The organism is Streptomyces sp. NPDC107765 (genome assembly GCF_055657085.1).
Genome location: NZ_JBVKBL010000013.1, coordinates 56,863 through 112,803 on the forward strand (window position 1 = coordinate 56,863; position 55,941 = coordinate 112,803).

Here is a 55,941-nt window from a genome sequence, read left to right on the forward strand (position 1 = left end):
CGCAGCTTGGCGTCCAGGCCGAGCAGCTTACGCAGCGCCTGGTCGAGCCGCCCGGCACCGCTGGCCCGCCGCTTCTGGAACTTCTCCCGGATCTCGGCGACCGACGGCACCACGTCCGGCCCGACCCCGTCCATCACGTAGTCCGCGTGCCCCTCCAGGAGCGACATCACGGCGGTCAGCCGCGCCAGGATCTCGCGCTGGGCCGGCGTCTGGACGAGATCGACGATCGAGCGGCCGCCGTCCTCTTCCTCCTCGCCCTCCGGCCGGGCACCGGCCAGCGACTGGGCGGCCTCCCGCAGCCGCTCCAGCAGGGTGCCCGGATCGATGTCGGTCTCCCCGAGGAACGACTGGATCTCGCCCTCGATGTGGTCGCGCAGCCACGGCACGGCCGTGAACTGGGTGCGGTGCGTCTCCTCGTGCAGGCACACCCACAGCCGGAAGTCGTGCGGTTCCACTTCGAGCTCGCGCTCCACGTGGACGATGTTCGGCGCGACCAGCAGCAGCCGGCCGCCCTGCTCACCGGCCGGCAGGTCCCGGCTGGGCGGCGCGAACGTCTCGTACTGGCCGAGCACCCGCGACGCCAGGAACGACAGCAGCATCCCCAGCTCCACGCCGGTCACCTTGCCGCCGACCGCTCCCAGCACCGCGCCACCGGGGACCGTCGAGCGGCGGTCCTCCATCTTGGCGAGCAGCGGTTTGAGCACGGCCCGGAAGCCGGCGACATTCGCCTTGACCCAGCCGGGCCGGTCCACGACCAGGACGGGCGTGTCGTGCGGCACCTCGCCCTGCGCGTCCGGCTGCGCCAGCCGCGTGAACGCCCGCACGTGCGCCTCGGACGCCTTGGCGTGCTTGCGCAGCTCGGCGACGATCGCCCGCGCCTCGTCCCGGCTGACCTCTGGACCCGGCCGCACGAACCGGGTCGCGGTCGCGACCGCGAGGTTCCAGTCGACCATCTCGGTTCCACCGATGCTCGTCATGACTTCACGGTACGTGGGCGCGACGGCGCCGGGTAGCCGTTGCGCTTTGCGGTGCCGCCCACGTAGCCGTCTGCTGCGCCGTTCCGCTGCGCTTTGCGGCGCCTCCCACGTACCTGGCTGCGGCGCCGCGGGGCTCGCTCGCCGTTGCGCTTTGCGGCGCCCCGCACGTACCCGTCTCTCCCGCCGCGGGGCGTCTCGTCGTTGCGCCTGCGGCGGGCTGGGTGGGTGTCGGGTGCGGTGACGGACCTCCGGGGCCGGTGTTTGGGGCTGCTGTCGCTTTACGTCCCAAACACCGGCCCCTCCGGCCCGTCCCCTCCCGTTGAGGGAAGGGGAAGAGGGCGGTGGGGGTGGGCGTTGGGGGCATAAGGGGGCTTGCGGACCCGTAGGGGTGGGTCGAACAGATCCCGTAAGGGTCGCGAGGGCCCCCTGCGGGGCCACAACTCGGCAGGCGTGGGGCGGTATTCCCGCTGACCGACGACGTCAGGTGTACGCCCCACAACGCACGCCCCCACTCACCCGCACACTCCCCTAACGGGAGGGGACGGGCCGGAGGGGCCTTGTTCGTGGACGTAAAGCGACAGCAGTCCACGAACAAGGCCCCGGAGGCCCGTCACCGCACCCAACAACAACCCAGCCCGCCGCAGGCGCAACGGCGAGACGACCCGCGGCGGGACGGCGAGCTACGTGCGGGGCGCCGCAAAGCGCGCAACGACGAGCAACCCCCGCGGCGGGACAGCCAGGTACGTGGGAAGTCAGCGACACCCGCAATTGGCCACCGCGGAGGCCAAGTTGTCCAGTGCCCGCTGCGCGCCCGGCGCGTCCGTCGTGCCGGTGGTCATGAAGGAGAAGACCAACAGGCGGCCGTCGGCGTCGACGACCGTGCCGGCGAGGGTGTTGACGCCGGTGAGCGTTCCCGTTTTGGCGCGGACCGCGCCGGCGCCCGCGCTCTGGCCCGTGTAGCGGCTGCTGAGGGTGCCGGTGAAGGCTGCCACCGGGAGGCCGGTGACCACGGACCGCAGGGCCGGGTGGTCGGGCGCGGCGGCCTGCAGCAGGAGGCGGGAGAGCAGCGCCGCGGACACCTTGTCGTCGCGGTCCAGGCCGCTGCCGTCCTTGAAGACCGCGCCGGCCAGCGGCAGATGCTGGCGGGCGAGGGCGTTGTGGACGGCCTCGGCGGCGCCGGCGAAGCTGGCCGGCCGGCCGGAGCCGAGCGCGGCCTGCCGGGCCAGCGCCTCGGCGATGTCGTTGTCGCTGTAGGTGAGCATCCGCTCCACGAGGGAGGAGAGGGGGAGGGAGTGGACGGCGGCCAGCCGCCGGGCGTGGGCGGGGGCCTTGGTGCCGTTCGGGGTGCCGTCGACGGTGATGCCGCGTTCGTGGAGGAGCTCGGCGAAGGTGCGGGCGGTGGAGCCTGCGGGGTCGGCGTCGCGGGGCGCCGGGCCGTGGTCGCTGTCGTCGAGGCGGGCCTCGTCGGTCATCAGCGCCGTGACCGGGGCGAGGTTCTCGTTGGGGCCGATGGGGTGCTCGACCGGCCCCGAGTAGGCGGAGGCGTCGTAGCCGAGGTGGACCGTCGTGAGGTGCCGCTGCTTGAGCGCGCGGGCGGTGGCGTCGGCGAGGGTGCGGAGGTTCGCGGGCTGCTCGGCGGTGGTGGGCTGCGGGGCGCGGACGGTGAGCGTGGGGTCGCCGCCGCCGACCAGGACGATGCGGTCCTTGCCGGCCGTGACGACGGAGGTGTCGATGCGGTGCTCCGGGCCGCGGGCGGACAGTGCGGCGACGGCGGTGGCGAGCTTGACCGTGGAGGCCGGGATGGCGGCCTTGCCCTGGCCGGACCCGAAGACCTCGCGGCCGGCCGCGACGTCCACCACGGAGGCGGTGCGCAGCGGGCCCAGCGCCGGGTCCTTGAGCAGCGGTGCGAGGGCGTCGGCGAGCCCGGCGCCGGTCGGTACCGGTGCCGCGCCCCGGCCGGCGCCCGCGGCGGGGCGGACGCCGAGCGCGGGCAGCACGGGCGCGGCGCTGGGCGCCGGACGGTCGGGCTCCGCGGCGTGATGCTCGCCACTGGATCCGTCGACCACCGCCGCCTCGGCGCGCTCGGCCGTACGCTGACCGGAGTCCCACGGGCCGGCCGCCGCCACCGCGACGAGCGCGACCGTCAGGCCGGTGGCTGCCGAGACCACCGTCAGCCGCCAGGTCTGCCGGGTGTGCCGCGGGGTGTCCTGCCAGGCCTGCCGTACGGTGCCGGCCGCCGCCCGGGCCGAGCGCCCGGCCGCGTCGGCCGCCCGCCGCGCGGTGCGCTGCGCCGAACGCTGCGCCGACTGCCATCTGACCTGCCATTTCCTGGTCTCAGGCACTTCGGACCAGCCCCTTTCGCCACCACACACCTGCGTGGGGGACACTTAATCACCAGACGTATGTGTTGATCATGGAGGAGCCACCCGTGGAGTTCGACGTCACCATCGAGATCCCGAAGGGTTCGCGGAACAAGTACGAGGTGGACCACGAGACCGGTCGGATCCGCCTGGACCGTCGACTCTTCACCTCGACCAGCTACCCGGCGGACTACGGCTTTGTCGAGAACACCCTGGGCGAGGACGGCGACCCGCTGGACGCCCTGGTCATCCTGGATGAGCCGACCTTCCCCGGCTGCCTCATCAAGTGCCGTGCCATCGGCATGTTCCGGATGACGGACGAGGCCGGCGGCGACGACAAGCTGCTGTGCGTGCCGGCGTCCGACCCGCGCGTGGAGCACCTGCGTGACATCCACCACGTGTCGGAGTTCGACCGCCTGGAGATCCAGCACTTCTTCGAGGTCTACAAGGACCTGGAGCCGGGCAAGTCCGTCGAGGGCGCCAACTGGGTCGGCCGCGCGGACGCCGAGGCCGAGATCGAGGCCTCGTACAAGCGCGCCGAGGCGCACGGCGGGCACTGATCCCCGCACCCGGGCGCCGGTCGGCGCCCGGTGATTTTCGTACGCGAACGGGCGGCATCCATCCGGGTGCCGCCCTTCGTCCGTTTGTGCCGGAGGTTTGTGCCGGCCGGTGTGCGTGGCGACGCGCGGAGAAATTCCCGTTCTCCGGTAAAAAGCGGGAAGCATTGAGTAAAGTCTGCGTGCGGCGCCCGGCTGCTCCGTGATCATCGCCAAATAAGCGGCAGATAAATTAACTTACGGCGGCCGCGCATAGGCCCCGCATATTCCGCGCACCGCGCTCCCGGCGGCCAATTAACCCATAACTTGACAGCGCGCGGCGATGCTAGCTTCGCCACCTTGACGAGAGCACCCCAATAGGCAAGGCGGTTCTCCGGGTCACGCACAGCGTGACCGTCGTCAAAGCGGGGGGAGCACTCATGGCAGATCGCATGGGCCGCGCAAGCCAGAGGAGCAGGAGCAGACCACGCGGCGGCGGACTGGTCGCCACGGTCTTCAGACAGCACACCGCGCTGCTGGTCACGGGCGTGGCACTGGGCCTGGCAGGGGTGGCCGCCTCGCTCACCCAGCCGGTGGCCATCGGCCGGCTGATCGAGGCGGCGGGCCGCGGCGAATCGCTGGGCGTCCCCATCACCTGGCTCGTCTCGCTTTTCTGCGCCGGCGCGCTTCTCACCTCTCTCCAGGCCTACGTCATCGGCCGGGCCGGGGAGAACATCGTCTTCGACGTCCGCCGGCTCCTGACCGAACGTCTGCTGCGCGCCGATCTCACCGCATTCGGGAAACGGCCGCAGGGAGATATCTTCACCCGCACGGTCACCGATACCTCACTGGTGAAGATCGCCCTTTCGCAGAGCCTGACCCAGCTGATCACCAGTGGCGTCACGGTGCTGGGCGGCGTGGTGCTGATGTTCTGCATCGACGTCGGGCTGATGGTCATCACCCTGGGCTGTCTCGGCGCCGCCAGCGTCGTCTCCCTCCTCCTCGCCCGGAAGCTGCGCAAGGTGGCGCTGGAGAACCGCGACGACATCGGCGCGTTCGGCACCGCCGTCCAGCGCGTGCTCTCCGCCCTGCCCACCGTCAAGGCGTCCCGCGCCGAGTCCCGTGAGACCGACCGCATCGGCGCGCTGGCCGGGAACGCCCGACGCTCCGGCATCCGGGGCGCCGCCTACGGCGCCCTGCTGACGCCGGCCATGAACGTCGGCACCCAGGGCGCGCTGGCCGTCGTCGTCGGGGTCGGCATGGCCTGGGTGGCCCGCGGCGAGATGACCATGGCCGCCCTGACCACGTTCATCATGTATCTGTTCCAGCTGGTGTCCCCGCTGGTGATGTTCTTCATGGCGGTCGGCCAGTTCGTCCAGGGCCGGGCCGCCATCCAGAAGGTCGACGAGCTGGCCGACATGCCCCAGGAGGGCGGCCGGACGGCGGACGCCGGGCGCGCCGCGCCGATGGTGCTGTCGGCCCACGGCCGGTCGGCGGTGGAGTTCCGCGATGTCCGCTTCGGCTACGAGCGCGGGGACCAGGGCGAGCGGTCCCCCGTCCTGCACGGCGTCTCGTTCCATGTCCCGGCGCGCGGGCTGACCGCCGTCGTCGGGCCGTCCGGCGCGGGCAAGACCACCCTGTTCCAGCTGATCGAGCGCTTCTATCCGGCCAGTGGCGGCGCCATCCTGGTCGGCGGCCGGAACATCGAGGCCCTGCCCCTCGACTCCCTGCGCGGGCTGGTCGGTTACGTCCAGCAGGACAGCGCGGCGATGCGCGGCACCGTCCGGGAGAACCTGACCTACGCCAGCCCCGACGCCGGCGAGGACGACATCCGGCAGGCGGTGGAGATGGCCGGGCTCGGCAAGGTGGTGGCCAATCTCCCGCAGGGCCTGGACACCGAACTCGGCGACCAGGGCAGCGGATTGTCCGGCGGCCAGCGCCAACGCCTGTGCATCGCCCGCACATTGCTGCAGAAGCCGGCGGTCATGCTGCTGGACGAGGCCACCTCCCACCTCGACTCCGACTCCGAGCGGGACTTCCGCGACGTCCTGCAGCGGGTCTCCCGGCACTGCGCGGTCATCGCCATCGCCCACCGGATCTCCACGGTGATCGACGCCGAGCAGATCGTGGTGCTGGAGGACGGCCGGGTCCGGGCCACCGGCCGGCACCAGGACCTGATGACCCGCGATCCGCTCTACCGGCGGCTGGCCGGCTCCCAGCTGCACGCCGACTCCGGCGGCCGCGTCCCTGCCCCTGCCCAGGCCCCGGCCCGCTACCCGGACCACACGGCCCCCCGCGACACGGAGACCACGCTCTCCCTCTCCCTGGCCTTCGGCGGGCTGCCGCCGGCCACCCTCAACGAGCAGACCATCCGGCTCCGTCCGATCAGGAGCGACGAGCAGTGGTGAACCGCACCGACGTGGCGATCGTGGGCACCGGGCCCAACGGACTCGCGGCCGGGGTGGTCCTGGCCCGCGCCGGCCTGCGGGTGGCGCTGTACGAACGGGCCGACACCATCGGCGGCGGGCTGCGCACCGCTCCCCTCTTCGACAGCGGCGTGCTGCACGACCTGTGCTCCGCCGTCCACCCCATGGCCGCCGCCTCCCCGTTCTTCCGGGCGTTCGGCCTGGCGGAGCGCGGCGTCGAGCTGCTGCAGCCCGAGATCGCCTACGCCCATCCGCTCGACGGCGGCCGCGCGGCCCTGGCGTACCGGTCGCTGGCCGAGACCTGCGCGCACCTGGGTGCCGACGGCCCGCGCTGGCGGCGGCTGATGGCGCCCCTGCTGGAGCACAGCGACGGCATCGTCAGCCTGATCATGAACGGGCAGCGCCGGCTGCCGCGGGACCCCGCGGCGGCCCTGCTGCTGGCGGCCCGGGTGGCGGTGCACGGCACCGCGCTCGGCGCGCGGTACTTCCGCGGTGAGGAGGCGGCCGCCCTGCTCACCGGGGTCGCCGCCCACGCAGTCGGCAGGCTGCCGAGCCCGTCGGGCGGCGCGGTGGCCGTGCTGCTGGGCCACCTCGCGCACGGTTCGGGCTGGCCGCTGCCCCGCGGCGGCAGCGCCCGCATCGCCGAGGTGCTGGCCGCGGACATCACCGCGCACGGCGGCGTCTTCCACACCGGGCACGAGGTGACGGATCTCGCCCAACTCGACGGTGCGCGGGCCGTGTTGCTCGACACCAGCCCCAAGAACCTCCTGGCGCTGGCCGGCGACCGGCTGCCCCGCTCCTACGCACGCGCCCTGGCGCGCTTCCGGTACGGGCCGGGCGCCGCCAAGGTCGACTTCCTGGTCTCCGAGCCGATCCCCTGGGCCGATCCCGCGGTCGGCCGGGCCGGCTCGGTGCATCTGGGCGGCACCCGCGCCGAGATCGTCCGGCAGGAGACGGCGACCGCCCGTCGCATCCGGACCCGGGAGCCGTTCGTCCTCGTCGTGGACCCGGCGGCGACCGATCCGGGACGCGCGCTGCCCGGGAAGCGCCCGGTGTGGGCGTACGCGCATGTGCCGAACGGCGATCCCACCGACCCGTTCGAGCTGGTGCGGGCCCGCATCGAGCGCTACGCCCCGGGTTTCGGGGACACCGTCCTCGCGCACCGCTCCGTGCCCGCCGCGTCGTACGAGACCTACAACCCCAATTACGTGGGCGGGGACATCGGCACCGGCGCGATGACGCTGTACCAGAGCATCGCCCGGCCCGTCCCGCGCCTCGATCCCTACCGCACGCCGCTGCCCGGCGTCTTCCTGTGCTCCTCGGCCACCCCGCCGGGGCCCGGCGTGCACGGCATGTCCGGCTATTTCGCGGCGCTCTCGGCGCTCCGGCATTGTTTCGGTATACGCACCGCAGCCGATGTGTCACTCTCGCCGACACCGCGTCAATTCAGCCCTGCCCACTAGTGCAGGAACACTCATCTGTTTCGGCGTCAACCAATCTCAACCGGCCCTGGAGGCATGGGGATTGAGCCAGAAACTCGATTGCGGGCCCGCAGACGTGGCTGATATCGTTCGTTGTAAAGTTACTCCCCCCACACTTCGTTGAGACGTCATCGCGGGATCGACCACAGCTGCTGGTCTGACCAACCATGCAGCCGGCCGCGGTTCTCCCGTACGGCCACCCGTTGGTGACGTATCGCGCCTTGCCTCGCTCTTCGTCTTCTTGACGTTCCCCGGGCATCGACAGTGGGGGCAGAAGAGAGGGGAAAAACGGGTGGAAAATGGAGTCCAGGACATAGGCTACGGGCGCCAGTTCGCCGGCTGGTACGACCGACTGCTTCCGGACGACGCGATTACCGCCGCCGCAGTCGAGGGGCTGGCGGCCCTCCATCCCGATCCCGAGGGGGGAACCCTCGAGTTCGGCGTCGGAACGGGACGGATTGCCCTCCCGCTCTCCGAAAAGATCGGCCACGTAACGGGCGTGGACTCCTCGCCGGAGATGCTGGACGCGCTCCGCGTCAAGCTGGCGGACGGCGCCGGCGACGTCACCCCGATACACAGCGACATCCGCACCTACACCTCGGAATCCCGTTACTCCCTGGTGTATTGCGTCTGCGCGACGCTTTCGGTGCTCACCACTCCCGAGGACCAGCAGCAGGCCGTCCGACGCGCGGCCGACCTCCTCGCCCCCGGCGGCCGGCTCGTCATCGAGACGCACAACAAACCGCCGGTCGTGGCCCTGCACGAAGGCCTCAGCCGCACCACCTACTTCATGCCCCACCCGGAGCCCGGCAGCGGCGTGCAGACCCACTCCACCCTGCTCGACGGCGGTCTGTGGCACTGCTCCCACATCCTCTACCAGGCCGACGGCACCACCCGGGTCGGTTCCGAACTCACCCGGCTGACCACGCCGGAGGACATCGACGGCTACGCCCGCGCGGCCGGCCTCACGCCCGAATCCCACCTGGCGCATTGGGACGGCAGCCCCTACAGCGAACGCGCCCCGATGTTCATCTGCTGTTACGTCAAGCCCTGAGGGCAGCACCGAGAAAACGGATGACGAAAGAGGGTCGCACGTGGGACGTCCTCCGATATTGCCGGCCGACAAGAAATTCGCTCTCGTACTGAGAGTGGTGACCGGTGAACTGACCGCAGCAGAAGCAGCTCGCGAGGCCGGGGTCTCCGAGCAGTCCGTCTCGAACTGGCGCCGGCAGTTTATTGAGGGGGCCCGTAATGGCCTCGCCGGCGAGAGTGGCAAGACTTCTGAAAATGCCTCCCGGACGGCCGAACTCACCCAGGAGATCGCCAACCTGAAGGCCACGATAGGCGAGCTGTACATGGAACTCCGCAAGCACAGCCGGGGCGCGGGCATCCGTGTTCCGCTGCCCCGCGGAAGGACTCACCCGGCACAAAGAGTCAATTAACTCGTTATTTTATCCGGGAATCGCGTGTTAGGTTTTTCAGCAACAGCCACTTCGAATCACGGGGGAGGGGAATGTGGCGTCTCTTGAGCGCCAATTCGCTGTCGGCATGGCCGGTCTCGCCGGTGTGAGCCTGCTGACCGGCGCAGTAACGCGATTCACCGGTAGGCGCGAACGGGCGCGCCGCTACCTGCTGCACGAGAGGCCGGACGGCAGCCTCGTCGAGGTCGCCGTCCATATTCCTCCGCAGGCGCGGCGCGTCGTTCTGCTCGACAACGGCCTGGGCGCACCCCACGAATACTGGGACTGGGTGTGTGGCGCACTTCCCGACGACATGGGATATGTGCGGTTCAACCGTCCCGGCTACGGGCTCAGCACGCCGGTCACGCAATACGGTCTGCACCGGCACTTCGAGCTGCTGCAGGAATTGCGCGACACCTACATCGCCGACCTCCCGGTCGTCCTGGCCGGCCACTCCCTGGGCGGGTACTTCGTCGCGGCCTACGCGTCGCGGCATCCGAACGCGGTGCAGGGCGTGACCCACGTGGTCATGATCGACGCCACCGAAGTGATCAGCCTGCGCCACTCCCGCCGTACCAACGTCGACCGGTGGGCCCGCCAGTCCCTGGTGATGGAGCAGGTCTACGCCTGGGCCGGCCTCTCGGCCTTCCGCCCGGCGAAGAACGTGAACAAGCAGTACCGCCCGCAGATCAACCGGAGCTACACGGCGTTCATGACGCACCCGGGTGCCTGGGCCACCGCCCGCCAGGAGTACCTGGACGCCATGACGTTCCCCGAACTGACCGATCTGGACTGCCCGTTGACCGTCGTCACGGCGGAGAACAACGTCGGGGACAACGCCACCCACCATGCGGTCCAGGCCAGGCTCGCCGCCATCTCGAAGCGGTCCCGGCATCACTTCATCGACGGCTCGGACCACGAGTCCGTGCTCGCCGTGCCGGCCCACGCCGAACAGGTGGCGGAGGTGATCGCCGGCGAACCGCCCTCCGGGACCGGCCCGGAGCGGGAGAAGTCCGTCACAGACCGCCCGGCCGGCAGGCGTGCCGCGGAACGGGAACAGGAGCTGGCGTGATCGTGAACGTGAACACCGAACGCGTGAAAACCGTCGCCGTCACCGCGTCGCTCGCCGCCTGGCTGGTGGCGACGGCGGCGGGACAACTGCCCGAGAACCGCTTCGACAACCTCCTGCGGCGCGGGAGGTGGCAGATACCGGTTCCGAACTGGCGCTTCTTCGGGCCCAACCCCGGCGTCAAGGACAACCACCTGCTCTACCGGGACATCGTCGACGGCGTGCCCGGGGAATGGGAGGAAGTGCCCATCACCCACGACCGCCCGTGGTACGCCCTGGCCTGGAACGCCCGGAACCGCTCCCCGAAGGCCCTCTTCGACGCGAGCCAGGACACCATCGGCCGCTCGGTGGCCTTCGGACCGGAGCTGCACCTCGTCACGCTGGGGTCCGGCTACCGCCTGCTCTCCCGCTACATCCAGCGCCATCTGCCCCATGCCGAGGGCGCCTCGCACAGCCAGTTCATGCTGATGCAGTCGTTCCTCAAGGCCCCCGGGGACCGGGAGATCGAGCCGGTCTTCGTCTCCCTGCAATTCCCTCTGGACGACCACGCCGCCCCCGGCGACGCCACCCCTGAAGCGGCCGCGTTTCCCGTAGCGGCTTAGCGAGCCGATCAACCCCCTCGGCCGGAAGCTGCGAGCTCACTCGGAAGCCCCTGCACCGCGTGAGTTCGCGTCCTCCCGCCGAACGGCTGGAGAACTCGCTCTGAGAATTCTGAGAGAAAGAGGACAGTAATGTCTGTTGTGGCTGAATTCGCCAACACCAACCTGGTGGACGTGCAGCCGGGCCGTATCGGCTCCGACGCGGCGCCGACCATGATGACCCCGCTGGCCACCGTCGCGACCCCCGAGGCCGTCTCCGCCGGCATCGCGGTCACCTGCGCCACCGCCATCGCGCTCAACCAGGTCACGCACAACGTCCAGCACGGCTGAGCCGACCGGCAGACGGTGCTGACCGGCACCGTTAGCCCCGGTTGATCAAAGACGCGGCGGCACGGTACGCCCGATACGCATACCGTGCCGCCGCTTCCCATTCCACCGTACTCGCATCACATCATCAGGAGCACCCATCCATGTTCCTCGACGCTCCGCCCGAGGTCACGGCACGCCGAGTGGCTTCGCTGGGTACGCTGGTCTCCGCACTGGAAATGCTGAGCCAGACGCGTAAGTTCGAAGACGGTGAATTGCTGAGCGGCCAACTGGCGAACATGCGCCCCAAGTTCGCCAAGCGATTTCCCCGACTGACCCGCGCCCTCAGCTCCAAGAAGGCGGCGGTCGCTCTCTACGGAGTGCAGGCGGGTGCTTCTGCCGCCACGCTGATCTGGGGCCACAAGCGCGGGGTCCGCACGGCGGGCAGCGCCGTCCTCGCCGTGACGGGCGCGGCCGGACGACTGCACACCCCCTTCGGTGGCGACGGTGCCGACCAGCTCCAGCAGGTGATCAACGTCGTCCTCGCCTCGACCGGCACCTTCAAGGACGGCGAGAAGGCCCGCGACGTGGCCATGCGCGCCATGGCGCTGGAGACGACCATCTCCTACGTCGCGTCCGGCGTGGTCAAGCTCGTGTCCCCGGTGTGGCTCAGCGGCGAGGCGTTCAGCGGAGTCATCCGTACGCACAACTACGGCGACCCGCGCATCTTCCAGCTCGTGCACAAGTACCCGATGCTGGGCAAGCTCATCACCTGGGGAACGGTCGCCGCGGAGGTCGGCTTCCCCCTGGTCTTCGTGCTGCCGAAGCCCGCCGCCAAGGCCTGGCTCGGCTCGATGACCCTCTTCCACCTGGGCATCGGACAGTTCATGGGACTCAACCGCTTCGTGCTGGCCTTCGGCGCCACGCACCCGGCGCTGCTCTACGTCTTGGCGCAGGGTGACAAGCCCGCGCTCGCCGACGGCGCGCAGCGCGCACTGCCGGCCGCGAGCGCGGCCTGACCGGGGAGACACCCCCAGGGGGTGTCTCCCCCCGAGGGGTCTCTTCCCTCGGCGGGCCCGGCCATGACCCATCGGACAGGCCCTAGAACCCGCGGGTCCGCTTCGCCGCGCGGCGGCCGGCGCCCGCCTCCAGCAACCCGGGCGCCCGCAGGAACAGCCGGGCGACCTCGGAACCGAGGTTGACCCCCACCGCGATGGCCAGCGCCAGCGAGGCCGCCTGCACCAGCGACGTCAGCCCCTGCGGCAGATGCCCCTGGGCGAAGTTGAGCAGCCCGAAGTACGTGGCACTACCGGGCAGCAGCGGGCCGATCGCGGCGGTCACGTACGGCAGCGCGGACGCGTACCGGTACCGCGACAGCAACTGCCCGAACAGACCCACCAGACCGGCCGCGATCGCGGTGGCCGGCACCGGGTTGATCCCCGCCACGTCGGCGAGCGCGCCGTACACCACCCACGCCACCCCGCCGTTCAGCGTCGCGAACGCCACGGTGTGACGTTCCTGCTGGAGCAGGACGCAGAACGCCAGCGCCAGCAGCATCGCCGCGAAGGTCTGCACCAGCGGCGCGGGGGTGTACGAGCCCAGCGCCTGCTCCGGATTGAGCCGCTTCAGGCCCGGATTCATCTGCAACCCGATGTACAGCACGCTCAGCACGCCGACCACGATGCCGACGATCAGATAGCCGACCTCCAGCAGCCGGGCCGCGGCGGTGATGTAGTAGCCGGTCAGCCCGTCGTGCACCCCGGCGACCAACGCCCGCCCCGGGATCAGCGCGAACAGCCCACCGGTGATCACCGCGGACGCCTGCACGTTGGAGTGCGCCAGCCCGAAGGCCAGACCCACCGCGGCCGGCGGCATCGCGGCCACCACGAACTGGTAGAACTCCGGCAGCCCCCGCCCGGACGCCAGCCACGCCAGCCGGTCACCGAGCATCGAACCCACCGCCGCCGCGAGGAACACCAGCGACCCGCCGCCGACCAGCATCGACGCCGCACCGGACAGCAGCCCGGAGGCCACCGTCAGCGCCCAGCTCGGGTACGGGTGCCGGTTACGGCGGATCTCGGCCAGCCCGCGGTACGCCTCCTCCAGGGTGATCCCCTCGGAGGTGATCTCGTCGACCAGCCGGAACACCGCGGACAGCCGGTTGTAGTCCACCCCGCGCCGCCGCACCGTCCGGCTGGCCGTCACCGGGTCGTCGACCAGCGACGGCTGGTACGAGATCGACAGCAGGGTGAAGGTGACGGTCGGCTCGACCCGCTCCAGCCCGTAGGCGTGCGCCACACCGAACATCGCCGCCTCGACGTCCTCGGCGCCCTCACCGCCGGCGAGCAGGATCTCGCCGATGCGCAGGGTCAGGTCGAGGACGCGGGGAATGGCCGGGCCGGTCTCCTCGTCCCCGCGCTCCCGGCGCTCGGGGACCGGCCGCTCCCCGACCGGCATCCGCAGCATCGTGCGCATCCGGTCCTGCCACGGCGCCTCCTTGGTGAGGCGGACCGTGGGGATGCCGTGCGGCGGGGTGAAGGCCAGGCCCATGGCGGTCGCGCCCACCGGGGTGGGCACCGGGGTCTGGCCCGTGGTGGTGCCGGCCGGCGGTGTGAACGCGGAGCCCTCCTGCTCGGCGGGCGGCTCCGGGCGCAGGCCCGCGGGCAGCGCGAACTCGGAGGTGGGGTGCTCGTCCTCGGGCAGCGGCGGGTACGGCACGCCGAGCGGCGGCGTGAAGGCGCTGTGTGCCTCGTCGGAGGCCGGCTTGCGGTCCTCGATGGGGCCCATGCCGCTGCCCGTGCCACTGCCCGTGCCGCTGCCGCCGGGCTTGCTGCCGCTGGCCTTCGTGCCGTTGTTGTCGCTGTCGGTGTTGCGCTGGCCGCGTTGTGGGTCCGACGCCACGGTGTTCGCTCCTCCTGTGCCGTATCGCTGCGCTGTGCCGCATCGCTGCACGGTGCCGCCTACCCACGATGCTTGCATGCCCGTCGCTGCGCTTTGCGGCGCCTCCCACGTAGCTGGCTGTCCCGCCGTGGGGGTTCTCGCCGTTGCGCCTGCGGCGGGCCGGGTTTGTGGTGGGTGCGGTGACGGGCCTCCGGGGGCTTGTTCGTGGACTGCTTCGCTTTACGCTCCGCTGCGCTCCGCCTTCGCTCGTTCATGGAGCCCTGGGAAGCGAAGCCCACGAACAAGCCCCCTCCGGCCCGTCCCCTCCCGTTGTGGGGAGAGGGGAAGGCCGGTGGGGGCTGGCGTAAGCGGTGTGGTGCGGGGTCGGGTCAGCGCTTGGCGTGGCGGCCGCGGCGGGCCGGTTCGGCGGGCGACGCACCGTGCGGGCGGGGGCCGACCGGGGCGGCCGGTGCTTCCTTCTTCGCCTTGCCGCGGGCGCGCAGGAACTCGATCACGATCGGCACGACCGAGATCAGCACGATCGCGATCAGGATCATCTCGACGTTCTTGTGGACGAACTCGATGTTGCCCAGCATCGCGCCCATCACCGTCACGCCCGCACCCCACAGCGCGCCGCCGATGAGGTTGAAGGTGAGGAAGGGGCGGTAGTTCATCCGGCTCACGCCCGCGATGATCGGCGTGAACGTCCGGACGATCGGCACGAAGCGGGCCAGGATCAGCGACTTCGGGCCGTACTTCTCGAAGAATTCATGGCCCTTCGCCACGTTCTCCTGCTTGAAGAGCTTGGAATCGGGCCGCTTGAAGAGCGACGGCCCCACCTTGCGGCCGAAGAGGAATCCGGCCTGGTCGCCGAGGACCGCCGCGAGCACGATCAGCACGCACACCGCCCACAGCGGCTGGGTGATCTTGTTCGTGGTGACCAGCAGGCCGGTGGTGAACAGCAGCGCGTCGCCCGGCAGGAAGAAGCCGATCAGCAGGCCGGACTCCGCGAAGACGATGACCAGGACGCCGATCAGGCCGAACGTCGCGATCAGATAGTCCGGGTCCAGCCACTGGGGGCCGAGCGCGAGAGTATTCACGGGGTGAAGGCTCCTGGGTCGAGGGCGCCGGATCGTGCGGTGCGACGAGCGGGGTACGAGCGGTGGACGGGCCCGGGCGCCGGGTGTCGGCCCAAAGCTATCAACGCCCCGCGGCCCCCCTCGGTTCCAGGCGCCCGCCCCGGCCTCCGCCGCGGGCTCCACCCGACCGCTCCCCCACCGCTGGCCGTGCCCCCGGACCCGGGTGATCCTGGCCACTGAGGAGGTGCGCACCCATGGGCATCGAGGATTACGGCGGCGGACAGCACGCACAGTCCGACGTCCTGGTGGTGACGACGAACGACGTCCCCGGGTTTCACGTGGAACGGGTCGTCGGCGAGGTCTTCGGCCTCACCGTGCGCTCCCGGCACCTCGGCAGCCAGATCGGCGCCGGCCTGAAGTCGCTGGTCGGCGGCGAACTGCGGGGGCTGACCAAGACCCTCGTGGAGACCCGCAACCAGGCGATGGAGCGGCTGATCGAACAGGCCCGCTCGCGCGGCGCGAACGCGGTGCTGATGTTCCGCTTCGACGTCACGGAGGCGGCGGACGTGGGCACCGAGGTGTGCGCCTACGGGACGGCCGTGGTCATCGCCCCCCTGGGCTGACCGAGCCACGAAAACCCCGCGCCGTCCGTACGGGCCGGGGCGCCCGGCGGACAACTGCGCTGCCCCGGCCCGTACGGTCACAGGTGGCGGACCGCGTTGGCCAGCATCGCGTCCCGCATGTACACGGCGAGCCCGGGCCGGATCGCCTCGTAGGTGGCGGTGAACCGCTCATCGGCGACGTACATCTCGCCGAGCCCGGTGTGCGCCTCGTAGGAGCACGCGTAGTAGCTGCGGCCGATGAACTGCCGGTGCTCCTCCGCGACGTCCATCGCCGCCCCGGAATCCGCCGGCACGCCCTCGGCGAGCAGATCGGCCATCCTGCGGTGGAGGGCGTCGAATTCCGCCGTCAGCCGCTTCCAGTCCTCCTTCGTGTACGCCGCCGTCCTGCGCCGCGACTCCTCGTAGGCGTCCGTCCCGCCCCAGCGCTCCTCGGCCTCCGCGGCATACGCATCGGGGTCGACATTCCCGAAGACCTCGAACTTCTCCTCCGGTGTGAGCCGTACGTCCATCCTGCGTGCCTCCATGGCGTGTTCGACGGCCGCGGCCATGTCCTGGAGCTTGCCGATCCGCGCGGTCAGCAGGTCGTGCTGGCGCCGCAGGTGCTCCTGCGGATCGGCGCCCGGATCGTCCAGGAGGGCCGCGACCTCGTCGAGCGGGAAACCGAGCTCGCGGTAGAACAGGATCTGCTGCAGCCGGTCCAGGTCGTCGTCGCCGTAACGGCGGTGACCTGCGCGATTGCGTTCCCCGGGGTGCAGCAGCCCGATCTCGTCGTAATGGTGCAAGGTACGCACCGTCACCCCGGCGAAGGCCGCGACCTGCCCTACCGAATAACTCACTCCCGCTCCCTTCTCCGTACGCACGCAACGATGTGTCCTCACGCCGCGTGAGGTGCAAGTCCGGATCCTGAAAAGCGGTGGGGCGACGGAATCGGGGGTGAGATCCTTCCGCCCATGCTGGGGATAACGGATCTGTCGACCTATTTGGCCGGGCTCGCGCTGATCATTCTGCTGCCGGGGCCCAATTCGCTGTACGTCGTCTCGGTGGCGGCCCGGCGCGGCCCCCGGGTGGCGTACCGGGCGGCCGCCGGAGTGCTGTGCGGCGACACGGTGCTGATGACGCTGTCCGCGGGCGGCGTGGCCTCCCTGCTGCAGGCCAGCCCGGTCCTCTTCGGCATCGTCAAGTTCGCCGGCGCGGGCTACCTCACCTGGCTCGCGGTCGGGATGCTGCGCGGCGCCTGGGCACTGTGGCGCGGCCGCGAGGAGCGGAAGGCGACGCGCGACGCGGAGACGGTGGAGCCGGCCGAGGCTGCTGCGACACCTGCCGTGTCCCGCAAGGAGGCCGCCGAACGCCCCTACCGCCGCGCCCTGATCGTCAGCCTCCTGAACCCCAAGGCGATCCTCTTCTTCATCTCCTTCTTCGTGCAGTTCGTGGACCCGTCCTACGCCCACCCGGTGCTGTCGTTCCTGACCCTGGGCGCCTGGGCCCAGTTGTTCAGCTTCACGTACCTGTCGATCCTGATCTTCAGCGGTACGTACCTGGCGGCCACCTTCCGCCGCCGCCGGCGCCTGACCGCGGGCCTGTCCGCGGGCGCCGGCGCGGCCTTCCTCGGCTTCGCCGCGAAGCTCTCCCTGGCCAGCGCAAGCTGAAGCCCTTCGCCTTTTGCGGCTGACGCGCTGCCGCCGCCTTGTGACATCCGTGAGCCTGCGGGCCGTCCCGGTGCTGCAGTTCCCGAGCGCGACCAACGGCAGCGCGTAACTCCCCGCGAGCCCCGGCAGATCGACACCGAGCGACGGCAACGCCTGGACCCCCGGGCGCCCGACGGTAATGGCCCCACCCTCCTCATGCCCGTATTGTCGGGCATGAGGAGGTATGCCGCATGCACCTGCCCCCGCACGACGTGCACGTCGCCGTCATCTACTACTCGTCCACCGGCACCATCGCCACGCTCGCCCAGTGGATCGCCGACGCCGCCGAGCACGCGGGCGCGGACGTACGGCTGCGGCGGACCGCCGAACTCGCGCCGCAGACCGCGATCGACGCCAACCCGGCGTGGGCGGCCAACGCCGAGGCCACCGCGGACATCCTGGAAGCCACCCCCGAGGACATGCTCTGGGCGGACGCGGTGATCTTCGGGACGCCGACCCGGTTCGGGAACGTCAGCGCCCAGCTCAAGGAGTACCTCGACACCCTCGGCGGCCTCTGGCACCAGGGCAGACTGGCCGACAAGGTCTACAGCGGGTTCACCGCGAGCGCCACCCGCCACGGCGGCCAGGAGTCCACCCTGCTGGCGCTCTACCAGACCGTCCACCACTTCGGCGGCATCCTCGTCACCCCGGGCTACACCGACCCGGCCAAGTACCGGGACGGCAACCCGTACGGCACCTCCCACATCGGCGGACCGGACACCCCGCTCGACGACGACGCGCACACCGCCGCCCGCATCCAGGCGCAGCGCGTCGTGAAGTTCACCAAAGCCATCAAGCACGGCCTGGCGCCGGCAACGTGACGCGAAGGGGCGACAGTTGACTCTGCACAAAGGCGCATCGAAGGCCGACGAGAAGCGCACCGCACACCCGGTCAACCCCTTCTACGGCGAGGCCGACCCGATCTCCGGCATGGAGGAGTCACCGCCCCACACCACCCTCCCCGACGGGCCGGTCGCCCCGCACACCGCCTACCAGTTCGTCCACGACGAGCTGATGCTGGACGGCAACGCCCGGCTCAACCTCGCCACCTTCGTCACCACCTGGATGGAACCGCAGGCCGGTGTCCTGATGACGGAGTGCCGGGACAAGAACATGATCGACAAGGACGAGTACCCACGCACCGCCGAACTGGAACGGCGCTGCGTGGCGATGCTCGCCGACCTGTGGCACGCACCCGACCCGTCGGCCGCCGTCGGCTGCTCCACCACCGGGTCGAGCGAGGCCGGCATGCTCGCCGGCATGGCGCTCAAGCGTCGCTGGATGCGGCGGAACACCGACCGCTACCCGGCCAGCGCCCGGCCCAACCTCGTCATGGGCGCCAATGTGCAGGTCTGCTGGGACAAGTTCTGCAACTTCTGGGAGGTCGAAGCGCGCCTGGTCCCCATGGAGGGCGAGCGCTTCCACATGGACGCCGCCTCCGCCGCCGCACTCTGCGACGAGAACACCATCGGCGTCGTCGCCGTCCTCGGCTCCACCTTCGACGGGTCGTACGAGCCGGTGGCCGAGATCTGCGCCGCGCTCGACGAGGTGCAGGAACGGACCGGCCTCGACATCCCGGTCCACGTGGACGGCGCGTCCGGCGCGATGATCGCCCCGTTCCTCGACCCGGAACTGGTCTGGGACTTCCGCCTGCCGCGGGTCGCCTCCATCAACACCTCGGGCCACAAATACGGCCTGGTCTACCCGGGCGTCGGCTGGGCGCTCTGGCGCGACATGGACGCGCTCCCGGAGGAGCTGGTCTTCCGCGTGAACTACCTGGGCGGCGACATGCCGACCTTCGCCCTCAACTTCTCCCGGCCCGGCGCCCAGGTCGCCGCCCAGTACTACACCTTCCTCCGCCTCGGCCGGGCCGGGTTCCGCGCCGTCCAGCAGGCGACCCGCGACGTGGCCCGCTCCACGGCCGAACGCATCGAGGCCCTCGGCGACTTCACCCTCCTCACCCGCGGCGACCAACTGCCCGTCTTCGCCTTCACCACGGCCGACCACGTCACCTCGTACGACGTCTTCGACGTCTCCCGCCGCATGAAGGAACGCGGCTGGCTGCTCCCCGCCTACACCTTCCCCCCGAACCGCGAGGACCTCTCCGTCCTACGGATCGTCTGCCGCAACGGCTTCTCCCACGACCTGGCCGACCTCTTCCTCACCGACCTGACGCAACTCCTCCCGGAACTCCGCCGACAAACCGCCCCCCTGGACCGCCCGCAACGCCTGGCCACGGCGTTCCACCACTAGCCGTCTCCGCAAAAACGGGTATGCCGAGGAGCGTGCACACCGTGGACCAGGAGAACGTGAGCGCCACCCTGACCGTCGCCGTGCCCGCCGCGAAGGTGTTCGCGGTGCTCGCGGACCCCACGGCCCATTCGGCGATCGATGGCACCGGCTGGGTCCAGGAAGCGGTCGACCGGGCGCCGCTGACCGAGGTGGGGCAGATCTTCCGGATGGCCATGTACCACCCCCACCACCCGCACGGTGACTACCAGGTGGCCAACAAGGTGCAGGTGCTCGACCCGCCGCGCGCCATCGGCTGGCTGACGGGGGAGGAGAAGGACGACGGTCGCCTGGAGTTCGGTGGCTGGACTTGGCGTTACGACCTCGCACCGCTCGGCCCTTCCGAGACCGAGATCACGCTCACCTACGACTGGTCGGCGGTGCCGCAGTCCATCCGGGAGTACCTCCAGTTCCCACCGTTCGCCCCCGAACACCTCACCAACTCACTGCACCACCTGGCCGAGCTCGTCTCCGGCGGGTGATGCGGCGGGGGTGAGTGAGGGTGAGTGACGTGGCAGGCGACGGCGCGGCGTCCTACTGACGGTCTTGGCGACCACCTTGGTGACAGTCCTCATGACGGTCCTGATGACGGTCCTGATGACGGTCCTGATGACGGTCCTGATGACGTGTTGATGACAGTCCTGATGACGGTCTTGATGACTGTCTCAGTGCACATCCCCGGGATGACGCTCCCCCGTCGCGTACGGGTTCTCCTCCCCCTCGGCGAGCACCCCGACGAACGGCTCCCCCTCGCCCGCGAAAACGTACGCCCCGCCCTCGATCCGCTCGATCAGCCCGCGGGTCCACACCGCGCCGCTGTCCGCCGAGTGCACCCACAGGTTCATGATCTCGCCGATGTGGCCGAGCTGCCCCGGCCCCTCCTCCGGCGTGTAGTACCCGGTGACCGTGGACCGCCACTCCTCCAGCGCCCGCACCCGCTGCTTGAGCAGCGCCACCGCCTCGTCCCGCGGCAGATCCACCACGAAGCCGATGCCCGCGCTCAGTACGTCGAACTTCTGGTCCGCCCGGGAGAGCGCCGCCCGCAGCAGCGAGAAATACTCCGCCTCGCCCGCCGGGGTCACCTCGTACTCGGTACGCGGCGGGCCGCCGGCAGTACTGGGCGCGATGTCGTGCGCGCGCAGCAGCCCTTGCTTGGCCATCTGCTTGAGCGCGTGGTAGATCGAACCGGGTTTGGCGTTCGACCACTCGTGGGCGCCCCAGTACTCCAGGTCGTTGCGCACCTGATAGCCGTGCGCCCGCCCGTGCTGCCGCACGGCGCCCAGTACCAGCAGCCGGATCGCCGACATCGCACCCCTCGCGTCCCGTCACCTCTGCGTCCGCCGCCCGACGACACATCGCCTCGGCACCTGGTCGGGCCGCCACCGGACGACGCCCCGACCCCTCAAGGCCCAGCCTAGAACGCCCAAGGAACGCTACCGCTCCACCCCTTCCCCAGCCTCCCCCCAGCCGTCCCCTGCCCTTCCCTTTCCCCTACCCCTCCGTGGCCTGCCGTTCCTCATCCACCAGCCCGAAGGCGGTCTTACCGTCCAGCGACTCTCGGATGATGTCCGCATGACCGGCGTGCCGGGCGGTCTCCTCGATCAGGTGCAGCAGCAGCCAGCGCATCGACTGCCGGGCGTCCTTCGGGAACCACGGCGCCTCGGGCAGCGGGAACGTGTCGTTCAGACTCGGCACGGACCGCACGAACTCCTCGGTCCGCCGGGCGACGTCGTCCCAGAACTTCAGCACCCCGGCCACCGTCTCGCCGTCCTCCAGCTGGAACGACAGGTGCCAGGTCTCCTGCGTCCGCTCGATCGAGTGCGGCCGCTCCTGCGCCGTCTCCACCCAGCCCTGCTCGGTCTCCGCGACATGCTTGACCAGCCCGGCCAGCGACAGCTCACTCGCACTCGGCCGCTGCTTCGCCTGCTCGTCGGTCAGCCCCAGAACGGCCCGCCGCAACCCGCCCCGCTGCGCCTCCAAAAAGGCCAGCAGCGCCCCGATCTCGTCCCCATGAGCCTCAGCCGCAACATGAGTAGGCATGCCATCCACCTTCCGCCCCGCACCAAGGACACCCGACCCTCACCGAGCCGCCGCCCTCCAACACCCCCAAGCTAGCCCCCATCGCGGACAGCCTGTGTCCTCTTTCCCCCCAACAACCTCCAGCCCCAAAAGCCAGCGCCACCTCGGGGGCTCACCCCACCGACGCCCCCACCTCCCCCAACCACTCTCTGTTACGCTCACGGGAACAAAACTACCCTCCGTAATCGTTGCCGGAAAAGAAGGAGGCAGCCCCGGCCCAGGCACCCGCGCACCACCACCAGCCCCAGGCCCAGGCCCACCCCAGCCCACGGCCGTACCCACGGCCCCCACCGAGCCGCCTACAGACGAGCCGCCTGCAGACGAGCGCCGCCTACAAAACAGAAGCGCCGACCGGAAACCCCGACCGCCTCAGATCAGAACAAGATCAGAACGGGATCAGAACGGAAACGCCGACCGCCCGTGCTGGATGGAGATCCACTTCGTGGTGGTGAACGCCTCCACCATCGCGTCCCCGTTCAGCCGGCCGACCCCGGAGCTCTTCTCCCCGCCGAAGGGGACGATCGGCTCGTCGTGGACCGTGGCGTCGTTGACGTGGAACATCCCGGTGTCGATGCGCTTGGCGAACCGCACCCCGCGCTCGATGTCGCCGGTGTGCACCGCGCCGCTGAGCCCGAAGGGCGTGGCGTTGGTGATCCGTACGGCTTCCTCCTCGCCGTCGAACGGGACGAGTAGCGCAACCGGGCCGAAGATCTCCTGGGTGAGGAGCGGGGAGTCGTCGGGGAGGCCGCTCAGGACGCTCGGGGCGACGAGCGTGCCGTGGGTCTCGCCGTGCAGGAGCGCCGAGGCGCCCTCGGCGACCGCGCGGTCCACGAGGGAGGCCACCGCCTCGGCCTGGCCCTCGTTGATCAGCGGGCCGATGTGGGTCTGCGGGTCGGTGGGGTCGCCGACCTTGAGGGACGCCACCTTGGCGACGAACTTCTCGGTGAATTCCCGCTCGACGGCGCGGTCGATCAGGATGCGGTTGGCGGCCATGCAGACCTGGCCCTGGTGCACGAAGCGGCTGAAGACAGCGGCGTCCACGGCGTAGTCGACGTCGGCGTCGTCGAGGACGACCAGCGCGCTGTTGCCGCCGAGTTCCAGCACCGAGTGCTTGAAGTGGGCGGCGGCGACCGTGGCGACGTGGCGGCCGACCTTCTCCGAGCCGGTGAAGGAGATCGTCTTGGGCACGGGGTGGTCGATGAGCGCGTCACCGATCTCGGCGATGTCGGTGACGACGACGTTGAGCACGCCCGCCGGCAGCCCGGCCTCCTCGAAGAGCTTGGCGACCAGCCCGCCGCCGCAGATCGGGGTGTTCTGGTGCGGTTTGAGGACCACCGCGTTGCCCAGCGCGATGGCCGGCGCGACGGACTTGAGCGAGAGGAGGAACGGGAAGTTGAAGGGGCTGATCACCCCGACGACGCCGACCGGCAGCCGGTAGAGGCGGTTCTCCTTGCCGTCGATGGGCGACGGCAGGATGCGGCCCTCGGCGCGCAGCGCCAACTGGATCGCCTCGCGCAGGAATTCGCGGGCCAGGTGCAGTTCGAAGCCCACCTTGGTGAGCGTGCCGCCGACCTCGGCGGCGATCGCCTCGGACAGTTCCGCCTCGCGGTCGTCGATGATCCGCAGGGCCCGTTCGAAGACCAGCCGCCGGGTGTACGGATTGACCGCGCCCCATTCCCGTTGCGCACGCTCGGCGGCTCGGTAGGCCTGGTCGATTTCCTCGACCGTGGCGCAGGGTATGGAGGCCAGTTTCTCGCCGTTGTAGGGATTGAAATCGACGATGTCCCACGAGCCGCTTCCGGAGCGCCACTCACCGTCGATGAACTGATAGGCCAACTCGTCGAAGTAGGACATGCCATCCCGATCTGGAGAACAGGGCGCGCAGGGCGCCTAGTTGGGGGGTGCTGACTCCTGATGGGGCGCATCCTACCGACGCGTCACATGGGATGGGATAGACGTCACATAAGTTGGAGTAGACCACGCAAAAGGTCTCTGGTCTCCGCCGGACTGGGTCCCTCTTCCTGGAGGCGGTCCATCACCCGCGCGTATTGGGCCACTTCTTCGGGCTTGTCCACATACAGAGCGCTGGTGAGCTGCTCCAGGAAGACGACGTCCGGGAGTCCCGATTCCTGGAATCCGAGCATGGTGAAGGCGCCGAATTCCCCCGCGTGCCCGCCCAGGCTGAACGGCATGACCTGGAGGCGCACATTGGGACGCTCGGAAACGTCGATCAGATGCCGCACCTGCTCGCGCATCACCTCGCGTTCGCCGTACGGGCGGCGCAGCGCCGCCTCGTCGAGGACGCAGTGGAATTGCGCGGGCCGCTCGGCGACGAGCAGTTTCTGGCGTTCCATGCGCAGCGCGACCCGGCGCTCTATGTCGGCGGGCGCGGCGTCCGGCATACCGCGCCGGATGACGGCCTGTGCGTAGCTCTCGGTCTGCAACAGCCCGTGGACGAACTGGACTTCGTAGACCCGGATGAGCGACGTGGCTCCTTCCAGGCCGACGTACGTCTGGAACCAGCTGGGCAGCACATCGGTGTAACTGTGCCACCAGCCCGCGACGTTGGCCTCGCGCGCGAGGGAGAGCAGCGCCTCGCGCTCCTGCGGATCGCTGACTCCGTACAGCACGAGCAGGTCCTCGACGTCGCGTGCCTTGAAGCTGACCCGGCCCAACTCCATGCGGCTGATCTTGGATTCGGACGCACGGATCGAGTAGCCGGCCGCCTCGCGGGTTATCCCACGGGATTCACGCAGTCGGCGAAGCTGCGACCCGAGCAGGATCCGCCGCACCACCGACCCGCTCGACTCACTTGCGGACACCTCTCTGACCCTCCTGTGACCCACCCCGTCCAATGGTGGGCCGCAGTCTGCCACGTTCAGGCTTCGTTGAGTGCTCATCCGGTTACTGATATGAGCCGGTCTCGCAAGCCGCCCACAAGAACCGGTGGCAATAATTGCCGCCAAACCGGCCCGATCTCATGCAATCGCGGCGCGTGCACGTGCATCTGCCCTTGCATCTGTCTCGCACATTGGGAACCATAGGCGGCGCACGCATGCACGCTCGTGAAAGATCCGCCAGATCCGGCTGAACCGGCCAGGGTCATGACGTCCGCGAACGCCAGGAGTGCCTCGCATGGGGACCAAGGTTTTGACCATGCTCGAGCCGTTATGGCAGGGCTTTCCTCCCGTCGACCCGCTGGCCGTCTCCGGATCCGCGTCGTGCACCCTCCCCCCGCGGTACGAATCGGTGCGCTCCGCGCGGAAGTTCACCCGTGACACGCTTCAGGGCTGGGAACTGGACGAGCTCTTCGACTCGGTCGCGCTGGTGGTGTCCGAACTCGTCACCAACGCCCTGAGACATGCGGTCCTGGCCGCCCCCGAGCACGCCGACGCCCCGCCTCCCGCCCGGCTCCACCTGATGCGCTGGTCGCAGCGGCTGATCTGTGCGGTGCGGGACCCCAGCGATGACTCACCGGTGGCCGGCGAGGCCGATTCCGCGGCGGACTCGGCGTCCGAATCGGGGCGGGGGCTCTACCTGGTGGACTCGTTCAGCGACAGCTGGGGCTGGCACCCGCTGTCCGGCGTCACCCACGGCAAGATCGTGTGGGCGCAGTTCCGGCTGCCGTAGCCGGCCTTGCCCGCCACCCGTCGCACCCGAGGAGCGCCCGCCACGCCGGTGGGCGCTCCTTGCATATGCATGTGCCGCATCTGCACGTGCCGCATCAGCAGATGCCGACGGCGCGTGGTGCCGCTCGCCGCCGCTGTGGCCGCTCAGTCGCGTGAACGCTCAGTCCGGTACGAGGTGGTCGAACTCCCCGTCCTTGACGCCGAGCAGCATGGCGCGTACCTCGGCCGGGGTGTAGACGAGCGCCGGGCCGTCGGGGAAGCGGGAGTTGCGGACCGCGATCTCACCGCCGGGCAGTTTGGCGAACTCCACGCAGGAGCCCTGGGAGTTGCTGTGCCGGCTCTTCTGCCAGGTCACGTCGCGGAGATCCGTTGCGGCCATGCCGTTGTATGCGTGGGGCACAGGGCTCTCCCGGTGAGAAATGGTGTCAACTGCCCGGGATCATAGCTGCGTTCACATGCGGATGCATGCGCAGATGCACGTGCACGACAGCCGGTGCCGCTCCCGTCACAGCTCGTCGAGCACCTGCCCCATGCGCTCCCCCACCATCGATCACCAGCCGCCGCCCATGCTGCGGTGCACCTGTACCCGTACGGGTCGTCCGGGCCGAATCCCTCACCGCCGAGGAAGAGACGTGTGCCACGTCCCTCGGGTTCCGGGGCCCAGGTGAGGGCCCGGTCGGCGTGAGGGCCCGGTCGGCGAGGCCGCCCTGCCCCACGTCGGCGTCCCGCCGGCACAGCCGCGGCATCCTCACCCCGGCTCTCAGCGATGCCCTTCGGCCAGCCGGAAATCGCCGGGCATCCGCCCCTGGGCCCCCGTCACCGTGAGGCGTACGGGAGCAGCGCCATCTCCCGTGCGTTCTTGATCGCCCGGGCGATCTGGCGCTGCTGCTGCGCGGTGACCCGGGTGACCCGGCGGCTGCGCACTTTGCCGCGGTCCGAGAGGAACTTCCGCAGCAGATCGGTGTCCTTGTAGTCGATGTACGTGATGCCGGCCGCGTCGAGCGGATTCGGGCGGGGGGTGGTCCTGCGGCGCGGGTCGTGCCGACGGGGCATGGGACTTCCTTGGGACGAAGAAGGGCGGGGAGGTGTGAGGTGCGGTGGGCCCAGGCTGCACCCGGCTGGACCCAGCTGCGCCGAGGGACTACGAAACCGGATCGAGGAGCTCGTCGAAAGCCGCCGGCAGTCTCTTCCAGGCCGGTGGGCCGCCCGCGTACTCGGCGTCGGTGAGCAGGCAGGAGTCCAGGAGGGACGTAAGCCCCTCGCGGTCGAGTCCCGGCGAGGTGAAGACCAGGTGCTGGGCGCGGTCCCCGTGCTCGGGGTGCCAGTCCAGTGCGGCGGCCGCGCGGCGCATCGGAGGGACCATCTCCCAGGCGGCGTCCGGCAGTGCGGCCAGCCAGGGCCCGGCGTTCTCCACGCAGAGCGCTCCGCCGGCCGCGTCCCAGGAGAGCAGGGTGTCGGGCCGATCGGCCAGCCAGAAGCGGCCCCGACTGCGCGCGGCCGCGCAGGTCAGGTCCTCCAGGGCGGCATGGAGCCGCTCGGGGTGGAAGGGCCGGGTGTGCCGCCAGACGAGGGTGCCGACGCCGTCCGCTTCGGCCTCCTGGGGGAGCAGCGCGCAGGCCGGGTGCTGGCGGGCGGCGGCCGCCTCGACGTCGAATCCAGCCGTGGCGGCGGCCGCCAACTGACCTGACTCTACGGGCACGTGGCGGGCGGTGGGGTGCAGTTGGGCGAGCAGTGCGAGGTCGGCGGGCTCGGCCGGCTCGTCGCCCGCGGCGATCGCCAGCACGGGTGCGTATTCCAGCTGCCGGGCCCAGGTGTCCGCGACCGTGCGCCGGTCGGTCGCCGCGGCGGCGAGTCCGGCCTCGTCGAGGTCGTCGCCGCAGCCGAGGTAGGGCAGCAGCAGCGCGGGGTCGACGGCCGTGATCACCTGCGTCAGTGCGAGGCGCTCGCTGCCGCAGGTGGTGATGACCTCGGCCATCGCCCTGGGTTCGACGGAGTCCCACAGTTCGACGACCGCCAGCCGGCAGGTGCGGCCGGCGGCCAGTCGTTCCAGCTCGGGCACCAGGTCCTCGCGCAGGGCGCAGCAGGCGCAGTCGTTGACGAGCGGTGCCTCGCCGGTGGCGAGGGTGCCGCCGGCGTCGCGGATCGTGCGGCGCACGGTGCCGTCGGCGGCCGGTGCGAGGTCGTGGTGCAGGGCGACGCTGCCGGGGACGGAGTGCAGCAGCCGCTCGACGGTGGCCCGCCGGGCGTCCGCGTGCAGTCCGCCCACCAGCGCGACGTTCAGCCGGTCCATCAGCGGGCCCGCTTGCCGTAACGCCGCTCGAACCGCTCGACGCGGCCGGCGGTGTCCAGCACCCGGGCGGTGCCCGTGTAGAAGGGGTGGCTCGCCGAGGAGGTCTCGACGTCGATGACGGGGTAGGTGTGGCCGTCCTCCCACTCGATGGTCTTGTCGCTGGTGGCGGTGGACCGGGTGAGGAAGGCGTGGTTCGCGGCCCGGTCGCGGAAGACGACCGGCCCGTAGGCGGGGTGGATTCCGTGCTTCATGGGGCTCAGCGCTCCTCTCGGAAGGTGACGTGCCGGCCGGCCACCGGGTCGTACTTGCGCAGGTGCAGGCGATCGGGGTCGTTACGGCGGTTCTTGCGGGTCACGTAGGTGTATCCCGTCCCGGCGGTGGACCGGAGTTTGACGACCGGGCGGAGTTCGTTGCGGGCCATGCCGGTTAGTATACGGAAATGGTTTCCATTTTCAATAGGCCCTGAGGCCTCTACCGGAAGGAGCACTTTCGATGCCTTCGATCCCTTCACCGCCTTCGATGCCTTCAACGCCTCGACAGGGCGGGATCGCGGGGAACGCGCGGCGCCGGGCGGTCGTCGCCTGTTACGCGGCCCGCCGGGCGGCCCTCCAGGCCGTCCTCCGCAGTTGCCGCGCACCGACGGGGGTACGCGACGCCACCCGCGCCCGGCTGGTCCGCCGGCGGCCCGCCCGGCCGTCCGCCGCCGGCGGCGCCCCCCGGACCGCACCGCCCGGCACAGCCGGGTAATACTGGACAGAACGCCCGCCGACCCCTGGCGGCCCCCGACGGAAGCGAGTGCGCATGCTCCGCAACGCCTTCGAACCCTGGCACCTGATCCTGATCATCGCGGTCCTGGTGCTGCTCTTCGGCTCGAAGAAGCTGCCCGACATGGCGCGCGGGCTGGGCCGCTCGATGCGGATCCTGAAGTCCGAGGCCAAGGCCCTCAAGGACGACCGGACCACCGAGGCGCCCCGCACAGAGGCCCCTGCGGAGTCCGCCGCCGGCCGCTGACCCCGGCCGGGCGGCCGACCGTGGTCAGTGGTCGCCGCCCTCGTCGATCAGCCGCCGCACCTCGCGGTCGATCAGGCCCAGCCGGGCCTCGGCGACCAGCGGCACCGCCCGGCGCTGGCGGCGCGCCTCGGCCAGGTCGATCTCGACGGTGACCAGCGCCGGCTCCCACTTGGGCGCCTGCGCCACCACCGCGCCGCGCGGGTCCACCACCCGCGAACCGCCCCAGAACGTCGCCCCGTGCTCGTTGCCGACCCGATTGACGAAGACCACCCAGCACTGCAGCATCTTCGCCGTATAGGACAGCAGCGTGTCCCAGTACAGGCCGGTGTCCATGGCCTCCGGGTCCAGGCTCGCCGCGCTGTTGGTCGGCACGAACAGCACCTCCGCCCCGTCCTGCACCGCCAGCCACGGCAGGACCGGCTGCCAGGCGTCGTTGCAGACCAGCGTGGCGCCCCGGCCGCCGCGGGCGGACCGCTTCAGCTCGTAGGCACGCAGCGACTGTCCGGGGCTGACGTGCTTGCGCTCCTCCCAGGCGAGGTAGTTGGGCAGGTAGAGCTTGCGGTGGGCGTGCAGCAGCGCGCCGGACGCGTAGTGGGCCGCGGTGTTGTACGCGCGCAGGCTGGTGTGCTCGTGGAAGCCGACGAGGACGTCGGGGCCCAGGGTGCTCAGCTCCAGCAGCCGCGGGTCGCTCGCCTCGATGGACTCGTCGCGCTTCAGCGCGCCCAAGTGGTAGCCGTGCAGGCTCAGTTCGGGGAAGACGACGAGATCGGCGCCCTGGGTCGCGGCCTGCTCGATCTGCTCATGGGCGGCCTTCAGGTTGTCCGCCACCTCGCCCAGCACGCAATCGGTCTGCGCCAGCGCAATGAGCATGTCCCCACCTCATCGACTCATCACTTTTGCGGCTTTCCCGCCATTTTGCCAGAGGCGGAACGGACCGGCACCACCCCGCGGAGCTCCCGCTTCCGCGCACCTCAAACGCCCTGTGAGGCAGGTCCCACCAATGAGCGAAAGAACGATCCTTCCCGTGCCGGAGCGGGTGCTCACGCGTTGATCCGCACGATCCGTCGTGCCACCGGAAGGGCGGCTTCCAGCCGCAGCCCCGCCCGCCGGAAGCGATGCGACGGCCCGCGGTCGAACCGTCCGGTGATGCCGACGGCCGGCTCGACCGGGCGGCCCAGGCCGAGCGGCCCGCCGGACCCGCTCGGCCGGCTGTCTCGCCACCGGGCGCCCCGGGATCAGCCGGCACCACCGGCCCGGCCGGCCTCCTCCCCCACTTCGTGATCCGCGTCGTCCGCGCCGCTCACCGGCGCCGCGTACGGGCCCTGCGCAGCAGCATCGCCCCGCCCAGCAGCAGCCCCCCGCCCGCGCCGGCCGCCGTCCCCAGCTCGCCGGTCCCCGTGGACGCCAGCAGCGCCGAGCCCGCCGACGCCCCGGCCCGCGCCACCGTGCCCATCCGCTGGTCCGGTACGGACCGCGGCGCGGGCCGGTGCGCGGCCTCGTGCGGGGCCCGGTGGCCGGCCGGCGGCGCCTTCTCGGACGCCGGCTTCACCGGCGTCGACGCCTCGTGCCGCGGGTGCACCTTCTCCGGGCGCCGCACCGGCTCCGCCGGCTTCCCCGGCGACACGGGCGGCCGCTGTGCCACCGGGGGAGGCGGTACGGCCGGCGCGGGCGCCGCTCCGTTCCCGCAGGAGTTGCCCATGGCGGGATTGAGCGCCGCGGCCCCGTCGACCGAGTTGCCACACGCGTTGACCGGGGCGTCCACGCTCACCTGGACGCTGTTGCCGGACAGCACCCCCGGAGAGTCCGAGGCGCCTCCCCCGGCGCCGGCGTCCGCGTATGCCGTGCCGCCGCCCGCGCCGAGCACGCCCGACGCCGCGGCCATGAGCACGCAGGTCTTCAGGCTCTGTCGCATCTCTCATCCCTCGTCTGCAGTCGTTGCGTACGGGCCCAGGGGCCCGCTCCCCCCGTGGTGCGAATACGGCCGGGCGGCCGGCAGCGCGTACGCGGCGCCGGCCGCCCGGAGACGCAAGCGGTGGGCGGCCGAAGCCGCCGGCCGTCCTCAGTGGTTGGCGACACCGTTGCCCGAGAGGATCGGGATGTCGTCGATGATGTGCGACAGCGTCTCGTCGCCCTTTGCCTGGGTCGAGTTCTGGACGCACTGCTGGTTCTGCGGGTTGGACAGCACATTGATGTCCTGGATCTGGAACAGGGCCAGGCCCTGGACAGGCACCTTGCCCAGACCGACGCACAGCTGGTTCAGCGAGCCCTGGACGAGTCCGAGCTGGGTGCTCAGCTTGCCGTGCGTGGTGGAGTTGCCGTAGACCGACGCCGCCCCGTTCCCGTTGACCGTCCGGGTGCCCTTCTGGTCACCGATCGCCATGGCCTGGGGAGCGGCCAAGGCAGAAATACCGACCAGGGACGCCGCCACGGCCGCGCCCGCGATAATCTTCTTCATTCACGCAAACCCTTCAGGAGATGGAACTCCCGGCCCGGGAGCCCTATTTGAACAACCCGCCACGCGGCCGCGAGTTGCGCAGCGTCACCCGAATAGCTGGCCCGGGCCTACGAAAAAGAGGCCGCTCGCACCGGCCGGAGGACGACAATGCGATAAATTCGCCCGGGAGTTTCGCCGCGCCCACTCCTGCCCCGCTTCACCGGCTCATCGGGACTCGTGCCACGACACAGGGCCCGCACTACCGCCGAACGGCTGCGCAGGCCCTGTACTTGTTTCCGGCCGGCATGCCAATGCCCTGGCAACCCCATCAATTTCGCAAGGGCATTGGCATGCTTCCCTCCACACACTCTTCCTAACGACCGGATTCGCCGGATTTCAGTCACGAGCGAATAACAATCCCCGGCCCGGGGTGGGCAGTAAAAACCCGGGCCGCCCGGAAGAAGGAGGGCCGGGCGGCCCGGGCATTGCTCAGCCGGTCAGTGGTTTCCGGCGCCGTTGCCCGAGAGGATCGGGATGTTGTCCAGGATGTGCGACAGCGGCTCGTCGCCCTTGGCCTGGGTGGAGTTCTCGGTGCACTGCTGGTTCTGCGGGTTGGACAGCACATTGACGTCCTGAACCTGCAGCAGGATTCCCAGGAGCTGCACGGGCACCTTGCCCAGGGCGATGCAGGGCTTGTTCAGCGAGCCCTGGACAAGGCCGATCTGCGGGCTCATGTAGCCGTACGTGGTCGAATTCCCGTAGTACTGCGTCGCGCCGTTGGCGTTGACGGAAGACGTCCCGTGCTGGTTACCGATCGCCATCGCCTCAGGGGCGGCAGCGCTGGCCACGCCGACAATGGACGCAGCCGCTGCTGCGGTCGCCAGAGCCTTCTTGATCATTTTGGTCCTTCGTGTTTCGGGATACCCTTGGGCCGGGCAATCTGCCCAACTCACAAGGACGTTTTTGGTTGTTCTCATTCACTCAAACGGCGGGTGGCCTGATGCACTTTTCGGTCGGCATCGTGCCCCGGCACCGGGCACCCGGCCCGAGAAATATCCGGGTCGCGGTGAAGCTTCGTGAAATCGAACCCGCAGTCCGGCGGCGCATAAATCCCCCTATCCGTCGCAGGCGAACGGAGGGCGGCCCAGACACCGCGCCGTGCACGCCGCGCCGACCGCTCCTGGCCGAGCGGTTCCGATGCCTGCCGGCCGCCGGCTGACACCATGCGTCAGGAATTACTTGAGCGGAAGGCCACCGAGCAGCCGGCCATTCTTGGCCGCAACGTTGACGCCCCGGAGCAGCTTCTTCGCGTGGGTCGACTTGACCTTGTCCCGCGCGGTCCGCACCGTGTTGAAGAGCGGCGCGAGCTGGTGGCCGTCCAGCTGATCGCTGCTCAGCGTGTCGTTCACCGCGCCGTTGAGGCTCATCGTGGGAGCGCCGGGCTGTGCGGCGAAAGCGGGCACGGCGGCCCCCAGCGCCAGGACGGAACCGGCAACAACCGCAGCAGACTTTGCGTACTTCACTTCAACTGTCCCTTCTCGGGCGATGCTTGACGGTCCCGCGAGATCAGCGCCGCATAAGCGATCACTTCGCTGCTCGGATCACCGCTTTCAGGGTGATTAACGAGGGCCACCGTCCGAAGAAACCCCGAATTTCGCTCTTCTCGGCCGGACCGCCCGAAAAGTGCGGGCAACCGTAAGGTTTCTCGCCAGGAAAAGAATGGCGACCGGCCCCGATGCACAGGAGAACGCGCACCGGGGCCGGGCCGCAAGGACACAGCTCAAGCTCAATCGATGTCGCCGTTGATGCAAGTGTTGCCGAACGCCGGGTTCAGCAGTGCGCCGATGTTGATGGTGTTTCCACACAGGTTGATCGGAATGTGGATCGGAACCTGGATGGCGTTACCCGAGATCACACCGGGGGAGTTCCTGGCGACACCCGCGGCACCCGCGTTGGCGAATGCCGGCGCAGCCGCGCCCACTGCCATGAGCGTGCCGGCAGTGACTGCTGCGACCTTTGCGTACTTCACTTTCAGCCCTTCCCGCAGCGGGTCCGTGGCGCACACGACCGTCGTGTCGCCCGGGCGTTGTACTGCTCGCCCCTAACGCCGCTGCCGGTATGGGTAACGATTGCCCGTCGTGGACGAAACCCTTGCCCGGTGGTTTTCGGAGAAATCGCTCGATGGTCGCAAGGCCGTTTCGAGAGATTGCCACCGTGCATACGAGGCGGAAAAAACACCGGAGTTCCCCGGACGAGGCACCCGCCGAATACGAATTCCTACCTAAAGGGGATCGAGATTATCTGTCTCTGCGATTCGTCATGGACGCCGCAGGACCGGGCCGCCCTGGAAAGGAGAGCCGGCGGTCCGGACCTGCGGCGGTTGGCCGGCTCAGTGGTTGCCGACGCCGTTCCCGGACAGGATCGGGATGTCGTCGATGATGTGCGACAGCGTCTCGTCGCCCTTCGCCTGCGTCGAGTTGTCCGCGCACTGCTGGTTCTGCGGGTTGGACAGCACATTGATGTCCTGCACCTGGAGCGCGGACGCGACCTGCACCGGCACCTTGCCGACGGCGATGCAGGGCTTGTTCAGCGTGCCCTGGATGAGCTCCAGCTGCGGGCTCATGCTGCCGTGCGTGGTGGAGTTGCCGAACGCGGACTTGGCGCCGTTGCCGTTGACCGTCTGGGTGCCGTGGTGGTTGCCGATCGCCATCGCCTGGGGCGCGATCGCCGCCGAAATTCCGACGACGGACGCGGCTACAGCCGTCGTGGCCAGGACCTTCTTGATCACGATTTACCCTTCTCGAAGCGGAGTGCCCGTATTCGGAGCGCCCTGGTCAACTCGCTTCTTTGGGTGCGGTTTCGCCCATTCACCCGAATGCCGCGGAACGATAGACACATATCACTGCATCTGGGCGGCCTTTCGGCCCGGATGCGGAGTGGGCGACACAAAGGCCGGTACGGGAATGCGTACCGGCCTTTGTGGTGGACCGCCCGCGTCAGCGGCCCGGGCCATCAACCTCTGTACAGCGTTCAGCGGTTGATGCAGATGTTGCCGAACGCCGGGTTCAGCAGCGCGAAGGCGTTGATGGTGTTGCCGCACACGTTGATCGGGATGGAGATCGGCACCTGGACGGCGTTGCCGGAGATGACACCGGGGGAGCCGATCGCGCCGCCCGCGGCGGAGGCACCGCCCGAGGCACTGGCCATACCGGCCGCCCCCACTACAGCAACGCCCGTGGCGGCGGACAGGACAACGGCCTTCGAGACAAACTTCACGGTGAACCTCTTCACTGAGCAGCGTTCAGGTATGTGCGCGCCGCATAGAGCGACAAGCAGCTCAACGCATCAACCGGGGCAAAAGTAGCGGCTCAAACGGGTGAAAGGGACTTCTCGTACATTCGGTGGCCGTCGAATGTGGGCGGCCCGGCGTACCAGGTGCCTCGCCGTCATCGTCGCACGCGTGGCGGCACCGGCCCCGCAACCAGCTCCGGTTCACGGTGGATTGTCAGTGGCGTCGGGTCCAATGGCGGTATGAAAGTGACATCTGCGCAGGTGCTGGCGTGGCGGCTGCGGCAGCAGAGTCTGGCACCGCGGACGACCGTCTCGGTGGAGCGGCTCGTCGGGCACCTGGCCGGTGTGCAGGCGCAGGTCGCCTCGGCGGCCGAACTCGCCCTGGCGATACGGCAGAAGGACCCTCGCCGCGGCGCCGTTCAGGAGGCGCTCGCGGCCCGGTCCCTGGTCAGGACCTGGGCGATGCGGGGCACGCTGCATCTGCTGCCGGCCGACGGGGCGGCGGCGTATCTCGCCCTGCTCGGGGCGGCGCGTACGTGGGAAAAGCCGTCCTGGCAGCGGGCGTTCGGGGTGAGTCCGCAGCAGGTGTCGGCGCTGGGTGAGGCCGTCGACGAGATCCTCGACGGGCAGGTGCTGACCCGGCAGGAGTTGATCGACGCGGTGCTGGCGCGGCCCGGCCTCGAAGGTCTGGGCGAGCAGTTGGCGTCCGGCTGGGGCACCGTCCTCAAACCGCTGGCCTGGACCGGCCGGTTGTGCCAGGGACCGCCACAGGGGCCGAACGTCACGTTCACCTCGCCACGCTCCTGGGTGCCCGGCTGGCGAGGGGTGCCGGACCCGGACGAGGCCGCGCCGGCGGTGATCTCGGCGTACCTGGCGGCCCACGGTCCGGCCACACCGGCCACGTTCGACGCCTGGCTGCTGCGCGGGGCGACGCGTAAGGCCGTGCTCCGCGGGTGGTTCGAGTCGCTCGGCGACCGGCTGACAGCGGTCGAGGTCGAGGCCGGAAGCGGTGGCGGCAGCGCGGGCGGGGGCAGGGGCGGTGAGGGGGGCACGGCGTATGTGCGAAGTGAGGATGTGACGGCGCTGGCGCGCATCAAGCCCTCGCAGGAGGTGCGGCTGCTGGCCGGTTTCGATCAGTACATCCTCGGGCCCGGCACTGCCGATACGCGACTGATCGCGGCCGCGCGGCGCACCGCGGTCAGCCGCAGCGGCGGCTGGATCTCGCCGGTGGTGGTGCATGAGGGTCGGGTGGCGGGCGTATGGGAGTTCACCGAGGAGACGGTGGACGTGACGTTGTTCGCGGAGCACAGCGCGGTGCCGGCCGCGGGCTTGGAGGCGGAGGCCGACCATCTCGCCCGCTGCACGGGCCGCGAACGGCGGCTGGTGGTGCGGGTGCGGTAGGCCTTGGCCGTGACTGTGCTTGTGGCCGTGACCGTAGCCGTAGCCAGAGCGCCCACGGGAGGGTTGCGGCTGCTGTCGCATGGCGAACGTGCAGGTCAGGGCCATTGTCAGACCCTGGTGCAAGACTGAAGGACATGAGATGGGCGGTGGTGGAGACGGGCGACGGGGGTGCTCGTCTCTGCCCGCTCACTCCGGACGGCCGGGTGGCGGGGCCGGTGGTGAGCGAGCCGTCGCTCGCCGAGGCGGTGCGGTCGCGGCCCGAGGTCGAGCGGTGGGTGTGGCGGTCCACCGCCGAGATCTACCGGCGGCTGCTGGCTGCCGGGGTGCGCGTCGAGCGGTGCTACGACGTGGAGGCCGCGGAGGCGCTGCTGATCGGCCATGAGGAGGGCCAGTCGGGGCAGCCGCGTTCGCTGGCCGCCGCTTGGGCACGGCTGCGCTCCCTGCCCGTGCCTCCGGACGCTCCCCCACGTACGGCGGAGACCCAGCCGTCCCTCTTCGAACCGGGACCGGTGCCGTTGCCGCCCGGTACGGACGAGTTGTCGGCGCTGACGGAGGTCTACGCCGCGCAGGTGGCACGTACGGCACGGGCGGAGCACCCGGAGCGGATGCGGCTGCTGCTCGCCGCCGAGTCCGCGGGCATGCTGGTGGCCGCCGAGATGGGGCGTACGGGGGTGCCGTGGCGTGCGGACGTGCATCGTGCGTTGCTCGACGAGCTGCTGGGCGAGCGTTTTCCGGGCGGGCTGGAGCCACGGCGGATGGCGGAGCTGGCGGACGAGGTGTCCCGGGCGTTCGGGCCCGGTGCGCGGGTGCGTCCCGATCTGCCGAACGACATCGTCAAGGCGTTCGGCCGGGCCGGGATTCCGCTGACCTCGACCCGTAAGTGGGAGCTGCAGCAGGTCGATCATCCTGCGGTGGCGCCGCTGCTGGCGTACAAGACGCTCTACCGTCTGCACACCGCCCATGGGTGGGCGTGGCTGCAGCAGTGGGTGCACGACGGCCGGTTCCGTCCCGAGTACCTGCCCGGTGGCACGGTCTCCGGCCGCTGGACGACCAACGGCGGGGGTGCGCTGCAGGTCCCGAAGGTGATCCGCCGGGCGGTGCTCGCCGATCCGGGGTGGCGCCTGGTGGTCGCCGACGCGGACCAGATGGAGCCGCGGGTGCTGGCCGCGGTCTCCCGCGACCGGGGTCTGATGGAGGTGGCCGGCACCGGCGAGGATCTCTACGCGGACCTGGCCGCCCGTGCGTTCGGCGGCGACCGGGACCGGGCCAAGCTCGGGCTCCTGGGGGCGATTTACGGCCAGACGTCGGGCGACGCCCTCAAGCACATGGCCGATCTGCGCCGCCGCTATCCGGCGGCCGTGGCGTATGTGGACGAGGCGGCGCGCGCGGGCGAGGAGGGGCGCCTGGTGCGTACGTGGCTGGGCCGCACCTGCCCGCCCGCCTCCATGGCACCGCCCGACGAGGCGGGTCTGCCTCAGGAGGAGGAGCAGTCCACGGGGTACGGCGGCAGTTCGGCGGCCGCCCGCGCCCGCGGCCGGTTCACCCGTAACTTCGTCGTGCAGGGCAGCGCCGCCGACTGGGCGTTGCTGCTGCTGGCCGCGTTGCGCCGGGCGCTGTGGGCGGGCGGTCTCCGCGCCGAGCTGGTGTTCTTCCAGCACGACGAGGTGATCGTGCACTGCCCCGCGGAGGAGGCGGCCGTGGTGTCCGAGGCCATCACGGCAGCGGCCGCGACGGCAGGCCGGACGGCGTTCGGCGAGACACCCGTCCGCTTTCCCTTCACCACAGCGGTGGTGGAGTGCTACGCGGACGCGAAGTGAGGTGCGGGCGGGCCGCTTTCTTCGCGCGGCTTGTGTCTGTCAGGTTCCTCTCGTTCCCCTCGGTTTCCCCGGGTTTCCCTTGGTTTGCTCGGTTTGCTCGGTTTGCTCGGGTCGGCGGCTCCGGTTTCGCCATATCGCCATATCCGCACGCCAACGCTGATAGGAGACGTATATGGCTGAGAAGGATCTTCTGATAACTGTCCCGCCCGGCTTGACCGTGCATCCCGAACTGGTCCCACACCTCGAGAAGTTGCCGCCGTTCTCGAATCCGTACGAGGACATCGAGGCCACCCGTGAGAAGTTCCGCGGGCTGCTGGCGCTGCGCCCGGCCGATCGGACCGGGGTGAGCAGCAAGCGGTACGACATCCCGCGACCGGACGGGAGCGCCCTCACGGTCGAGGTCTACCGGCCGGAGCGTGCGGAGGCTGAGCTGCACGAGGGGAAGGAGGGGAACGAGGAGGACGACGAGGCCGGGGAAATCGGTGAGGGGCTCCTGCCCGCCGTATTGCACTTCCACGGTGGCGGATATGCCATCGGCCGCTCGCTGCCCGGTCAGGACCGGTCAGCGATCGCGCTCTGCCGCGAATTGCCCGCCATTGTCGTCACCGTTGAATACCGTCTCGCTCCGGAGCACCGGTACCCGGCCGGTGTGGAGGACTGCTATCTGGCCCTGGAGTGGACGGCCGAGCAGGCGAATGACCTGGGGATCGACACGGACCGGATCGCCGTCACCGGGAATTCGGCGGGCGGTGGGCTGAGCGCGGCCGTCGCCTTGATGGCCCGCGACCGCGGTGGCCCGGCGCTGGTCTACCAGTCGATGTGCGTACCGGACGTGGACGACCGCGCCGCCGAGCAGCCCATCCCGGCCACGCCGGAGGGTTCGGAGGGCACGGGCGCCGGCTCCGGGGCCGGTGCCCCGCCGAACCCCTGGCTGAACAGTCTTCTGACCGTGCGCCTGGCCTGGCAGCACTACCTCCCCGAGGGGACGACGGTGCCGGACGCCTACGCCTCGCCGGCCCGCGCCACCGACCTCTCCGGCCTGCCGCCCGCGTACGTCATGGTCTGCGACCTCGATCCGCTGCGCGACACCGGCCTGGCGTACGCCCGGCGCTTGATGGACGCGGGCGTGCCGGTGACGGTCCACAACGTCCCCGGGGCATGGCACGGCTTCGAACTGCACGCCCCCGCCACCCGCCTCGCGAGGGAGATGAAGGCGCACTGGAAGGGCCAGTTGCGGTCGGCGCTGTATCCGGAGCCGGCGGAAGGGGCGGTGGTGGCCTGAGCGCGCTGGGGGCGTGCGGGCTGCGAGCTGCGGGGGCCGGGCGTAGGCGCGGGGGTGGGCTGCGTCGTGTCGTGGCCTGGGCCGTTGGGCCTGGGCTGTGCGGGCTGCGCCGGGTGACCTGCGTCGTGCGGCCTGTTCCCGCGCGTCCGCTCCCTGCGCAGCTGCCTCCCCTCCCCCTCCGCCGGGGAGGAGGCGCCTCCCGACCCTCCCCCGGTTACTCGACGGTTGAAATCAAGCCACGGGTGATCCGGGTCATCGCCGACACCAGTAGTTCCCGTGGCTGGTCGGGCTGGTCCAGCCACCACAGGGCGAGTCCGTAGAGGGAGCTGCGGATCGCCTCGGCCAGCGGCTCAAGTTCGCCCTCGGGCAGACCGGGGGCGAACTCCCGCAGCAGCGCCATGTCCGTCTCGCGCTGCCTGCGCTGCAGTTCACGGTGGAAGTCCTGCACCTCCGTGTCTCCGGTGGTGTCACGGAACATCATCCGCCAGGTGTACGGATGGCTCTGCACATATCCGAACCAGGCGTCGTACATCGCCCTCATACGGCTGTCCAGATCCCCTTCCCCGTGCAGGAGTTGCTGGATCGGGGCGGCCGCCAACTCATCGCGGTGCCGCTCCAGCAGGGCCAGGTGCAGTTCCTGCTTGGAGTCGAAGTGGCGGTAGAGCATGGGCTTGCTCAGGCCGGCCTCGGCGGCGATCTCCCCGATGGTCGTGCCCGCGTAGCCGCGCTCGGCGAACAGCCGGGCGGCGGTGTCCTCGATACGCGTCCTGGCCTCGGCGCGCGCCGCGCGCCCCCGATCGATCTCCCTCATACGAGCCTCGCCACCCCTCCGTTTGGCCGATTTCGACTGCTCGATTCCTCTCGCAATCATCGCTGTGATCAAGGATACTAGGTCGTGTACCGCTTGGTATACGCAGAAGTAACTTACGGGTCGACTCACCGTGAGGCGACCGGATACGGGGGTCGCTGTGATCATTTCCTTGCATGTCGCCGACGTAGGGACGCGTGCCGTACCCGCCCTCCTCCGCGAGCGTCTGGAGCCGGACGACGTTCCGGGGCTGCGCTCCGCCCGCACGACGCTGACCGGGGCCATCGCGGCCGGCCTACTGCCGAAGCTGCATCCGGGCCGGGTCGCGCTGCTCGCCTCCTGGGAGGACGACGCCGCACTCGACGGCTTCCTCCGCGTGGACAAGAACCCGCTGGCGGAACGGCTGGCAGGCGGCTGGCACGTGCGACTACGGCCCATCCGGATGTCCGGATCGTGGAGCGAGATGCCGGTGGAGGTTGCACCCGGCACAGCGGCGGATGGCGACCAGGAATACGGCGAGCAGCAATACGGCGAGCAGGAACATCGGGAGCAGGACAGCCACGGGCGCGGCAGCCGTGGGCGGGGCGGCCGTAGGCAGGACAACCATGGGCAGGACGGCCATGGGCAGGACGGCCAATGGCTGGGGACCGGCGAGCGGCAGGTCGGGGTGGCTGCCGGCGCTACCGCCACCCCGGTCGCCGTCCTCACCCTCGGACAGCTCCGTCTGCGTCGCGCTCTGCCGTTCCTCCGCGCCAACTCCCGGGCCGCCGGGCGAGCGGCCGCCGATCCCGCCCTGCTCGCGTCCCTCGCCCTGGCCAGACCGCCCCGCTTCGTCAGTACGTTCTCCATATGGCAGAGCGTGGACGCCATGCGCCGCTATGCGTACGGCTCCGCCCGGCCCGATCACAAAGCAGCGATCCAGGCGCATCAGGCAGCACCGTTCCACCACGAGGCCGGATTCGTACGCTGCCTTCCTTATGCCGCCCAGGGCACTTTGGACGGCTGGGACCCGCTGGCGGCTGCCGGTTCGACAGCGGTCACTGCTGCAACCGGCCACAGGGAAACGCACTGATCAAGCATGTGCTGAGGGCCGCAGCTCTGGGCAGAGGGGTGATGGTGGGCCGTCCCGAGTTTGGGCGTCAGGCGCTGGAGGGGCTCTGAGCACCGCTCTGGGGGCTTTGGGCGCCGCTTTGGGTGCTCTACGCACTGTCCCGGTGGCTTACTTCGATCTACCTTCTGCGATGGGCGGCTTCCCCCGGAGGAGCAGGACGGGCTTCAATCCCAGGAGTGCGTGTGGGAGTACGGGGACGCGTGCGAGTACCAGGACGCGTGCCAGCAGAGGAGGCGTGTGGGTACGAGTGGCATGCGCGGCATGCGCGTGGGCGACATGCGCGTGGGCGGTGGGTGCGTGCGCGGCATGCGCGTGGGCGGTGGGTGCGGTACGAGTGGGCGGTGGAAGGGAGTTCGTGGGGATGAGTGCGGAGACTGAGATGAGCGGTGAGCCGGAGCAGACGGCGAGTGGCGCCGGTGACGCGCAGCGGAGAGCCGTGGGTGGCGGGGAGATGGAGCGGATCAATCCGCCGCACCTTGCCCCGCCTACCGGGTTCAGTCACGCCGTCCGGGCCGCGCCGGGAACGCTGGTCTTCCTCGCCGGTCAGACCGCGCTGGATGGTTCGGGCCGGATCGTGGGGAACGGGATCGTCGAGCAGTTCGAGCGTGCGCTGACGAACCTCCTGGACGTCGCGGCCGCATCCGGAGCCGCCCCATCGGACCTCGCCAAACTCACCGTTTTCGCCGTCGATATCACGGACTACCGCCGGCACGCTCGGGAGATCGGCCGGGTGTGGAAGCGTCTGGTCGGCAGTGACTACCCGGCGATGGCCGTGATCGGCGCCACCCGCCTCTGGGACGAGGCGGCCCTCGTCGAGATCGAGGGGATCGCCGTGATCCGGTAGTTGGCAAGGGGTGGGCGGCGCTGAGTAGTTGGTGGCGGGAGGGGGCGAAGGGTCGGAGGGTCGACGTTGGCTCTCCGCTTGGCCGTCTGCTCGTTTGCCCGTCTTGCCGCGTGGCCGCCCAGCCGCCCAGCCATCCGGGCATCCGGGCATCCATCCTGAGGCGCCTCCCCTTAGCGTTCGTGGAACGTCACCAGTGCTTGTGCGTCCGCTGCCGACAAGGTGATGCCGAATTCGGTGGTCAGGAGGTCCGGGAGTTCCTGCGGGCTCACCTCGCGTGCTTCGCGGGTGCCGTCCGGGCGGGTCACGGCGTACTCCCGGCCGATCAGCGTCCTGCGCAGGTCGCGGCTCGGGCGCTGCACCACCGTCTGGCCGGTGAACGGCGAGCGGGGGTGGGTGGATATGTAGTGGTTGAAGACCGCGTAGTCGACGGGGAAGCGTCGTTCGGTCCCGAAGGCGTAGAGGTCGAACCAGTCTTTTGCGTGGCGCGTTCGGAGCACCCAGGCCCCGGGGTCTGTCTCCGTCTCCTTCTCGTGGATCAGGCCGAACGTCCACTCCCCCTGGTGGGACTCGATGCCGTCCCGTAGCGGAAGGGGTTCGAGCAGCCCCTCGGCGCCGAAGCCGACGTCGGTGATCCAGTACTCACCGTCCAGCTCGACCTTGAGCAGCGCGTGAGTGGCCGGGCGGATGCGCCGCTCGCCCATACGGGTCCGGGCGCAGAGGCCGGAGATCCGGAAGCCGAGGCGGTCCAGCGCGGCGGCGTAGAGCAGGTTCTGTTCGTAGCAGTAGCCGCCGCGGGCCTGCTCGACCATCTTGGCCTGCAACGACTCCAGGTCGAGCAGAACAGGCCGGCCCACCACGATCTCGAGGTTTTCGAAGCCGATCGAGGACAGGTGGGCGGCGTGCAGTGCGCGCAGGGTTTCCAGGGTGGGCCGGCGGTCGCCCTCGTAGCCGATCCGGGCGAGATACGCCTCCAGATCCAGTTGATCCCCGCCCCAAGCGGCATAGGTCGTCACGCTGCACCCTCCCCCTTGACCTGGGTGTTTCCCGTCCCGAGCGTAGGAGATCTGCCGCCGCGGCGGGATCGGCTATTCGTCCTAAGGCTTGTCCCGAGGCGGCCTAGGACCTAGGTCCGTCCCTGACCAGCCTCGCTCCGTACGCGTCAGGGGCGCCCGCGCGCCGGTTTCCCGGCGGCGCAGGCGCCCCTGGTGCTGATGCTGGTGCTGGTGCTGGTGCTGTTCTCGCCGCTGACTGTCGCTCCCACGGAACGCCGGGGGCCGCCCTACTGGTGGGGTGGCCGTGGCGTTCAGGTGCGTTCGCGGGCCATTCCCACCGGGTCCTTTTTGAAGGCCCAGGTCATCTTCGGCTCCATGGCCCAGCGGAACATCCGTTGGACCGGTGGTGTGCAGAGCAGCGTGACGACGGTGCCGGCAACGAGGGTGAGCAGCACGGCGCCCCACGGGGTGTGGACCCAGTGCACGTCGTACCAGTTCCAGAAGCGCGATCCCTTTGCCAGGAAACCGTGGAGCAGATAGCCGTACAGGGTGCCCGCGCCCAGCGCCGTGCACCACATCGTGCGGCCCGGTACCCACGCGAAGAAGCACGCCACCAGTACCAGCGAGCATCCGAACATCGCCAGCGTCATCACCGCACCGCTCCACCACGGAGCGGCCAGTTCCTGTGCCGCATCCCGGTGGTAGAACCAGGCGGCGTTCATCCGGGGCGCCGCCCAGTACGCGAAGACCAGGGCGCCCGTGAAGACGGGGACGGCCAGGATCCGGGCCTTCTTGCGACGGACCAGCTTGAAGTGTTCGGGCCGCAGCGACAGCCCGATCACGAAGAACGGAAGGAACTGCAGCACCCGCTGGAGGTCCAGGTCATCGCCGATGTTCGGGGAGATGGACGCGAGGACGGCGATGGCGAGCGCCAGCGGTACGGGCCAGCGCACGATCTTCCACAGCGGGGTGGTCAGCCGCCAGACGAAGAGGGCCAGCAGGAACCAGGTCAGATACCAGGGGTCCGTAAGGCTTATCGGGTAATGCGGGTCGTCATCCGCCCACCTCTTGAAGAAGGTATAGGCGACTTCGAAGAGGATGTACGGCACGGCGACGCCGGTAATCAGCCGCTGCAAACGGTCCTTGCGCATATCAAAACTGCGCGAGAAATAGCCGGAGATGATGATGAAGGCCGGCATATGGAACGCGTAGACGGTGATATACAGCGCCGCCGCCGACCGGCTGCCGTCGCGGAGCGGCTCCCACGAGTGCCCCATCGCGACCAGCACGATGGCCAGGTACTTCGCGTTGTCGAAGAACGCGTCGCGCGGCTTCGCCTTGGCGCCGCCCGCGGCGGGGGCGCTGGTGCCGGCCTTGGCGTCGACGGCGCCGTCGTTCGCGAGGCTGCCCCGTCCCCGCCCTCTGGCGCGGCCCCGGGGCCTGGCGTGCGAGGCCGAGCCGGAGGCCCGTCCGCCCGCCGGTGCCGCAGCGCGTTCCGCCACGGACCCGTCGGCCATCGCCCCCTCGCTCAGGGCCCGTTCCCCCAGGGCCCGTTCACCCAGCGAGCGTTCGGACACGGACGGTTCCGTGCCGGCCGGTGCCATCGTCGTCGCGGCCGTCGTCGAGGACGAGGCCGTCGTCGTGTTCGTGGTCCTCGTCATGTTCGTGGATCGCGTCGCATTCGTGGTTCTCGTCGTGTTCGTGGTCGTCGTCGCGGCCGTTGCTGCTGCCGGGGACGCGTAGGGAGACGCGTACGAGGAAGAGGGGGAGGGCGACGAGGAGGAGTGCGGCGAGGCGTACGAGGAGGAGGACGAAGAGGAATACGGGGCACCGGAACCGGAAGCGTCGTTCGTGCCGTTCGGCGTCTGCCGCTGCGGTGGGAGCGGGACCCGCCGTTGGCCGTATACCGGAAAATCGTTGTTCAAGAAGCCTCCCGGAACGAGCCCACGGGAGGAGCCGGACGCTGGCCCGCACCGGGCCGCAAATCGGAACCCAAAAGCCAAATCCTGCGTCTTAGTTCTTTAACGGGAAGGGTGGCGGCGTCGAACATCTCAGGCACCTTAGCTCCGCGGCGGGAATCACGTAAATCCCCGCCTGTCGCGGCCACTCGGCACCCATCCACCCTCCACAGCACCTTCACGCACCGTCAGGGGGCGGGACCGACCGGCGGACCGTCGGGGACGCCGCCCGCTATTCAATAACACCTTCGATTCCCCGGGCACGCACAGACCGCGCGTTGGTGTTCTTCGCCACGTCCCAGGCGTAGACCTGCAAGGGGCGCCCGTGCGGCCCGCGCAGCCGGTGGACCGCCGCCAGCCATCGCGAACTCAGCGCGGACATACGGGGGTTGATCTGATCTGCGAAACGGGCATAGGCCGCCAGTTTGCGCACATCGGGCGCCCCCAGGATTCCCGTACGCACCTGTGGCACCAGTGCATGCACGGTCTTCACGGTGGCCACTCTGAAGCTCTGCACCACCAGTCGGCTCCGCACATGGTCGCGATCCAGCCAACCGTGGGACCGCAGTTCCCGGACGACCTGGGCCTCGATTCCGGGATAGTCCTTAGGGGACTTGATCTCCAGCAGAAGCCGCTGCCCGTTACGGTCCAGACGCCGCAGATAGTCGGCGAGCGTCGGCACCCGCTCCCCCGCGAACCGCTTGCCGAACCAGCTCCCGGCATCCAGCCGAGCGATCTCGGCGGCCGTGAAATCCCCCACCCGCCAGGGCGCCCGCCCGGGAAACACCTTCGCGGCATCGGTGGTCCGCTTGAGCGTGGTGTCGTGGATCACCACCAGCCGGCCGTCCTTGGTGCGCTGTACGTCGTTCTCGACCCATATGAGGCCGCGGCGATGTGCCGCGTCCACGGCGGCCAGCGTGTTCTCCGGCGCGTAACGGGAGGCGCCGCGGTGCGCGATGACCATGGCGGCGGAGGTCCCGGGCCCGGCCCGCGCCCCGCTGATCACGGCGACGTCCGCGTACTCCTCCGGCCCCGACGCCATGGCCGACGACGACACCGCCGCCGTCACCAGATACGCGACGCCAGCGGCCGGGATCCGCAACGATCTCCGAAGCATGCGGCAGCCTCCAGGTCGGTCCGGCACGTCGGGCCCTCACGTAGGCCCCGCGTGGTCACGCGTGCCCCGTATGGTCACGTAGGCCCGTATGGTCACGTGGGCCCTGTATTGGACCGTTCCGCACGGGGCTCCGCAGGGCGCCGCTGGGGCTCCCGTAGGGCGTCATGGGGGCTCCCGTAGGGCGTCACTGGGGCTCCGTCCACGCGGGACCCGACCGGTGGGCCCTGACCGGTGAGCCCTCCGGTGGGCCCTGACCGGTGGGCCTTTCTGTTCAACGTGCCTGCGGGCCGGCGAGTCGGCCACACGAACGGTCCGGCGACAGCCGCGCGCGGGCCGCTGCGCCCCTGGCTCGCCTCAGCGCCTTTCCGCAGCTTTCCGCAGGTCAGGGCAGGGCTGGGAGGAGGGAGCGAGGTGAGCGGGGAGGTCGGTGAACGGCCTGCGGGCACGCGTCCATTCCGGTGACCCGCCAGCCGTATCCATGAGGCGGCGCCCTACGCCCGAGACGCCGGGAGGGCCGAGGGAGCCACGTCTGAGTTCCTTCCGTCGTGGTGACGGGCCCACCCTCGTGTCGGCCTGGTGTCGCAGCGCCGACCGCGTCCCCCGAAGCCGCCCCGGCTGATGGCGGACCTCGGCTCCCGAACCCGTTGCGAGGCGGCCGAGATGCACCGCACACTGGTCGGCCACCGCATGCCGGACACTGCCCGATACCACCAACAGGCCCTGATGGCACGAGGCTTCCACTTCGGCACCCCGGACGACGGCGACTTCGTGGAGCTACTCCCGCCGGCCGCCGAGGAGTTCACCTCCGGCTGGGCCCCACACCACTGCAACACCGAGCACCGCAGCACGCCGATTCCGAACCACCTGCTCTCCCCCATCCGGCAGAATTCCTGCCCGTGACCATTCGCTTGCTGATCGCCGACGACCAGGAGATGGTCCGCCGGGGGATACGCCGCATCGTGGAAAGCCAGCCCGACATGGAAGTGGTCGGCGAAGCGGCGAACGGAGTGGCCGCCGTCGAGTTGGGCCGGGCTCTCGCGCCGGATGTAGCGCTGGTGGATATCCGTATGCCACACCTCGACGGCCTGGAAGTGACCCGTCGGCTGGCCGATCCCGCCTCGGCGCACCCGGTACGCGTCGTGGTCGTCACCACCTTCGACCTCGACGAATACGTCTATCCCGCACTGCGTTTCGGCGCCTCGGGCTTTCTGCTCAAACGGTCCGGGCCGGCCATGCTGATCGAGGCGGTGCGGGCGGCGATGGCCGGAGACAGCCTGATCAGCCCGTCGATCACCGTACGGCTTTTACAGCACGTCACGGGAAGCACGTCGGGCCGTCGCACCCGTCACCGTGATTCCGTGCTGACCGAACGGGAACGGGAAATCGCCGGAAAGGTCGCCGAGGGAAAGACCAATTCCGATATCGCCGGCGAGTTGTTCATCTCCGTGGGCACGGTCAAGACCCATATCGCCAGCATTCAGCGGAAGTTGCAGGTACGCAATCGGGTGGGGATCGCGGTCCGGGCCTGGGAACTGGGTTACGCCACCGGCCGCACTCCTGGAACGCCAGAACCACCGGGACCACCGGGACCGCCGGGTCCACTGGGACCGCCGGGACCCCCAGGGCCACTGGGCCCACTGGGACCGTCGCGATGACCCCGTCCATCACCCCGCCCCGGCAGCCCCGGGGCGCAGAGCAAGGTCCCCCCACACCCCACCAGAACCGGCCGGTCCAACGGAATGGCCGCTTCCGCCGGGCATGGGCAACGACCGCCGCGGTACTGCTGCTCGCCCCCGCGCTCCTCGCCCCGCCCGGCGCCGCCCCACTCGCCATCCTGGCCGCACTGACCACCGTCGTCTCACTGCTCTCCTGGCCGATACGCCGGTACGACCTCGCCCACGTGGCGGTCGGTACGGCGCTGCTCTCGCTCGCCACCGATATCGCGTACTTCGGGCCGCCGGGCCTCGTCCTCCTCTGGTTCCCCTTCGAGACAGTGGCACTGCTCGTTCTCCTGGGGCGGGTGGTACGCCAGGTGCCCGGCTCCCGCGTGGGCCTGGTCGGCGGCCTGACCGGCGCCGCAGCGGTGCTGCTGCCGCTGCGCTTCACCCTGCACGCGCCGCACACCGGGCTCAAGGAATCGATCTTCATCGTCGCGCTGGCCTTCTTCCCGGCAGCCTGCGCGACCGGCGTCGGCCTCTACCTGCGGTCGCTGGACACCCGCCGGGCGCACGCGGTGGCCCTCGCCCGCCGCGAACAACGCCTCGAAGTCGCCCGCGACCTCCACGATTTCGTCGCCCATGAGGTGACCGGCATCGTCCTAGAAGTACAGGCGGCCCGATTCACCGACCCCCCACCCTCGACCTCGCCCCCGACCACCAACACCTCCAACCCACCCCACCAACACCCACAGCAGGACCAGCAGGAACGGCAGGACCAGCAGGAACAACACCACGCCCTACTCGAACGCATCGAGCAAGCCGGGCTGCGGGCCCTGGAATCCATGGACCGTACGGTGGCAGCGCTACGCACCACGGAAAGTCGCGAGCGGAGCGAAGGGAAAGAGCGGAGCAGCGGAAGCGAACCCCCACCCAACGGGAACGAACCCCCACCCACCCGCCCCCACGGCCTGACCGACCTGTCGGAACTCGTCGACCGTTTCTCGTCCATGACACCCGCCGAGGTCACACTGGAGCTCACCGAGCTCACCGGCACCGACAGCCTCACCCGAGAGGCCGAGGACACCGCGTACCGAGTAGTGCTGGAGGCACTGACCAACGTACGCCGCCACGCCCCGCGGACAGACCGGGTCGAGGTCTCCGTCGGCCGGGCCGCCGACCGCACCCTCAAGATCTCGGTCACCAACACCGCAGGTCGAGCCGCATCCGCCCGCAGCCCCCGCCAGGGCGGAGGCACCGGCCTCGCCGGTCTCGACGAACGCGTCCGCGCCCTCGGCGGCACCCTCGAAGCCGGCCCGCACGAAAACGGAAAGGGCTGGCAGGTGCGCTGCCTCCTGCCCACGCCGCCCACCTGCTGAGGAGTCCTCTCCTCACAAAGTGACGACCGCTCCCTCGCCACACCTGCCTCCGCGATACCTGCCTCCGCGATATCTACCGATCGGCAGATGTGCCGGCCACCGCCCCCCGGAATCCTCTCCCCGGAGCCACCGCTCCCCAGCCGAACACGCACCCACCGGAGATTCCGATGCCCTCAGGCGTACCGTCCCCCACCCTCAACCCCACAGGCACATCCCGCACCCCCGCATCCCTCGCAGCGACCGCCGTTGCCTTCGCAGCTGTCGCTGCACTCGGTCTCACCGGCTGTTCCGTGGACGCCAAAACCGCGAAGCCGGAATCGAAGCGCTTCCCGTACGCCGGCACGTCCCTGAAACTGCTGACTCACGAGGTCGCGACGAAACTGGTGGCGACGGACCGCAAGGACATCAAGGTCACCCGCTGGTTCGACACCGCCGCGGGCACCGTGCACCTGAAGTGGACGCTCAAGGGCGACACCCTCGACATCGACGCCGGCTGCAGTGGACTCGCCCTGTGCGACGCCAGATTCACGGTCGAGGTCCCCAAGCACATCACGGTCACCAAGGACGGCCACCAGGCCCTCCAGGCCCACGAGGCCCGCTAGACCCACCAGCCTCAGCACGAGAAAAGCCGATAGCCCCGCAGGCGGCCCCGCACACTCGACCTCATCAACCCACCAAGCCCTACCGCTGCCGCGCAGCAGCAGCAACCGTCTCCCGACGACCTGACGCTACGTCTGCCCGCAGCAGCCCTACCCCGAAGCTATCTGGCTGTCCCGGGCCTGGACGCCCGCTGGTTGATCATGCAGCTCGGTGATGCGACAACCACTGCGCCATCTACAACAGCGCCTACGTCGGCACGGCGCCCGCCCTGGCACCCCCGGCCGCACTGCCGACGGCCGCCTTCACCACGACCGGCTCCGCCGCGCGACCACGACTGAGCCCGTCGCCGGCCCACAAGACATCGCAAAAAGCCCAGACCACATAACGTGACCTGGGCTTTTCCGCGGAGCCGCCTTCGGGATTCGAACCCGAGACCTACGCATTAGGGGCAAGATGAGACGAGGGCCGTCAGGCCCTGCCTCGCGCCCCCTCCGCGCCTCATTTTTGTCACCGCGCGGCAATACGGTGTCCTCCATGCGCCGCGACACGCCTGCCTCGCCTGCCTCGCCTGCCGAGAACGTCGACCACACCGCAGGAGCGGCACGCCTGGAGCGGACCTCTGGCCTGTCCCCCCGAGGACGCCGAAGCCCTGCTCCTGCGCGCCGCGGCCCACCTGGAACTGTCCGGCGACCGCCCCGCCGCGACCACGCTCTACGACTCCCTGCTGTCGACCACCGCCGACCTGGACAGCCCTCCCCTGTGAAGGCCTCGTACCTCTGGGAGTACGGTCACGAGGCCGAGGCCAGGGTTCGAGGGCATCCGCCTCGCCGCCCCGCGCCCTGGACCCCTGGCTGATCGCGGCGGAATCCCTCGAAGCCCACGACGAACTGGGATCAGCGGCCGAACCCTCACGGAGGCCGCCCACCTGTTGCTGCCGGAGGGCACGGAACCCCCTTCCACCGCCACCCCCTCCTCTATGGCCGCCACCTCGTCCGCCGCATGCTGGGCCTGCCCCATGACGACTGGGACGCCCTGGCGGACACCCTCCACTCGGCTCCTGTCTCCCTGGACGAACTCCACGACCCAACGCGTCTGGCCCGGCGGCTCGGACAACCCCGCCGAACTGGCCGCCGAAATCCCCCGCCTCCACCCCGAACTGGGCGCCTACCGCGAGGCCCTCCCCCACCCCTTCCCGGTGGCAGTCCTGCACCGGCCGGCCACGGAACTGACGGAACTGATCTCGGCGCACTCGGCCCTGTCCGCGGAGTACCCATCCCATGAGGGACACCTGTCGACCATAGAGTCGTCGCTCCGGGAACTGCCCTCTTCGGGCATCGCGGCCTCGGAGGGATCACCGCCGGACGACGTGACGCTGCTGCCGCAGTACGCGAAGACGTTGGCGGCGAGGGGGAGGGCGGAGGCTTGGCCGCCGGAGAGGGGGCCGGGGGTGGTGTGGGTCCACTCAGAACTACGACGCCTGTCACGGGGCGACCCGGGGCCTGAAAACGGGCGACAGGCTGATACGGCGATTCCCGAGGCCGCCTGCATCGGTGGTACGGCCCGGCAGGTGGAATCCGGTGCGGCAGCGCTCGGCCCCGTGATGGAATCGACACGACAGCCGTAGTCCGGCGGCTCGACCGCCCCGGCTCGACTGTCGTCGGGACCGAGCCACGATCGTGAGGCACAGCCGTCTTGAGCACAATGAAACCGTCGTCGCCCTCCGTCTCTGCACGCATGAGCAGGCAGGCGAGCAAGGACACGGCCCGCCGAACTACTGGTCCGACGCCTCCTGCACGCGGCCGGCCTGCGCCACCGCGTGGAGTACCCAGTGCCGGGCATGGCGCGACGCCGGATCGACGTGGCGTTCACCTCGGTCAAAGTAGCTGTCCTGATCGACGGATGCTTCTGGCACGGCTACCCCGAACACGCGACACGGCCGAAGTCGAACGCAGAGTGGTGGCGGCAGAAGTTGGACCGCAACATGGCGGGTGATATGGAGACCACGGAGCACCTCGTAGCGGCCGGCGGGGAGGTACTGCGCTTCTGGGAGCATGAAGCACCGGCTGACGTGGCTCTCCGTATCGCGGCGGCGATTGAGCCGCGAAAGACCCAGCGGGGACGGGGGAGGAATCGTTGAGTGGGCTGACCTTTGTCGATGTGTGCTCGGGCGCGGGTGGACTCGCTCTGGGGCTGGAACGAGCGGGCTTCACGCCTCGACTCCTCCTGGACAACGAGTCGTCTGCCTGCGACACGCTCAAAGCCAACCGGCCGCATTGGAAGGTGCTCAAAGCGGACCTCCTCGACTTCGACCCCGTGGACCACCCCGAGGTGTACGACGTCGATCTCCTGGCAGCCGGTCTCCCCAGGGTGAGGTCGAGTGCGACGGTGACGCGCCAGTCGTCGGACACCGAGTTACGCCTCATCGAGGCGACTGCCTATCTGGTCCACGCCGTCCAGCCACGTGCGCTGATCATCGAAAACGTGCGAAACCTGGTCGACGAGGACTCCCTGGCGCCGATACGGGACTTCCTCCGCGAAGAGCTGGAGCACCTCGGCTACGCACTGACCTGGTTCATACTGAACGCTTCCGACTTCGGAGTGCCCCAGGACCGCATGCAAGGCATCCTCGTGGCCGTCAAGCAGCAGTGGGCGAGTGCCTTCCGACCGCCCCGACCCAGCGTCCACGAACACGTGTCGGTCGGAGAGGCGCTGGCGCCGTCGATGCGTTCCTGCGGCTGGCCGGACGCCGACCGTTGGGCGGCCCAAGCGACGAGTGTGGCACCGACCTTGGTGGGCGGATCCAAGACGCACGGAGGCCCCGACTTCGGACCGAGCGGCACGAAGGCCAAGTGGCGACGGATGGGGGTCTGCACGAAGTCGTTCGGGAACGAACCGCCCGGCCCCGACTTCACGTGGGATCCGTCACTCGGGGACGACGGACTGGTACGGATCACGGTGGACCAGACCGCCCTCCTCCAAGGCTTCCCCGAAGCGTGGGGGATCTCCGGCCTCAAGACCGCCCGGTACCGCCAGATCGGGCACGCGACCCCGCCACCTGTCGGAGAGGCGCTGGGACGGGCTGTCGCCGAAGCGTTGAACGGGGATCCGGGAGTCCCCGCGGCCGGCTAAACTTCCGCCACATGACCAGCTCGGCGCACCACCAGTTCATCCTCGACAAGCCCTTTGTCCTGGATCTCTTCGCAGGACCCGGAGGGCTGGATGTCGCTGGGCACGCGCTCGACATCCCGAGTCTCGGTATCGAGTGGGACAGAAGTGCCTGCCTCACGCGATACGCGGCCGGGCTGGACACCCTTCACGCCGACGTGAGCGCGGTACGCAGGGATTCCTTCGAGTCCCTGCCGCCGGAGATCAACGTGCTCGCAGGTGGCCCTCCGTGCCAGACGTACTCGGTGGCAGGGCACGGCGCCGGACGCCAAGCCTTGGACCGGGTCAAGGAGTACATCGAGCGGCTGATGGCGGGCGAGTCCGGCCAGGAGATCGACGAGGACCTGAAGACCCTCACCGATCCGCGCACTGCGTTGGTCCTCGAACCTCTCCGGTACGCGATTCAGGCAACCAGGAGCCCGAGTCGGGAGCACCGCCCGTACGACGTCATCGTCCTGGAGCAGGTCCCCGCGGTGGCCCCGCTCTGGGAGCACTACGCCAAGGTGCTGGAGGAGACGGGGCTCCCCGACGGGACCAAGTACAAGGTCGTCGTCGACATCCTCGACACCGAGACCTACGGGGTGCCACAGTCACGATCCCGCGCGGTACTGATCGCTCGGCGTGAAGGGCTCGGCGAGCCCTCGCTTCCCGCCCCGACCCACCGTTCCTATGAAGCGAAGGAATGGGACCGGAAGAACGGAACGAGCGAACCCGACCAGGCTGCGGACCAGGTCCATCAGCCGACTCTCTACGAGGGCGCCACCGCGTCGAAGAGCGACGCGGACCTGCGGCCCTGGAGATCGATGCGGGATGCCCTCGCGAAACCGGTGGGCTCGCATCCGGGCCGTCGCACTCCCTTCCTGGTCCGCTCGAACTACGGCAGTTCCGGGAACCCGGGGAGGCGTGGAGTGCGGACCGACCAGCAGCCCGCTGCCACCGTCACCGGCCGCATCTCCCGTTTCGTGGTCTTCGAGCACCTCGACGAGAAGATCGTTTACGAGGGCCCGCGGTTCAGCATGAACGAGGCCGGGATGCTGCAGAGCTTCCCGCCGGACTATCCGTGGTCCGGTACGGCGCAGGCCCAGCAGGTGGGCAACGCCGTACCGCCCCTGTTCGGTGCACACCTGCTGAGCGCCGCTCTAGGGCTCCCCGAGCCGGACCCGGAGGCGTTGAGGAAGCCGTGGCAGCCGGCCACGGAGGAACAGCGGGCCAAACTGCGAAGCAACGGCTGCGGGGCCGCCGACGCCTGCACCAACAGGTGCCCGCGCCCCAAGGACCAGGTGCCTCCCCCTTCCTCCGTGCGCCCTGGTAAGAGCAAGAATGCGTCGGCGAAGTAGTCCGAGCACGGCCCAGGTCAATCCCCGCTCTTCCTGCCCCTGACCGGCGCAGTCTCGAACAGATCCGCGAAGTAGCTGGTGAGCGCGGCCACGGATTCCTCCGGGACAGGGTCCTCGTCGGGCCCGTTCGGGAGTGCGTACCGCTCGACCGGAGGCGCCGATTCCGCTTCCGCGATCCAGTCCCGCAGATGGGCGGGGTCGCGGGGCTCGTCCGGCGCGAGGATGTCGTAGATCAAGGTCGCTCCCGCCGCGTTGATCGCGACGCTGAGGCCGTTGATCTCTCGCCCGCCGGAGACCTGGCCGCTTTTCAGTAGACGGACCAGGGCCTGAGCTGTGGGACGGTGATCGATCAACTCGCTCCGGAGAACGGTGTGGATGAGGTCCTGATTTCCGCAGGCGACCTCGACCGGCTCGTAGTCGGACCCGTTCCTGAAGAGTTCGGCCGCCCACCACAGGCGGGAGAAACACTGACGGTCCGCGGGGCCGCGGAAGCGCTCGGCAGCGATGCGCCTTACCGGCCTGTTCGCCGTCGGCTCCGGCAGGTGCCGCCAGACCACATAGTCCGGGGCCACAGCCACGGTGAGGTGGTTCCACAGACGCTTGTCCGCCGCTTCTCGCCGCGTCAGGCGCAGCGTGGCGTGGAGCCGTGGCGCGAGCCATGCGTCGGCTCGGGTGCGGTCCTCCCGGAACTCGAACATGGCGTCTTCCACCAGGCTCCGGATCGGCTCGACCCGCCACCTGGCGTCGTCCTCGGGGAGCGACTCGACGACCTTGGCGAGATCGATGCCGCCGTGAACCTGTTCGCCTTTGAGTAGCTCCTCGGTGAGGAACGGATCGACGGCAGAGGTGGCGAGCAGCCCCAGGCGCTCCGGTACGTGGTTCGGTTGGGTGATCACGTCTCACTCTCGCGGTTCATCTGTTCCAGACTGCGGATGACAAAGGCAAGCGCCTTGGTGGCATCGGCGCGGCGGACCGCCGCGTAATGGATACGCGTCTGTAGCTCCGCCCAGCCCGAATCGCCGGTGCGCCGGCGATGGACCTGCCGTAGGGCCTCCTCGACATGAACGCCGGGAATCACGTCCGGGAGCATCTCCCGCAGCACCTCGCCCTGCCAGTTGGTGGGGAAGACCGGCCCGCCAGCGGGTTCCACCTCCAGCTCGCCGATGGCACCGTGGAACACCGCGGTCCAGACGTCGGTGGCCATCTGGGCAACCAGGAGGTCACGCACCTTGCTGCCCACACCCGAGCCATTACCGTCCAGCAGGTCGATGACACCTTCGACATCGGTGTTCACGAACACGGTGGGGACTCTGGCCGAGGTGTCCACGATCCAGGGCGCGTCGGCGTAGGCCTGGAGCCACTCCCGGGAGCTTCTCTTGAACGACGCTTTCTGGACGTCCAGTTGGAGCCCACGGACCGGCTCGTCGGAAACCGTGTCGATGATCCAGCTCCCGTCGGTCTCGGCGATCGACCGTCCGCGCACTCCGTCCACTGTCCCGACGGCGTACACGGCGAGGGAGGCCCGCCCCAGGTGATCGTCACGGAACAGATCCAGCGAGCCGGACCAGTCCCGGCCGTCCTCCGCGTCGAGCGTGAGATGTGCAGAGGTACGGACATTGGTCTCGCCGTCCGTCAGCACGGCGAGGACACACAGATCCGACCAGGGCGCGTCCGGCGTGTTCGCTCCGGGCGGCAGCGTCGCCGAAAGACCGATCGTGGCGCTCACCCAGTCTGTGTGGCCCGCGATGCCGAGCGCGACAGCCTGCTGTTGGGTCGAGTACGCAGTGGTCTCCAACTGGTCGCGGGTACCGTCGGAGAGCTTGAGGGAGACCGAGGTCACTCTGAGCGTGACCGACCGGTTGAGGCGCTTGTACGGGTAGAACTTCACGCGTCACTCCCCCTTGCCGGCGCGGAGTTCGACCACGAGACGGGTGAGAGTGGTCCTGACCGGGTGGCTGGTGACGTCGGTGG

58 protein-coding genes and 2 pseudogenes (2 of these 60 cut by a window edge) are annotated in these 55,941 nt (G+C 69.9%); 30 read left to right on the top strand and 30 right to left on the bottom strand.

Features of this window, described 5'->3' with window-relative positions; genetic code table 11:
* Both ACZ7MX_RS28290 and dacB read right to left on the bottom strand, forming a co-directional pair.
* Positions 1-977 carry the 5' portion of a zinc-dependent metalloprotease gene (locus ACZ7MX_RS28290; protein WP_030801631.1) on the bottom strand. 169 nt of this gene lie to the left of the window's left edge, so the window shows 977 of its 1,146 coding nt (coding positions 1-977); it begins with the start codon at positions 975-977; the stop codon falls past the left edge of the window.
* 752 nt (positions 978-1,729) lie between these two features.
* Complete coding sequence (gene dacB / locus ACZ7MX_RS28295; protein WP_472136048.1) at positions 1,730-3,319, bottom strand: D-alanyl-D-alanine carboxypeptidase/D-alanyl-D-alanine endopeptidase; 1,590 nt, start codon at positions 3,317-3,319, stop codon at positions 1,730-1,732.
* Between the two features lie 86 nt (positions 3,320-3,405).
* Here dacB and ACZ7MX_RS28300 point away from each other — a divergent pair, with 86 nt between their 5' ends.
* From ACZ7MX_RS28300 to ACZ7MX_RS28340, 9 genes are all read left to right on the top strand, one after another.
* Positions 3,406-3,897 carry an inorganic diphosphatase gene (locus ACZ7MX_RS28300; RefSeq protein ID WP_030414975.1) on the top strand — a complete coding sequence of 164 codons (492 nt, stop codon included), beginning with the start codon at positions 3,406-3,408 and terminating at the stop codon, positions 3,895-3,897.
* Between the two features lie 416 nt (positions 3,898-4,313).
* Complete coding sequence (locus ACZ7MX_RS28305) at positions 4,314-6,281, top strand: ABC transporter ATP-binding protein (RefSeq protein WP_472136049.1); 1,968 nt, start codon at positions 4,314-4,316, stop codon at positions 6,279-6,281.
* On the top strand, positions 6,278-7,762 hold the full coding sequence (locus ACZ7MX_RS28310) for a phytoene desaturase family protein (RefSeq protein ID WP_472136291.1): 1,485 nt from the start codon (positions 6,278-6,280) through the stop codon (positions 7,760-7,762). Before ACZ7MX_RS28305 ends, ACZ7MX_RS28310 begins: the two co-directional genes overlap by 4 nt.
* Positions 7,763-8,072: 310 nt before the next feature.
* Complete coding sequence (locus tag ACZ7MX_RS28315) at positions 8,073-8,834, top strand: class I SAM-dependent methyltransferase (RefSeq protein WP_472136050.1); 762 nt, start codon at positions 8,073-8,075, stop codon at positions 8,832-8,834.
* A gap of 40 nt (positions 8,835-8,874) precedes the next feature.
* The gene (locus tag ACZ7MX_RS28320) at positions 8,875-9,222 is read left to right on the top strand and encodes a transposase (protein ID WP_078866336.1); all 348 of its coding nucleotides are present in this window, start codon (positions 8,875-8,877) and stop codon (positions 9,220-9,222) included.
* A 106-nt stretch (positions 9,223-9,328) separates the two neighbouring features.
* Entirely contained in the window at positions 9,329-10,312 is a 984-nt protein-coding gene (locus tag ACZ7MX_RS28325; RefSeq protein WP_472136051.1) for an alpha/beta fold hydrolase, read from the top strand.
* Positions 10,309-10,911: a hypothetical protein gene (locus ACZ7MX_RS28330; protein ID WP_472136052.1), complete on the top strand. Its 603-nt coding sequence runs from the start codon at positions 10,309-10,311 to the stop codon at positions 10,909-10,911. Before ACZ7MX_RS28325 ends, ACZ7MX_RS28330 begins: the two co-directional genes overlap by 4 nt.
* A 129-nt stretch (positions 10,912-11,040) precedes the next feature.
* Positions 11,041-11,238 carry a linaridin family RiPP gene (locus tag ACZ7MX_RS28335; protein ID WP_107052797.1) on the top strand — a complete coding sequence of 66 codons (198 nt, stop codon included), beginning with the start codon at positions 11,041-11,043 and terminating at the stop codon, positions 11,236-11,238.
* A gap of 140 nt (positions 11,239-11,378) precedes the next feature.
* Positions 11,379-12,233, top strand: a complete 855-nt coding sequence (locus tag ACZ7MX_RS28340; protein ID WP_472136053.1) for a hypothetical protein — start codon at positions 11,379-11,381, stop codon at positions 12,231-12,233.
* A gap of 82 nt (positions 12,234-12,315) precedes the next feature.
* Here the strand turns inward: ACZ7MX_RS28340 and ACZ7MX_RS28345 are convergent, their stop codons facing one another.
* Positions 12,316-14,115 carry a threonine/serine exporter family protein gene (locus tag ACZ7MX_RS28345; RefSeq protein WP_472136054.1) on the bottom strand — a complete coding sequence of 600 codons (1,800 nt, stop codon included), beginning with the start codon at positions 14,113-14,115 and terminating at the stop codon, positions 12,316-12,318.
* 368 nt (positions 14,116-14,483) lie between these two features.
* A complete protein-coding gene (locus tag ACZ7MX_RS28350) occupies positions 14,484-15,194 on the bottom strand; it encodes a DedA family protein (RefSeq protein WP_472136055.1) in 711 nt (236 codons plus the stop codon).
* Between the two features lie 233 nt (positions 15,195-15,427).
* Here ACZ7MX_RS28350 and ACZ7MX_RS28355 point away from each other — a divergent pair, with 233 nt between their 5' ends.
* Positions 15,428-15,796 (top strand): YbjQ family protein, encoded by a 369-nt coding sequence (locus ACZ7MX_RS28355; RefSeq protein WP_362137178.1) that lies wholly within the window; start codon positions 15,428-15,430, stop codon positions 15,794-15,796.
* A gap of 77 nt (positions 15,797-15,873) precedes the next feature.
* On the opposite strand, the gene ACZ7MX_RS28360 is transcribed toward ACZ7MX_RS28355, so the two are convergent.
* Positions 15,874-16,632 (bottom strand): MerR family transcriptional regulator, encoded by a 759-nt coding sequence (locus ACZ7MX_RS28360; RefSeq protein WP_472136056.1) that lies wholly within the window; start codon positions 16,630-16,632, stop codon positions 15,874-15,876.
* 114 nt (positions 16,633-16,746) lie between these two features.
* Between ACZ7MX_RS28360 and leuE the strand changes: the two genes are divergently transcribed.
* The 4 genes from leuE to ACZ7MX_RS28380 all read left to right on the top strand — a co-directional run bounded on the left by leuE (position 16,747) and on the right by ACZ7MX_RS28380 (position 20,252).
* Positions 16,747-17,442 carry a leucine efflux protein LeuE gene (leuE, locus tag ACZ7MX_RS28365; protein ID WP_472136057.1) on the top strand — a complete coding sequence of 232 codons (696 nt, stop codon included), beginning with the start codon at positions 16,747-16,749 and terminating at the stop codon, positions 17,440-17,442.
* A 230-nt stretch (positions 17,443-17,672) separates the two neighbouring features.
* Positions 17,673-18,302, top strand: a complete 630-nt coding sequence (gene wrbA / locus ACZ7MX_RS28370) for an NAD(P)H:quinone oxidoreductase (RefSeq protein WP_472136058.1) — start codon at positions 17,673-17,675, stop codon at positions 18,300-18,302.
* A gap of 16 nt (positions 18,303-18,318) precedes the next feature.
* Positions 18,319-19,734, top strand: a complete 1,416-nt coding sequence (locus ACZ7MX_RS28375) for a glutamate decarboxylase (RefSeq protein ID WP_472136059.1) — start codon at positions 18,319-18,321, stop codon at positions 19,732-19,734.
* Positions 19,735-19,775: 41 nt separating this feature from the next.
* A complete protein-coding gene (locus ACZ7MX_RS28380; protein ID WP_472136060.1) occupies positions 19,776-20,252 on the top strand; it encodes an SRPBCC domain-containing protein in 477 nt (158 codons plus the stop codon).
* A gap of 183 nt (positions 20,253-20,435) precedes the next feature.
* On the opposite strand, the gene ACZ7MX_RS28385 is transcribed toward ACZ7MX_RS28380, so the two are convergent.
* From ACZ7MX_RS28385 to ACZ7MX_RS28400, 4 genes are all read right to left on the bottom strand, one after another.
* Positions 20,436-21,077, bottom strand: coding sequence for a PadR family transcriptional regulator (locus ACZ7MX_RS28385; RefSeq protein WP_472136061.1), 642 nt, complete (start codon positions 21,075-21,077; stop codon positions 20,436-20,438).
* 184 nt (positions 21,078-21,261) lie between these two features.
* A complete protein-coding gene (locus tag ACZ7MX_RS28390) occupies positions 21,262-21,810 on the bottom strand; it encodes a DinB family protein (protein WP_472136062.1) in 549 nt (182 codons plus the stop codon).
* Positions 21,811-22,245: 435 nt separating this feature from the next.
* Positions 22,246-23,703, bottom strand: a complete 1,458-nt coding sequence (locus tag ACZ7MX_RS28395; protein WP_472136063.1) for an aldehyde dehydrogenase family protein — start codon at positions 23,701-23,703, stop codon at positions 22,246-22,248.
* A gap of 104 nt (positions 23,704-23,807) precedes the next feature.
* Positions 23,808-24,671, bottom strand: coding sequence for a helix-turn-helix domain-containing protein (locus tag ACZ7MX_RS28400; protein ID WP_030801576.1), 864 nt, complete (start codon positions 24,669-24,671; stop codon positions 23,808-23,810).
* Between the two features lie 313 nt (positions 24,672-24,984).
* Here ACZ7MX_RS28400 and ACZ7MX_RS28405 point away from each other — a divergent pair, with 313 nt between their 5' ends.
* Positions 24,985-25,479, top strand: coding sequence for an ATP-binding protein (locus ACZ7MX_RS28405; RefSeq protein WP_030414952.1), 495 nt, complete (start codon positions 24,985-24,987; stop codon positions 25,477-25,479).
* 159 nt (positions 25,480-25,638) lie between these two features.
* Here the strand turns inward: ACZ7MX_RS28405 and ACZ7MX_RS28410 are convergent, their stop codons facing one another.
* The 5 genes from ACZ7MX_RS28410 to rpmG form a co-directional block, all read right to left on the bottom strand.
* The gene (locus ACZ7MX_RS28410; protein WP_261956420.1) at positions 25,639-25,878 is read right to left on the bottom strand and encodes a DUF397 domain-containing protein; all 240 of its coding nucleotides are present in this window, start codon (positions 25,876-25,878) and stop codon (positions 25,639-25,641) included.
* Positions 25,879-26,294: 416 nt separating this feature from the next.
* The gene (gene rpsR / locus ACZ7MX_RS28415; protein WP_030801569.1) at positions 26,295-26,531 is read right to left on the bottom strand and encodes a 30S ribosomal protein S18; all 237 of its coding nucleotides are present in this window, start codon (positions 26,529-26,531) and stop codon (positions 26,295-26,297) included.
* Positions 26,532-26,619: 88 nt separating this feature from the next.
* Positions 26,620-27,768: a CobW family GTP-binding protein gene (locus tag ACZ7MX_RS28420; protein ID WP_472136064.1), complete on the bottom strand. Its 1,149-nt coding sequence runs from the start codon at positions 27,766-27,768 to the stop codon at positions 26,620-26,622.
* The gene (locus ACZ7MX_RS28425) at positions 27,768-28,019 is read right to left on the bottom strand and encodes a type B 50S ribosomal protein L31 (protein WP_472136065.1); all 252 of its coding nucleotides are present in this window, start codon (positions 28,017-28,019) and stop codon (positions 27,768-27,770) included. The genes ACZ7MX_RS28420 and ACZ7MX_RS28425 overlap by 1 nt, the downstream gene beginning before the upstream one ends.
* Before the next feature lie 5 nt (positions 28,020-28,024).
* On the bottom strand, positions 28,025-28,189 hold the full coding sequence (gene rpmG / locus ACZ7MX_RS28430; RefSeq protein ID WP_030801565.1) for a 50S ribosomal protein L33: 165 nt from the start codon (positions 28,187-28,189) through the stop codon (positions 28,025-28,027).
* Positions 28,190-28,287: 98 nt separating this feature from the next.
* On the opposite strand from rpmG, the gene ACZ7MX_RS28435 reads away from it, so the two are divergent.
* Entirely contained in the window at positions 28,288-28,515 is a 228-nt protein-coding gene (locus ACZ7MX_RS28435) for a hypothetical protein (protein WP_472136066.1), read from the top strand.
* Between the two features lie 54 nt (positions 28,516-28,569).
* The gene (tatA, locus tag ACZ7MX_RS28440) at positions 28,570-28,779 is read left to right on the top strand and encodes a Sec-independent protein translocase subunit TatA (RefSeq protein ID WP_472136067.1); all 210 of its coding nucleotides are present in this window, start codon (positions 28,570-28,572) and stop codon (positions 28,777-28,779) included.
* 24 nt (positions 28,780-28,803) lie between these two features.
* Here tatA and ACZ7MX_RS28445 read toward each other — a convergent pair whose 3' ends face one another.
* From ACZ7MX_RS28445 to ACZ7MX_RS28480, 8 genes are all read right to left on the bottom strand, one after another.
* Entirely contained in the window at positions 28,804-29,649 is an 846-nt protein-coding gene (locus ACZ7MX_RS28445) for a nitrilase-related carbon-nitrogen hydrolase (RefSeq protein ID WP_472136068.1), read from the bottom strand.
* 430 nt (positions 29,650-30,079) lie between these two features.
* On the bottom strand, positions 30,080-30,691 hold the full coding sequence (locus ACZ7MX_RS28450; RefSeq protein ID WP_472136069.1) for a chaplin: 612 nt from the start codon (positions 30,689-30,691) through the stop codon (positions 30,080-30,082).
* Positions 30,692-30,838: 147 nt separating this feature from the next.
* A complete protein-coding gene (locus ACZ7MX_RS28455) occupies positions 30,839-31,234 on the bottom strand; it encodes a rodlin (protein WP_472136070.1) in 396 nt (131 codons plus the stop codon).
* A 476-nt stretch (positions 31,235-31,710) separates the two neighbouring features.
* Positions 31,711-32,112, bottom strand: coding sequence for a rodlin (locus ACZ7MX_RS28460; RefSeq protein ID WP_472136071.1), 402 nt, complete (start codon positions 32,110-32,112; stop codon positions 31,711-31,713).
* 336 nt (positions 32,113-32,448) lie between these two features.
* Entirely contained in the window at positions 32,449-32,736 is a 288-nt protein-coding gene (locus ACZ7MX_RS28465; RefSeq protein ID WP_472136072.1) for a hypothetical protein, read from the bottom strand.
* 263 nt (positions 32,737-32,999) lie between these two features.
* Positions 33,000-33,242 (bottom strand): chaplin, encoded by a 243-nt coding sequence (locus tag ACZ7MX_RS28470; RefSeq protein ID WP_472136292.1) that lies wholly within the window; start codon positions 33,240-33,242, stop codon positions 33,000-33,002.
* A 360-nt stretch (positions 33,243-33,602) separates the two neighbouring features.
* A complete protein-coding gene (locus ACZ7MX_RS28475; RefSeq protein WP_472136073.1) occupies positions 33,603-34,001 on the bottom strand; it encodes a rodlin in 399 nt (132 codons plus the stop codon).
* Between the two features lie 242 nt (positions 34,002-34,243).
* The gene (locus tag ACZ7MX_RS28480; protein ID WP_472136074.1) at positions 34,244-34,489 is read right to left on the bottom strand and encodes a chaplin; all 246 of its coding nucleotides are present in this window, start codon (positions 34,487-34,489) and stop codon (positions 34,244-34,246) included.
* 255 nt (positions 34,490-34,744) lie between these two features.
* Here ACZ7MX_RS28480 and ACZ7MX_RS28485 point away from each other — a divergent pair, with 255 nt between their 5' ends.
* The 3 genes from ACZ7MX_RS28485 (at position 34,745) to ACZ7MX_RS28495 (ending at position 39,004) form a co-directional block, all read left to right on the top strand.
* Positions 34,745-35,905 (top strand): winged helix DNA-binding domain-containing protein, encoded by a 1,161-nt coding sequence (locus ACZ7MX_RS28485; RefSeq protein WP_472136075.1) that lies wholly within the window; start codon positions 34,745-34,747, stop codon positions 35,903-35,905.
* Between the two features lie 134 nt (positions 35,906-36,039).
* Positions 36,040-37,722, top strand: a complete 1,683-nt coding sequence (locus ACZ7MX_RS28490; RefSeq protein WP_472136076.1) for a bifunctional 3'-5' exonuclease/DNA polymerase — start codon at positions 36,040-36,042, stop codon at positions 37,720-37,722.
* 172 nt (positions 37,723-37,894) lie between these two features.
* Positions 37,895-39,004, top strand: a complete 1,110-nt coding sequence (locus ACZ7MX_RS28495) for an alpha/beta hydrolase (RefSeq protein WP_472136077.1) — start codon at positions 37,895-37,897, stop codon at positions 39,002-39,004.
* Between the two features lie 214 nt (positions 39,005-39,218).
* Here ACZ7MX_RS28495 and ACZ7MX_RS28500 read toward each other — a convergent pair whose 3' ends face one another.
* Entirely contained in the window at positions 39,219-39,815 is a 597-nt protein-coding gene (locus tag ACZ7MX_RS28500; protein ID WP_472136078.1) for a TetR/AcrR family transcriptional regulator, read from the bottom strand.
* A gap of 157 nt (positions 39,816-39,972) precedes the next feature.
* Here ACZ7MX_RS28500 and ACZ7MX_RS28505 point away from each other — a divergent pair, with 157 nt between their 5' ends.
* Both ACZ7MX_RS28505 and ACZ7MX_RS28510 read left to right on the top strand, forming a co-directional pair.
* Positions 39,973-40,884: a spheroidene monooxygenase gene (locus ACZ7MX_RS28505; protein WP_472136079.1), complete on the top strand. Its 912-nt coding sequence runs from the start codon at positions 39,973-39,975 to the stop codon at positions 40,882-40,884.
* A 490-nt stretch (positions 40,885-41,374) separates the two neighbouring features.
* Positions 41,375-41,767 carry a RidA family protein gene (locus ACZ7MX_RS28510; RefSeq protein WP_472136294.1) on the top strand — a complete coding sequence of 131 codons (393 nt, stop codon included), beginning with the start codon at positions 41,375-41,377 and terminating at the stop codon, positions 41,765-41,767.
* Between the two features lie 170 nt (positions 41,768-41,937).
* On the opposite strand, the gene ACZ7MX_RS28515 is transcribed toward ACZ7MX_RS28510, so the two are convergent.
* From ACZ7MX_RS28515 to ACZ7MX_RS28530, 4 genes are all read right to left on the bottom strand, one after another.
* Complete coding sequence (locus ACZ7MX_RS28515) at positions 41,938-42,780, bottom strand: arylamine N-acetyltransferase family protein (RefSeq protein WP_472136080.1); 843 nt, start codon at positions 42,778-42,780, stop codon at positions 41,938-41,940.
* A 290-nt stretch (positions 42,781-43,070) separates the two neighbouring features.
* A complete protein-coding gene (locus ACZ7MX_RS28520) occupies positions 43,071-44,276 on the bottom strand; it encodes an acyltransferase family protein (protein WP_472136295.1) in 1,206 nt (401 codons plus the stop codon).
* A 37-nt stretch (positions 44,277-44,313) separates the two neighbouring features.
* Entirely contained in the window at positions 44,314-44,733 is a 420-nt protein-coding gene (locus ACZ7MX_RS28525) for a hypothetical protein (RefSeq protein ID WP_472136081.1), read from the bottom strand.
* 216 nt (positions 44,734-44,949) lie between these two features.
* Positions 44,950-45,834 carry a glycerophosphodiester phosphodiesterase gene (locus ACZ7MX_RS28530; protein ID WP_472136082.1) on the bottom strand — a complete coding sequence of 295 codons (885 nt, stop codon included), beginning with the start codon at positions 45,832-45,834 and terminating at the stop codon, positions 44,950-44,952.
* A gap of 660 nt (positions 45,835-46,494) precedes the next feature.
* Between ACZ7MX_RS28530 and ACZ7MX_RS28535 the strand changes: the two genes are divergently transcribed.
* The 8 genes and pseudogenes from ACZ7MX_RS28535 (at position 46,495) to ACZ7MX_RS28570 (ending at position 53,970) form a co-directional block, all read left to right on the top strand.
* Entirely contained in the window at positions 46,495-46,734 is a 240-nt protein-coding gene (locus tag ACZ7MX_RS28535; RefSeq protein WP_472136083.1) for a hypothetical protein, read from the top strand.
* Positions 46,731-47,489 carry a response regulator gene (locus ACZ7MX_RS28540; protein ID WP_472136084.1) on the top strand — a complete coding sequence of 253 codons (759 nt, stop codon included), beginning with the start codon at positions 46,731-46,733 and terminating at the stop codon, positions 47,487-47,489. The genes ACZ7MX_RS28535 and ACZ7MX_RS28540 overlap by 4 nt, the downstream gene beginning before the upstream one ends.
* The gene (locus ACZ7MX_RS28545) at positions 47,486-48,868 is read left to right on the top strand and encodes a sensor histidine kinase (RefSeq protein WP_472136085.1); all 1,383 of its coding nucleotides are present in this window, start codon (positions 47,486-47,488) and stop codon (positions 48,866-48,868) included. Before ACZ7MX_RS28540 ends, ACZ7MX_RS28545 begins: the two co-directional genes overlap by 4 nt.
* 290 nt (positions 48,869-49,158) lie before the next feature.
* Positions 49,159-49,470, top strand: a complete 312-nt coding sequence (locus tag ACZ7MX_RS28550; RefSeq protein ID WP_472136086.1) for a hypothetical protein — start codon at positions 49,159-49,161, stop codon at positions 49,468-49,470.
* A gap of 532 nt (positions 49,471-50,002) precedes the next feature.
* Positions 50,003-50,958, top strand: a pseudogene (locus ACZ7MX_RS28555) (hypothetical protein); the annotation flags it as partial.
* Positions 50,959-51,202: 244 nt separating this feature from the next.
* Positions 51,203-51,605 (top strand): annotated as a pseudogene (locus ACZ7MX_RS28560) (very short patch repair endonuclease).
* Complete coding sequence (locus tag ACZ7MX_RS28565) at positions 51,602-52,597, top strand: DNA cytosine methyltransferase (RefSeq protein WP_472136087.1); 996 nt, start codon at positions 51,602-51,604, stop codon at positions 52,595-52,597. Before ACZ7MX_RS28560 ends, ACZ7MX_RS28565 begins: the two are co-directional and overlap by 4 nt.
* 11 nt (positions 52,598-52,608) lie before the next feature.
* Positions 52,609-53,970 (top strand): DNA cytosine methyltransferase, encoded by a 1,362-nt coding sequence (locus ACZ7MX_RS28570; RefSeq protein ID WP_472136088.1) that lies wholly within the window; start codon positions 52,609-52,611, stop codon positions 53,968-53,970.
* Between the two features lie 17 nt (positions 53,971-53,987).
* Here the strand turns inward: ACZ7MX_RS28570 and ACZ7MX_RS28575 are convergent, their stop codons facing one another.
* The 3 genes in view from ACZ7MX_RS28575 to ACZ7MX_RS28585 are tightly spaced (at most 3 nt apart) and all read right to left on the bottom strand, a layout consistent with a single transcriptional unit that may run on beyond the window.
* Entirely contained in the window at positions 53,988-54,866 is an 879-nt protein-coding gene (locus tag ACZ7MX_RS28575) for a DUF6339 family protein (protein WP_472136089.1), read from the bottom strand.
* A complete protein-coding gene (locus tag ACZ7MX_RS28580) occupies positions 54,863-55,858 on the bottom strand; it encodes a hypothetical protein (RefSeq protein WP_472136090.1) in 996 nt (331 codons plus the stop codon). Before ACZ7MX_RS28580 ends, ACZ7MX_RS28575 begins: the two co-directional genes overlap by 4 nt.
* A 3-nt stretch (positions 55,859-55,861) precedes the next feature.
* Positions 55,862-55,941: the 3' end of a helix-turn-helix transcriptional regulator gene (locus ACZ7MX_RS28585; protein WP_472136091.1), read on the bottom strand. 2,068 nt of this gene lie beyond the right edge of the window; only the last 80 of its 2,148 coding nucleotides appear in the window; the start codon falls outside the window, past its right edge — the gene reads right to left on this strand; it ends in the stop codon at positions 55,862-55,864.

What these genes read in the sequence shown, in the direction of transcription:
- ACZ7MX_RS28395 (WP_472136063.1), bottom strand. Translation starts at nt 23,703, where the DNA reads ATGTCCTACTTCGACGAGTTGGCCTATCAGTTCATCGACGGTGAGTGG.
- ACZ7MX_RS28325 (WP_472136051.1), top strand. Translation starts at nt 9,329, where the DNA reads ATGGCCGGTCTCGCCGGTGTGAGCCTGCTGACCGGCGCAGTAACGCGA.
- ACZ7MX_RS28495 (WP_472136077.1), top strand. Translation starts at nt 37,895, where the DNA reads ATGGCTGAGAAGGATCTTCTGATAACTGTCCCGCCCGGCTTGACCGTG.
- ACZ7MX_RS28535 (WP_472136083.1), top strand. Translation starts at nt 46,495, where the DNA reads ATGCACCGCACACTGGTCGGCCACCGCATGCCGGACACTGCCCGATAC.
- tatA (WP_472136067.1), top strand. Translation starts at nt 28,570, where the DNA reads ATGCTCCGCAACGCCTTCGAACCCTGGCACCTGATCCTGATCATCGCG.
- ACZ7MX_RS28500 (WP_472136078.1), bottom strand. Translation starts at nt 39,815, where the DNA reads ATGAGGGAGATCGATCGGGGGCGCGCGGCGCGCGCCGAGGCCAGGACG.
- ACZ7MX_RS28570 (WP_472136088.1), top strand. Translation starts at nt 52,609, where the DNA reads ATGACCAGCTCGGCGCACCACCAGTTCATCCTCGACAAGCCCTTTGTC.
- ACZ7MX_RS28385 (WP_472136061.1), bottom strand. Translation starts at nt 21,077, where the DNA reads ATGTCGGCGATCCGGCTGCTGGTACTGGGCGCCGTGCGGCAGCACGGG.
- ACZ7MX_RS28425 (WP_472136065.1), bottom strand. Translation starts at nt 28,019, where the DNA reads ATGAAGCACGGAATCCACCCCGCCTACGGGCCGGTCGTCTTCCGCGAC.
- ACZ7MX_RS28390 (WP_472136062.1), bottom strand. Translation starts at nt 21,810, where the DNA reads ATGCCTACTCATGTTGCGGCTGAGGCTCATGGGGACGAGATCGGGGCG.
- ACZ7MX_RS28455 (WP_472136070.1), bottom strand. Translation starts at nt 31,234, where the DNA reads ATGAAGAAGATTATCGCGGGCGCGGCCGTGGCGGCGTCCCTGGTCGGT.
- ACZ7MX_RS28485 (WP_472136075.1), top strand. Translation starts at nt 34,745, where the DNA reads ATGAAAGTGACATCTGCGCAGGTGCTGGCGTGGCGGCTGCGGCAGCAG.
- leuE (WP_472136057.1), top strand. Translation starts at nt 16,747, where the DNA reads ATGCTGGGGATAACGGATCTGTCGACCTATTTGGCCGGGCTCGCGCTG.
- ACZ7MX_RS28545 (WP_472136085.1), top strand. Translation starts at nt 47,486, where the DNA reads ATGACCCCGTCCATCACCCCGCCCCGGCAGCCCCGGGGCGCAGAGCAA.
- ACZ7MX_RS28305 (WP_472136049.1), top strand. Translation starts at nt 4,314, where the DNA reads ATGGCAGATCGCATGGGCCGCGCAAGCCAGAGGAGCAGGAGCAGACCA.
- rpmG (WP_030801565.1), bottom strand. Translation starts at nt 28,189, where the DNA reads ATGGCCCGCAACGAACTCCGCCCGGTCGTCAAACTCCGGTCCACCGCC.
- ACZ7MX_RS28445 (WP_472136068.1), bottom strand. Translation starts at nt 29,649, where the DNA reads ATGCTCATTGCGCTGGCGCAGACCGATTGCGTGCTGGGCGAGGTGGCG.
- ACZ7MX_RS28355 (WP_362137178.1), top strand. Translation starts at nt 15,428, where the DNA reads ATGGGCATCGAGGATTACGGCGGCGGACAGCACGCACAGTCCGACGTC.
- ACZ7MX_RS28405 (WP_030414952.1), top strand. Translation starts at nt 24,985, where the DNA reads ATGGGGACCAAGGTTTTGACCATGCTCGAGCCGTTATGGCAGGGCTTT.
- ACZ7MX_RS28460 (WP_472136071.1), bottom strand. Translation starts at nt 32,112, where the DNA reads ATGATCAAGAAGGCTCTGGCGACCGCAGCAGCGGCTGCGTCCATTGTC.
- wrbA (WP_472136058.1), top strand. Translation starts at nt 17,673, where the DNA reads ATGCACCTGCCCCCGCACGACGTGCACGTCGCCGTCATCTACTACTCG.
- ACZ7MX_RS28510 (WP_472136294.1), top strand. Translation starts at nt 41,375, where the DNA reads ATGGAGCGGATCAATCCGCCGCACCTTGCCCCGCCTACCGGGTTCAGT.
- ACZ7MX_RS28420 (WP_472136064.1), bottom strand. Translation starts at nt 27,768, where the DNA reads ATGGACCGGCTGAACGTCGCGCTGGTGGGCGGACTGCACGCGGACGCC.
- ACZ7MX_RS28520 (WP_472136295.1), bottom strand. Translation starts at nt 44,276, where the DNA reads ATGGCCGACGGGTCCGTGGCGGAACGCGCTGCGGCACCGGCGGGCGGA.
- ACZ7MX_RS28450 (WP_472136069.1), bottom strand. Translation starts at nt 30,691, where the DNA reads ATGCGACAGAGCCTGAAGACCTGCGTGCTCATGGCCGCGGCGTCGGGC.
- ACZ7MX_RS28340 (WP_472136053.1), top strand. Translation starts at nt 11,379, where the DNA reads ATGTTCCTCGACGCTCCGCCCGAGGTCACGGCACGCCGAGTGGCTTCG.
- ACZ7MX_RS28490 (WP_472136076.1), top strand. Translation starts at nt 36,040, where the DNA reads ATGAGATGGGCGGTGGTGGAGACGGGCGACGGGGGTGCTCGTCTCTGC.
- ACZ7MX_RS28530 (WP_472136082.1), bottom strand. Translation starts at nt 45,834, where the DNA reads ATGCTTCGGAGATCGTTGCGGATCCCGGCCGCTGGCGTCGCGTATCTG.
- rpsR (WP_030801569.1), bottom strand. Translation starts at nt 26,531, where the DNA reads ATGCCCCGTCGGCACGACCCGCGCCGCAGGACCACCCCCCGCCCGAAT.
- ACZ7MX_RS28335 (WP_107052797.1), top strand. Translation starts at nt 11,041, where the DNA reads ATGTCTGTTGTGGCTGAATTCGCCAACACCAACCTGGTGGACGTGCAG.
- ACZ7MX_RS28435 (WP_472136066.1), top strand. Translation starts at nt 28,288, where the DNA reads ATGCCTTCAACGCCTCGACAGGGCGGGATCGCGGGGAACGCGCGGCGC.